This is a genomic window from Azospirillum melinis (assembly GCF_013340935.1).
GTDB classification, from domain to species: domain Bacteria; phylum Pseudomonadota; class Alphaproteobacteria; order Azospirillales; family Azospirillaceae; genus Azospirillum; species Azospirillum melinis.
In genome coordinates this window covers 281160-337201 of record NZ_WHOS01000002.1, presented here as the reverse complement: position 1 = coordinate 337201, position 56042 = coordinate 281160, and the positions used below count along the sequence as shown (strand labels likewise).

51 protein-coding genes and 1 pseudogene (2 of these 52 cut by a window edge) are annotated in these 56042 nt (G+C 68.2%); 23 read left to right on the top strand and 29 right to left on the bottom strand.

From position 1 onward, the window contains the following. The 8 genes from GBZ48_RS03200 to GBZ48_RS03165 form a co-directional block, all read left to right on the top strand. Positions 1-224: the 3' end of an alpha-ketoacid dehydrogenase subunit beta gene (locus GBZ48_RS03200; protein WP_098736834.1), read on the top strand. It extends 772 nt beyond the left edge of the window; 224 of the gene's 996 nt are visible here — the last part of the coding sequence; its start codon lies off the left edge, out of view; it ends in the stop codon at positions 222-224. Then, positions 221-1555 carry an acetoin dehydrogenase dihydrolipoyllysine-residue acetyltransferase subunit gene (locus tag GBZ48_RS03195; protein WP_209798243.1) on the top strand — a complete coding sequence of 445 codons (1335 nt, stop codon included), beginning with the start codon at positions 221-223 and terminating at the stop codon, positions 1553-1555. Before GBZ48_RS03200 ends, GBZ48_RS03195 begins: the two co-directional genes overlap by 4 nt. Next, positions 1548-1883, top strand: coding sequence for a carboxymuconolactone decarboxylase family protein (locus tag GBZ48_RS03190; protein ID WP_174469674.1), 336 nt, complete (start codon positions 1548-1550; stop codon positions 1881-1883). The genes GBZ48_RS03195 and GBZ48_RS03190 overlap by 8 nt, the downstream gene beginning before the upstream one ends. A 70-nt stretch (positions 1884-1953) precedes the next feature. Beyond that, positions 1954-3492 (top strand): FGGY-family carbohydrate kinase, encoded by a 1539-nt coding sequence (locus tag GBZ48_RS03185; protein WP_174469673.1) that lies wholly within the window; start codon positions 1954-1956, stop codon positions 3490-3492. After that, positions 3489-4235, top strand: a complete 747-nt coding sequence (locus GBZ48_RS03180) for an SDR family NAD(P)-dependent oxidoreductase (protein ID WP_174469672.1) — start codon at positions 3489-3491, stop codon at positions 4233-4235. The genes GBZ48_RS03185 and GBZ48_RS03180 overlap by 4 nt, the downstream gene beginning before the upstream one ends. A gap of 15 nt (positions 4236-4250) precedes the next feature. Beyond that, positions 4251-5033 carry an SDR family NAD(P)-dependent oxidoreductase gene (locus GBZ48_RS03175; RefSeq protein ID WP_174469671.1) on the top strand — a complete coding sequence of 261 codons (783 nt, stop codon included), beginning with the start codon at positions 4251-4253 and terminating at the stop codon, positions 5031-5033. Between the two features lie 124 nt (positions 5034-5157). Continuing rightward, on the top strand, positions 5158-6312 hold the full coding sequence (locus GBZ48_RS03170) for an HlyD family secretion protein (protein WP_174469670.1): 1155 nt from the start codon (positions 5158-5160) through the stop codon (positions 6310-6312). Next, positions 6309-7889, top strand: a complete 1581-nt coding sequence (locus GBZ48_RS03165) for an MFS transporter (protein WP_174469669.1) — start codon at positions 6309-6311, stop codon at positions 7887-7889. Before GBZ48_RS03170 ends, GBZ48_RS03165 begins: the two co-directional genes overlap by 4 nt. A gap of 34 nt (positions 7890-7923) precedes the next feature. On the opposite strand, the gene GBZ48_RS03160 is transcribed toward GBZ48_RS03165, so the two are convergent. From GBZ48_RS03160 to GBZ48_RS03100, 13 genes are all read right to left on the bottom strand, one after another. Then, entirely contained in the window at positions 7924-8607 is a 684-nt protein-coding gene (locus tag GBZ48_RS03160; RefSeq protein WP_174469668.1) for a TetR/AcrR family transcriptional regulator, read from the bottom strand. Positions 8608-8680: 73 nt separating this feature from the next. Beyond that, positions 8681-9547, bottom strand: a complete 867-nt coding sequence (locus GBZ48_RS03155) for a sugar phosphate isomerase/epimerase family protein (RefSeq protein WP_174469667.1) — start codon at positions 9545-9547, stop codon at positions 8681-8683. Further along, positions 9547-10764 carry a dihydrodipicolinate synthase family protein gene (locus GBZ48_RS03150; RefSeq protein ID WP_246306947.1) on the bottom strand — a complete coding sequence of 406 codons (1218 nt, stop codon included), beginning with the start codon at positions 10762-10764 and terminating at the stop codon, positions 9547-9549. Before GBZ48_RS03150 ends, GBZ48_RS03155 begins: the two co-directional genes overlap by 1 nt. Next, positions 10704-11855, bottom strand: a complete 1152-nt coding sequence (locus GBZ48_RS03145; RefSeq protein WP_174469666.1) for a Gfo/Idh/MocA family protein — start codon at positions 11853-11855, stop codon at positions 10704-10706. Before GBZ48_RS03145 ends, GBZ48_RS03150 begins: the two co-directional genes overlap by 61 nt. Next, positions 11852-13228, bottom strand: a complete 1377-nt coding sequence (locus GBZ48_RS03140; protein WP_174469665.1) for an enolase-like domain-containing protein — start codon at positions 13226-13228, stop codon at positions 11852-11854. Before GBZ48_RS03140 ends, GBZ48_RS03145 begins: the two co-directional genes overlap by 4 nt. Before the next feature lie 142 nt (positions 13229-13370). Beyond that, positions 13371-14195 carry an ABC transporter ATP-binding protein gene (locus GBZ48_RS03135; RefSeq protein ID WP_174469664.1) on the bottom strand — a complete coding sequence of 275 codons (825 nt, stop codon included), beginning with the start codon at positions 14193-14195 and terminating at the stop codon, positions 13371-13373. A 72-nt stretch (positions 14196-14267) separates the two neighbouring features. Next, positions 14268-15284 (bottom strand): ABC transporter substrate-binding protein, encoded by a 1017-nt coding sequence (locus tag GBZ48_RS03130; protein WP_174469704.1) that lies wholly within the window; start codon positions 15282-15284, stop codon positions 14268-14270. 97 nt (positions 15285-15381) lie between these two features. Beyond that, on the bottom strand, positions 15382-16191 hold the full coding sequence (locus tag GBZ48_RS03125) for an ABC transporter permease (protein ID WP_098736847.1): 810 nt from the start codon (positions 16189-16191) through the stop codon (positions 15382-15384). 232 nt (positions 16192-16423) lie between these two features. Then, entirely contained in the window at positions 16424-17224 is an 801-nt protein-coding gene (locus tag GBZ48_RS03120; RefSeq protein ID WP_109049671.1) for an ABC transporter permease, read from the bottom strand. After that, positions 17221-18144, bottom strand: a complete 924-nt coding sequence (locus GBZ48_RS03115) for an ABC transporter permease (RefSeq protein WP_246306946.1) — start codon at positions 18142-18144, stop codon at positions 17221-17223. Before GBZ48_RS03115 ends, GBZ48_RS03120 begins: the two co-directional genes overlap by 4 nt. Before the next feature lie 2 nt (positions 18145-18146). Then, a complete protein-coding gene (locus GBZ48_RS03110) occupies positions 18147-19220 on the bottom strand; it encodes an ABC transporter ATP-binding protein (RefSeq protein ID WP_174469662.1) in 1074 nt (357 codons plus the stop codon). Positions 19221-19295: 75 nt separating this feature from the next. Beyond that, complete coding sequence (locus GBZ48_RS03105; RefSeq protein ID WP_174469661.1) at positions 19296-20345, bottom strand: ABC transporter substrate-binding protein; 1050 nt, start codon at positions 20343-20345, stop codon at positions 19296-19298. A gap of 248 nt (positions 20346-20593) precedes the next feature. After that, on the bottom strand, positions 20594-21547 hold the full coding sequence (locus tag GBZ48_RS03100; protein WP_174469660.1) for a LysR family transcriptional regulator: 954 nt from the start codon (positions 21545-21547) through the stop codon (positions 20594-20596). Between the two features lie 624 nt (positions 21548-22171). On the opposite strand from GBZ48_RS03100, the gene GBZ48_RS03095 reads away from it, so the two are divergent. From GBZ48_RS03095 to GBZ48_RS03065, 7 genes are read left to right on the top strand one after another with little or no spacing between them, the layout of a single operon-like run. Then, on the top strand, positions 22172-23305 hold the full coding sequence (locus tag GBZ48_RS03095; RefSeq protein ID WP_174469659.1) for an NAD(P)/FAD-dependent oxidoreductase: 1134 nt from the start codon (positions 22172-22174) through the stop codon (positions 23303-23305). Beyond that, positions 23286-23600 carry a (2Fe-2S)-binding protein gene (locus GBZ48_RS03090; RefSeq protein WP_174469658.1) on the top strand — a complete coding sequence of 105 codons (315 nt, stop codon included), beginning with the start codon at positions 23286-23288 and terminating at the stop codon, positions 23598-23600. Before GBZ48_RS03095 ends, GBZ48_RS03090 begins: the two co-directional genes overlap by 20 nt. After that, complete coding sequence (locus GBZ48_RS03085) at positions 23597-25048, top strand: FAD/NAD(P)-dependent oxidoreductase (RefSeq protein WP_174469657.1); 1452 nt, start codon at positions 23597-23599, stop codon at positions 25046-25048. Before GBZ48_RS03090 ends, GBZ48_RS03085 begins: the two co-directional genes overlap by 4 nt. 13 nt (positions 25049-25061) lie before the next feature. After that, positions 25062-26204 carry an NAD(P)/FAD-dependent oxidoreductase gene (locus tag GBZ48_RS03080; RefSeq protein WP_174469656.1) on the top strand — a complete coding sequence of 381 codons (1143 nt, stop codon included), beginning with the start codon at positions 25062-25064 and terminating at the stop codon, positions 26202-26204. A 20-nt stretch (positions 26205-26224) separates the two neighbouring features. Continuing rightward, the gene (locus tag GBZ48_RS03075) at positions 26225-26572 is read left to right on the top strand and encodes a RidA family protein (RefSeq protein ID WP_108547164.1); all 348 of its coding nucleotides are present in this window, start codon (positions 26225-26227) and stop codon (positions 26570-26572) included. 33 nt (positions 26573-26605) lie between these two features. Continuing rightward, the gene (locus GBZ48_RS03070) at positions 26606-27370 is read left to right on the top strand and encodes a transporter substrate-binding domain-containing protein (RefSeq protein ID WP_174469655.1); all 765 of its coding nucleotides are present in this window, start codon (positions 26606-26608) and stop codon (positions 27368-27370) included. 32 nt (positions 27371-27402) lie between these two features. Then, complete coding sequence (locus GBZ48_RS03065; protein ID WP_174469654.1) at positions 27403-27750, top strand: Rid family hydrolase; 348 nt, start codon at positions 27403-27405, stop codon at positions 27748-27750. Positions 27751-27793: 43 nt separating this feature from the next. Here the strand turns inward: GBZ48_RS03065 and GBZ48_RS03060 are convergent, their stop codons facing one another. The 5 genes from GBZ48_RS03060 to GBZ48_RS03040 are packed head-to-tail and all read right to left on the bottom strand — an operon-like array spanning position 27794 to position 33977. Beyond that, positions 27794-29095: a four-carbon acid sugar kinase family protein gene (locus GBZ48_RS03060; protein ID WP_174469653.1), complete on the bottom strand. Its 1302-nt coding sequence runs from the start codon at positions 29093-29095 to the stop codon at positions 27794-27796. A gap of 5 nt (positions 29096-29100) precedes the next feature. Then, on the bottom strand, positions 29101-30381 hold the full coding sequence (locus GBZ48_RS03055; protein ID WP_174469652.1) for a ribulose-bisphosphate carboxylase large subunit family protein: 1281 nt from the start codon (positions 30379-30381) through the stop codon (positions 29101-29103). A 12-nt stretch (positions 30382-30393) separates the two neighbouring features. After that, the gene (locus GBZ48_RS03050) at positions 30394-30933 is read right to left on the bottom strand and encodes a VOC family protein (RefSeq protein ID WP_174469651.1); all 540 of its coding nucleotides are present in this window, start codon (positions 30931-30933) and stop codon (positions 30394-30396) included. A gap of 44 nt (positions 30934-30977) precedes the next feature. Further along, positions 30978-32876 carry a TRAP transporter large permease gene (locus GBZ48_RS03045; RefSeq protein ID WP_209798245.1) on the bottom strand — a complete coding sequence of 633 codons (1899 nt, stop codon included), beginning with the start codon at positions 32874-32876 and terminating at the stop codon, positions 30978-30980. A gap of 60 nt (positions 32877-32936) precedes the next feature. Next, positions 32937-33977 (bottom strand): TRAP transporter substrate-binding protein, encoded by a 1041-nt coding sequence (locus tag GBZ48_RS03040; RefSeq protein WP_109450900.1) that lies wholly within the window; start codon positions 33975-33977, stop codon positions 32937-32939. Positions 33978-34119: 142 nt separating this feature from the next. On the opposite strand from GBZ48_RS03040, the gene GBZ48_RS03035 reads away from it, so the two are divergent. Next, positions 34120-35208 (top strand): LacI family DNA-binding transcriptional regulator, encoded by a 1089-nt coding sequence (locus GBZ48_RS03035; protein ID WP_174469649.1) that lies wholly within the window; start codon positions 34120-34122, stop codon positions 35206-35208. A 193-nt stretch (positions 35209-35401) separates the two neighbouring features. On the opposite strand, the gene GBZ48_RS03030 is transcribed toward GBZ48_RS03035, so the two are convergent. Both GBZ48_RS03030 and GBZ48_RS03025 read right to left on the bottom strand, forming a co-directional pair. Further along, complete coding sequence (locus GBZ48_RS03030) at positions 35402-36184, bottom strand: SDR family NAD(P)-dependent oxidoreductase (RefSeq protein WP_174469648.1); 783 nt, start codon at positions 36182-36184, stop codon at positions 35402-35404. Between the two features lie 82 nt (positions 36185-36266). Continuing rightward, positions 36267-37133, bottom strand: a complete 867-nt coding sequence (locus GBZ48_RS03025; protein ID WP_211105603.1) for an NAD(P)H-binding protein — start codon at positions 37131-37133, stop codon at positions 36267-36269. A 118-nt stretch (positions 37134-37251) separates the two neighbouring features. On the opposite strand from GBZ48_RS03025, the gene GBZ48_RS03020 reads away from it, so the two are divergent. Beyond that, the gene (locus GBZ48_RS03020) at positions 37252-38163 is read left to right on the top strand and encodes a LysR family transcriptional regulator (protein WP_174469647.1); all 912 of its coding nucleotides are present in this window, start codon (positions 37252-37254) and stop codon (positions 38161-38163) included. A 265-nt stretch (positions 38164-38428) separates the two neighbouring features. Here the strand turns inward: GBZ48_RS03020 and GBZ48_RS03015 are convergent, their stop codons facing one another. The 3 genes from GBZ48_RS03015 to GBZ48_RS03005 form a co-directional block, all read right to left on the bottom strand. Next, the gene (locus GBZ48_RS03015) at positions 38429-41617 is read right to left on the bottom strand and encodes an efflux RND transporter permease subunit (protein WP_174469646.1); all 3189 of its coding nucleotides are present in this window, start codon (positions 41615-41617) and stop codon (positions 38429-38431) included. Between the two features lie 102 nt (positions 41618-41719). Next, on the bottom strand, positions 41720-42883 hold the full coding sequence (locus GBZ48_RS03010) for an efflux RND transporter periplasmic adaptor subunit (protein WP_174469645.1): 1164 nt from the start codon (positions 42881-42883) through the stop codon (positions 41720-41722). Positions 42884-42888: 5 nt separating this feature from the next. Then, positions 42889-43650: an alpha/beta hydrolase gene (locus GBZ48_RS03005; RefSeq protein WP_174469644.1), complete on the bottom strand. Its 762-nt coding sequence runs from the start codon at positions 43648-43650 to the stop codon at positions 42889-42891. A gap of 248 nt (positions 43651-43898) precedes the next feature. On the opposite strand from GBZ48_RS03005, the gene GBZ48_RS03000 reads away from it, so the two are divergent. The 6 genes and pseudogenes from GBZ48_RS03000 (at position 43899) to GBZ48_RS02970 (ending at position 50261) form a co-directional block, all read left to right on the top strand. Beyond that, positions 43899-44090: a hypothetical protein gene (locus GBZ48_RS03000; protein WP_174469643.1), complete on the top strand. Its 192-nt coding sequence runs from the start codon at positions 43899-43901 to the stop codon at positions 44088-44090. A gap of 54 nt (positions 44091-44144) precedes the next feature. Beyond that, a pseudogene (locus GBZ48_RS02995) lies at positions 44145-44285 on the top strand (IS1 family transposase); the annotation flags it as partial. A gap of 1148 nt (positions 44286-45433) precedes the next feature. Beyond that, positions 45434-45721 (top strand): hypothetical protein, encoded by a 288-nt coding sequence (locus GBZ48_RS02985; protein WP_174469642.1) that lies wholly within the window; start codon positions 45434-45436, stop codon positions 45719-45721. A gap of 1191 nt (positions 45722-46912) precedes the next feature. Further along, the gene (locus GBZ48_RS02980) at positions 46913-48238 is read left to right on the top strand and encodes a solute carrier family 23 protein (protein WP_174469641.1); all 1326 of its coding nucleotides are present in this window, start codon (positions 46913-46915) and stop codon (positions 48236-48238) included. A gap of 163 nt (positions 48239-48401) precedes the next feature. Then, complete coding sequence (locus GBZ48_RS02975; protein WP_174469640.1) at positions 48402-49109, top strand: hypothetical protein; 708 nt, start codon at positions 48402-48404, stop codon at positions 49107-49109. Positions 49110-49262: 153 nt separating this feature from the next. Further along, the gene (locus tag GBZ48_RS02970; RefSeq protein WP_174469639.1) at positions 49263-50261 is read left to right on the top strand and encodes a LysR family transcriptional regulator; all 999 of its coding nucleotides are present in this window, start codon (positions 49263-49265) and stop codon (positions 50259-50261) included. 7 nt (positions 50262-50268) lie between these two features. On the opposite strand, the gene GBZ48_RS02965 is transcribed toward GBZ48_RS02970, so the two are convergent. The 6 genes in view from GBZ48_RS02965 to GBZ48_RS02940 are tightly spaced (at most 30 nt apart) and all read right to left on the bottom strand, a layout consistent with a single transcriptional unit that may run on beyond the window. Then, the gene (locus tag GBZ48_RS02965) at positions 50269-51921 is read right to left on the bottom strand and encodes an FGGY-family carbohydrate kinase (RefSeq protein WP_174469638.1); all 1653 of its coding nucleotides are present in this window, start codon (positions 51919-51921) and stop codon (positions 50269-50271) included. A gap of 21 nt (positions 51922-51942) precedes the next feature. Then, positions 51943-52866 (bottom strand): ribokinase, encoded by a 924-nt coding sequence (rbsK, locus tag GBZ48_RS02960; protein WP_174469637.1) that lies wholly within the window; start codon positions 52864-52866, stop codon positions 51943-51945. Between the two features lie 30 nt (positions 52867-52896). Continuing rightward, complete coding sequence (locus GBZ48_RS02955; RefSeq protein WP_174469636.1) at positions 52897-53982, bottom strand: aldose 1-epimerase family protein; 1086 nt, start codon at positions 53980-53982, stop codon at positions 52897-52899. A gap of 26 nt (positions 53983-54008) precedes the next feature. Continuing rightward, a complete protein-coding gene (locus GBZ48_RS02950; RefSeq protein ID WP_174469635.1) occupies positions 54009-55001 on the bottom strand; it encodes an ABC transporter permease in 993 nt (330 codons plus the stop codon). 12 nt (positions 55002-55013) lie between these two features. Continuing rightward, positions 55014-55991 (bottom strand): ABC transporter permease, encoded by a 978-nt coding sequence (locus GBZ48_RS02945; protein ID WP_174469634.1) that lies wholly within the window; start codon positions 55989-55991, stop codon positions 55014-55016. An 11-nt stretch (positions 55992-56002) separates the two neighbouring features. Further along, a protein-coding gene (locus tag GBZ48_RS02940) for a sugar ABC transporter ATP-binding protein (RefSeq protein WP_174469633.1) crosses the window boundary here: on the bottom strand, positions 56003-56042 show its 3' end. Its footprint extends 1463 nt past the window's final position; the window shows 40 of its 1503 coding nt (coding positions 1464-1503); its start codon lies off the right edge, out of view; the stop codon is at positions 56003-56005.

Sequence of the window (56042 nt, the reverse complement as noted above, 5' to 3'; positions counted from 1 at the left end):
CCATGGTGGTCAGCGAGGGCGTGATGACCGCGGGCGTCGCGGCCGAGCTGTCGGCGCGCATCACCGAGGAATGCTTCGACTTCCTTGAGGATCCGGTGGTCCGCGTTGCCGGAGAGGACATCCCGATCTCGGTGTCGACCGCGCTGGAGGCCGGATCGGTGCCCGGCCCGCAGCTGATCGCCGACACCGCTCTCCGGATGCTGGCCGGACGGGTGCCGGCATGACGACCCTCAGTACCACGACCCTTACCCTGACCATGCCGCGTCTCGGCGAGACGATGGAGGAGGGCGTCATCGTCGGCTGGCTGGTCGAGCCGGGACAGCAGTTCCGCCGCGGCGACGCCATCCTGGAGCTGGAAACCGACAAGACCGTCGTCGAATATCCCGCCCTTGGCGACGGCCGTCTCGACGGGACTCTGGTGTCGGCCGGCGACCGCGTGCCGGTCGGCGCCCCGATTGCCCGTGTCGCCGTCCTGTCGGCCGAGGACTGGGCTGCCGCCCTGCCCGACACGGCCTCGCCCGACGCCGCCGAAGCCGCGGCTGAAGCAGCCCCTGCGGCCGGCGCACCGGCAGCGCCATCCGCGCCCGCCAGTGCCACCGCCGCCACGCCGGCTCCGGAACGCCGCTTCGACGACCGGCTGCGCGCCACGCCGACCGCAAGGCGGCTGGCCCGCCAGCAGGGCGTCGCGCTGGAGACTCTCCATGGCAGCGGCCGGCGCGGCCGGATCGAACGGGCCGATGTCGAGCTTGCCGCCAACACCGACGCTCCCGCCTCGGCTGCCGACCTGCGCTGGCTCGACACGCCGGCCGGCCGGCTCGCCTATGCGCAGGCCGGAAGCACGGGGCCGGTGCATCTGCTGGTCCATGGCTTCGCCGGCGACCGCACCGCCTGGGCCAATCTGGCCTCGGGTCTCGCCCGCTCCGGCAAGCGCGTCGTGATGCCCGACCTGCCCGGCCATGGCGCGACCGCCATCGAGGCGGCGGATGTGGACGGGCTGGCCGCCGCGGTGGCGGCGCTGGCGGAAAGCCTGCCCGGACCGCTGGTTCTGGTCGGCCATTCGCTGGGCGCCGCCGCCGCCGTTCACGCCGCCCGCCGGCTCGGCGACCGGGTTTCACGCCTCGTGCTGCTCACCCCCGCCGGCTGCGGGCCGAGGATCGGTGCCGAGTTCGTCCATGGCATGGCCGCGGCGGAAACCACGGGAGAGGTCTCGCATCTGCTGCGCCTGCTGGGACCGCGCGGCGGCCAGCTGTCCGACGCCGCGCTTGTCGCCATGGCACGCGAGATGGGCCGGGGACGCCTGCGCACGCTCGCGACGGCCCTCGCCACTGCCGACGGCCGGCAGCGGATCGACCTGCTGCGCCCGCTGGCGGAGCTGGCGGAGCGCATCCCCGTCCGCGCCGTCTTCGGCCTGGACGACCGCATCGTGTCCGCGACCGACGCGCTCAACCTGCCGCCGCGCGTGGCGGCCCATTTCCTGCCGTCCGGCCATATGCCGCAGTGGGATGCCCCGCGCGAGGTCGCGGCCCTGATCGACGAGGAGACCCAGCATGGATGACGCAAAGACCGATCTGGCGGCGGCGAAGGCGCGGCTCGGCGCCTTCGCCAAGGCTTCCCCCGCCCTGATGAAGGGCTTCGCCGAGGTCAGCCGCACGGCCAGCGCCGCCGGCTCCTTCACCTCCGCCCAGAAGGAGCTGATGGCGGTGGCGATCTCCGTCGCCACCCGCTGCGAGGACTGCATCCTCTACCATGTCGACGGTGCCCGCCGGCACGGCGCCGCCGAGGCCGACCTAGTCGAGGCGCTTGAGGTCGCGGTCGAGATGGGCGGCGGTCCCGCCGTGATGTATGCCGGCAAGGCGCTGGCGGCGTTCCGCTCGCTCGGCTGAGGGGAGAGGGGATATCGGCGTCCATAAGGTGGCCCGCAAAGGGCTGCGTGTCTTCAGGGAGGATAAGGGAATGGCCTATTACCTGACCGCCGACGGCGGCACCGAGAGCCTGCGGGCGCGCATCTACGACCTGACCGGACGCTGCCTCGGCCAGAAGGCCGTCGCCTACGACACGCAGTTCGGTCCCGGTGCCAGGGCGGAGCAGGACCCGGAGGACTGGTGGCGGGCGCTGGCCGAGGCCACCCGCGGCGCCGTCGCCGATGCCGGCATCGATGCGGCGGAGATCGAGGCGATGTGCTTCGCCACCACCTGCTGCACCGTCGTGGCGCTCGACGCCGACGGCCGGGCGCTGCGCCCGGCGCTGCTGTGGATGGACGTGCGCGCCCATGCCGAGGCGGAGGCGGTGCTCGCCACCGGCGACCCGGCGCTGAAGATCAACGGCGCCGGCCGCGGCCCGGTCTCCGCGGAATGGATGATCCCCAAGGCGCTGTGGCTGAAGCGGAACGAGCCGGCGACCTTCGCCGCCGCCCACACCATCTGCGAATACCAGGATTTCCTCACCCTGCGCCTGACCGGCGAACGGGTGGCCAGCCTCGACAATGCCGGCCTGCGCTGGCACTACTCCAGCCGCGACGGCGGCTGGGCGCGCGGCATCCTCAAGGCGCTTGACCTCGAAGAGCTTGAGGGCAAATGGCCGGCCCGCGTGCTGGCTCCCGGCGCGGTGGTCGGCACGCTGACGACCGAAGCCGCCGCCATCCTCGGGCTGCGGCCGTCGGTCAGGCTGGTGCAGGGCGGGGCGGATGCGCTGATCGGCATGATCGGGCTCGGCGTCGCCCAGCCGGGCCAGCTCGCACTCATCACCGGATCCTCGCATCTGCAATTCGGCGTCACCGAGGCGCCGCTGCACGCGCCCGGCGTCTGGGGCAGCTATCCCGACATCGTCTATCCCGGCCGCTGGATCGTCGAGGGCGGCCAGACCTCCACCGGCTCCATCGTCAACTGGCTGCGCCGCTTCAGCGGCGGCACGCTCGACCTCGCCGCCCTGAACGCCAGGGCGGCGGCGCTGGAGCCGGGATCGGACGGGCTGCTGGTGCTCGACCATTTCCAGGGCAACCGCACCCCCTACACCGACCCGCTCAGCCGCGGCGCCATCGTCGGGCTGACGCTGGCCCATGAACCGCACCATGTCTTCCGCGCCATCGTCGAGGGCATCGGCTTCGGCACCCGCGCCATCCTCGACGCCTTCCGGGCCGGCGGCTACAGCTCGACCGAGATCACGGTCGGCGGCGGCGCCACCGCCTCGCAGCTGTGGATGCAGATCCATGCCGACACCGCCGGCCTGCCGGTGCGCATCCCGGCCTCCGCCGACGCGCCCTCCACCGGTTCGGCGGTGCTGGCCGCCCATGGCGCCGGCCGCTTCGCCAGCATCGACGAGGGCATCGCCGCGATGGTCCGCCCCGGCACCAGCATCGAACCGCGCCCGCGCGAATCCGCCCTCTACGAAGAGATCTACCAGCGCTATCTCGCCCTCTACCCGGCGCTGAAGGGCGTGCTGAACGGGCCGGTGCCAACGCCTGCCGCAACTCCGGTCAGGGAGCCCGCGGCATGAAGGAGTTCGATCTTAGCGGCCGGCTCGCCGTCGTCACCGGCGGGGCCGCCGGCATCGGCCAGTCCATCGTCCGCGTCCTGACGGAGGCCGGCGCCCGCGTCGCCATCCTCGACCGCGACGGCGAGGCCGCCCGACGGCTGGCGGACGAGATCGGCGGGCTCGCCTACACCCTCGACGTCACCGACGCCCAGGCGGCCGAGGAGACCGCCGCCCGTCTGGTCGCCGAGGCCGGCGTGCCGCACATCCTCGTCAACAACGCCGGCATCGTCCACAACGGGCCGGCGCTGGAGGTCGATCTGGCCGATTGGCGCCGGGTGATCGACGTCAACCTGCACGGCGTCTTCCACACCGCCCGCGCCTTCGGCCGCCCGATGGTCGAAGCGGGCAGGGGATCGGTCGTCAACATCGGCTCGATGTGCGGCGAGATCGTCGTCCATCCGCAGCCCCAGGCCGCCTACAACGCCGCCAAGGCCGGCGTCAACCTGCTGACCAAGTCGCTGGCGGTGGAATGGGCCGGCCGGGTGCGGGTGAATGCCGTCGCTCCCGGCTACACCGCCACCGAACTGACCCTGGCCGGCCGCTCCCGCCCCGAATGGTTCGAGCGCTGGCTCGCCGCCACGCCGATGGGCCGGCTGGGCGAGCCGCGCGAGGTGGCGCTGGCCGTCGCCTTCCTCGCCTCCGACGCGGCGAGCTACATCACCGGAACCGTCCTGGCTGTCGATGGCGGCTACACCGCTTTCTGAAGGGAGAACAAGGATATGGCACAGGGCAACAGGGCACAGGGCCACAGGACACAGGGAAAGATCGCGCTGGTCACCGGCGCCAGCCGCGGCATCGGCCGCGCCATCGCTCTCGGACTGGCGGCGCGCGGCTTCGATCTCGCGCTGAACGACATCGCCCGGCAGGCCGGCGCGCTGGCCGAGACGGCGGGAGAGGCGCGGGCACAAGGCGTCCGCGTGGTCGAGCTGCACGCCGACGTGTCGGCGAAGGACGAGGTGCAGGCGATGGTGGACCGCGCCGTGGCCGAACTCGGCACCATCCACGCGCTGGTCAACAATGCCGGCATCCTGATCGCCGCGACGGTGGAGGACTGCCCGGAAACCGCCTGGGATCAGGTGATGGACGTGAACGCCAAGGGCACCTTCCTCGTCACCCAGGCGGTGCTGCCGCTGATGAAGGCGCAGGGCTACGGCCGCATCTGCAACATCGCCTCCATCGGCGGCAAGCACGGCGCGCCGGAACAGGCGCATTACTCGGCGTCGAAGGCGGCGGTGATGGGCTTCACCCGCGTGCTGGCGCAGGAGGTCGGGCCGCTCGGCATCACCGCCAACTGCGTCTGCCCCGGCATCATCCTGACCGACATGGGCCGGGTGAACCTCGACGATCCGGCCATCCGCGACGGCTGGAAGGCCAAGACCGCCATGGCGCGGATCGGTGCGCCGGAGGATGTCGCCGGACCGGTGGCCTTCTTCTGCTCCGACGACAGCGCCTTCGTCACCGGCCAGACGCTGAACGTCGACGGCGGCATCGTCCTGTCCTGACCGGTCCCAAGCGGGGCTACACCTTGGTGCAAGGCGCTTTTCCGCGGGCCATCGCGTAGGGTCGGCCTGTCGAGGCGGTCCGGCCGGACCGTTCCGGCAGGCCGATTCCGATGGAGAGCCCCGCATGACCGATGCCGCAGCGCCACCCCAGCCAGTGGGCCAGCAAGCGGTCCAGCAACCACCTCCGGCTCCTCCTCCCCCGGCCGCCCCGCCGCCGGTGGCCTGGAGCCCTTGGGTGGTGCGGCTGGCGGTGCTGGGGCTGGCGGTTGTGCTGCTGGTGGCCTTCGCCACGCGCTGGGACCGCTGGCTCGGCTCCGCCGCGCGCCAGACCACCAACGACGCCTATCTCCAGGCCGACATCACCCCGCTGTCGGCCCAGGTGGCGGGCGTCGTCCGCGACATGCCGGTCGGCGACTTCCAGCGGGTGAAGGCCGGCGATCCGGTGGCGACCATCGTCGACGACGACTACCGCGCCCGCGTGCAGCAGGCCGACGCGGCGCTGGAGGCCGCCGATGCCGCCATCGCCCAGCTCGACATCCAGAAGCGCACCCAGCGCGCCCTGGTCGATCAGGCCGAGGCGAACGTCCACGGGCTGGAGGCCGAGGCGTGGCGGGCGCGGCTGGAGGAGGCGCGCCAGCGCTCCCTGACCGAACAGGGCGTGGCCGGCACGCTCCAGGCGCTGCAACAGGCGCAGGCGACCTCCCGCCGGGCCCAGGCGGCGCTGGAGGCGGGACAGGCCCAGGTCGACCAGCAGAAGGCGGCGCTCGACGGCATCGACGTGCAGGTGCGCCAGGCCAAGGCCACCCGGCTGCAACGGCAGGCCGACCTCGACCTCGCCCGCATCACGCTCGACCGCACGACGATCCGCGCCCCGGCCGACGGCATGGTCGGGCAGCGGCAGGTCCGCCCCGGCCAGTATGTCGGGCAGGGCAGCCAGATCGTCACGCTGGTGCCGCTGCCGGCGGTGTGGGTGATCGCCAACTACAAGGAAACCCAGATGACGCGGATCCGATCCGGCCTGCCGGCGACCGTTCGCGTCGACAGCTTCCCCGACGTGACGCTGACCGGCCGGGTCGCCGCCCAGTCGCCGGCCAGCGGCAGCCAGTTCGCCCTGCTTCCCCCCGACAACGCCACCGGCAACTTCACCAAGATCGTCCAGCGCATCCCGGTGAAGATCGTCCTCGACGGCCCCCACCCGTTGCAGGACCGGCTGCGGCCCGGCATGTCCGTCGTCGTCACCATCGACACCGATGGTGACGTGAAGGAGAGCGGGTCTTGAGCGTCGGTCTGGCCGGCGGGCGGCTGTCCCGCATCCTGCTGCGCCCGGCCCAGCCGATCCTGACCCACCATCCCATCGTCGGCCTGCTCGGCGTCATGCTGGGGGCGCTGATCTCCACCCTGACCTCGCGCATCACCACCTTCGGGCTGGCCGACATCCGCGGCGCCATCGGCGCCGGCTTCGACGAGGGGGCCTGGATCACCACCGCCTACACGGTGGCGCAGATGCTGGTCGCCCCGGCCGCCGCCTTCCTCGGCGTGGTGTTCGGGCCGCGCCGCGTCCTGCTGGTGTCCTCCCTGACCTACGGGCTGGCGATGCTGGCCCTGCCGCTGACCGGCACGCTGACCGGGGTGCTGACCTTCCAGCTGCTGGCCGGCCTGTCGTCGGGCACCTTCATCCCGCTGACCATCGGCTTCATCGTCCGCAATTTGCCGCCGCGCTATGTCGTCTACGGCATCGCCGTCTATGCGATGAATGTCGAGCTGTCGCTGAACTTCGCCGCCTCGGTCGAGGGCTGGGTGATCGAGCATCTCGACTGGCGCTGGCTGTTCTGGGACACGGCCCTGCTGGCGCCGCTGATGGCGCTGTGCGTCCATTTCGGCATGCCGGCCGAGCCGGTCCGCCGCGACCTGCTGAAGGACGGCGACTGGTGGGGCATCGCCTATGCCAGCCTCGGCTTCGCCCTGCTCTATGCCGGGCTCGACCAGGGCAACCGGCTGGACTGGTTCAACTCCGGCCTGATCACCGGCCTGTTCCTCGCCGGCGGCCTGCTGGTAACCGCCTTCGTCGTGCAGGAGCTGACCTGCCCCAAGCCCTGGATCACCTTCAGCGCGCTCTTCCGCGGCAACATCCCGCTGCTGTGCCTGCTGCTGGTTCTGCTGCGGCTGATCATGCTGTCCACCGCCTATCTGGTCCCGCAATTCCTGATCACGGTGAACAATTACCGGGCGCTGGAGGTGGGGGATACGCTGCTGCTGATAGCATTGCCGCAGTTCCTGCTGGCGCCGCTGGTCGGCACGCTGCTGCGCCATGCCGATCCGCGGGTGGTGATGGCGGCGGGCTTCGCCGCGGTGGGGACCGCCTGCTGGCTCGCCTCGCACCTGACGGCCGACTGGGTCGGCGCCGATTTCCTGCCATCGCAGATGCTCCAGGCCTTCGGCCAGTCCTTCGCCATGACCTCGCTGATCTACTTCAACATCAAGAACCTGTCCCAGGCCCACATCCTGGCGCTGGGCGCCCTGCTGCAGACCTCGCGCCTGCTGGGCGGCGAGCTGGGTGCCGCCTTCATGCAGACCTTCGTCCGCGTGCGCGAGCAGTTCCACAGCTTCCGGCTGGTGTCCGACGTGGTGGCCGGCGGCACCGACACCGTCCACCGGCTGGCCGGCGGCATGGCGCGGCTCGCCGCCCGCTCCACCGGGTCTGAGGAGGCGACCGACCGTGCCCTGTCGCTGCTGGCGGCGGCGGTGCGCAAGCAGGCTTACGTGCTGGCCTACATCGACGGCTTCGTCGTCATCGCCTGGTTCATCGTCGGCGGCCTGCTGCTGATCGCCCTGCTGCGGCCCGCCCCGAAACAGTAGGGGTGGTCAGACTCCGACCACCCCTCTCACCCCCTCACGGCCGCAGCGACTTCAGCACCAGCTCCACCATATGGTCCAGCCGTTCCTCCCGCGCCGGGTCGGCCAGCAGGTCGCGGCCGAAGATGACCGACAGGGTGTGGACGTTGGACAGGTAGAAGTAGGACAGCCCGGCGATGGAGATGTAGAGCTGCACCGCATCGACCCCGGCGCGGAACACCCCCTGCTTCACCCCGCGCGCCAGCACGTCGGCGATCATCTGCACGAAGGGGGAGTGCATCGACTGCACCTGCCCCGACGTTTTCAGCAGTTCGGCCCGGTGCAGATTCTCGATGTTCAGCAGGGCCATGAATTCGGGATGGTCGATGAAATACTGCCAGGTGAAGCCGATCAGCCGCGCGATGGCCTCGGGCGGGGCCAGCTTGTCCAGGTTCAGCGTGCGCTCGGTTTCGCGGATGTGGGCATAGGCATCCTCAAGGACCGCCAGATACAGCTCCTCCTTGTTGCCGACATGGTAATAGAGCATGCGCTTGTTGGTGCCGGCCTGCTCGGCGATGCGGTCGACGCGGGCGCCGCCCAGCCCGTAGCGGGCGAATTCCTCCGTCGCCGCGGCCATGATGCGGGCCCGCGTCCCCTCCGGGTCGCGGGTCACCTTGACCGGCGCCGCAGGGATTGCGGGGGCGGGCGGCACCGGTTCGGGTGTGTCGGTCAGGCTGTCCATGCGGGAAGCCGGCTCCTGCGGTCCGGGGGAGGGAAGGGGTCTTCCCCCATGGTAGAAGCGTCTGCCAGCGATTTCAAACCGCGCTGCGGTGCCGCTCGATGCAGGTGTCCAGCACCTCGCCCATCGGCTTCTCCCACCAGTTGGCCTGCGAGAAGATCTCCACCTCCGAATAGCCGGCGAAGCCGTTGGCCTCGACCCAACCGCGGATGCGCGGGATGTCGATGACGCCGTCGCCCATCATGCCGCGGTCGAGCAGCAGGTCGGTGGTCGGCACCAGCCAGTCGCAGACATGGAAGGCCAGCAGCCTCTCCTTGCCGGCACGGGCGATCTGCGCCTCCAGGTCCGGGCCCCACCAGACATGGTAGACGTCGACCGCCACCCCCAGCGCCCCCGACTTCTCCGGATCCAGCCGGTCGCAGAGGTCGAGCGCATGGGCCATCGTGTTCACGCAGGCGCGGTCGGCGGCATACATCGGGTGCAGCGGCTCGATGGCCAGCGGCATCCCCACTTTGCGGGCATGGTCCAGCAGCTCGGCGATGCCGTCCTCGACCTGCGAGCGGGCCAGCGCGATGTCCTTGCTGGCGGCCGATCCGGGCCGGGAATATTGCGGCAGCCCGCCGACCACCAGCACGAGGCAGGCGGCACCCAGCGCCGCCGCCTCGTCCACCGCGCGGCGGTTGTCGTCGCGCACCTCCGCCGCCTTCGACGGGTCGGCCGGGAACATGCCGCCGCGGCAATAGCCGGACAGCGCCAGTTCGCCGCTGCGTACCGCCTGCACCGCGGCGTCGAGCCCGACCGCCGCCACCTGATCGCGCCAGGGCGCCACGCCGCGGATGCCGCGGCGGGCGCAGGCGTCGAGGATCTCGACCAGGTTGCCCTGCTTGCGCACCGTGGCGGTGTTGATCGACAGCCAGCGATGATCTGCGGAAAAGTCGCGCATCAGGCGATCCCCCGCACCGCCAGCACCGCCGCCATCCGCTGGGCCGCGCGGTCCGGATCGGACAGCAGCCCGGCCTTGTCGGCCAGCCGGAACAGCTCGGCCAGATGCAGGGTGGAGCGGGTGCTCTCCTGCCCGCCGACCATGGTGAAATGGTCCTGATGGCCGTTCAGATAGGCCATGAAGACGACGCCGGTCTTGTAGAAGCGGGTCGGCGCCTTGAAGATGTGGCGCGACAGCGGCACGGTCGGCGCCAGGATGTCGTGGAACCCGGCCTCGTCGCCGTCTGCCAGATGGGCCAGCGCCGCTGCGGCGGCGGGTGCGATGGCGTCGAAGATGCCGAGCAGCGCGTCGGAATGCTGCTGCCCGTCGCCGGCGATCAGCTCGGCGTAATTGAAGTCGTCGCCGGTGTACATGCGAACACCCGCCGGAAGGCGGCGGCGCATGACGATCTCCTTGTCCTTGTCGAGCAGCGAGATCTTGATGCCGTCCACCTTCGGTGCGAAGTCGCCTATGATCGACAGCGCGGTGTCCATCGCCGCGTCGACGTCGGCCGTGCCCCAATAGCCGGCCAGCGCCGGATCGAACATGTCGCCAAGCCAGTGCAGGATCACCGGCTGTTTCACCTGCGACAGGATGCGGCCATAGACGCGGACGTAATCCTCCGGCCCCGTGGCGACGCGGGCCAGCGCGCGCGACGCCATCAGGATGATGCGGCCGTCCAGCGCCTCGATGGCCTCGATCTGCTCCTCATAGGCGCGGATCACGTCGTCGACGCTGCGGGCGTTCTCCGGCGGCAGATGGTCGGTGCCGGCGCCGCAGGCGATCACCCCGCCGCGCGCCTTGGCCGCCGACTGCGACCGCCGGATCAGCTCCAGCGAGGTCGGCCAGTCCAGCCCCATGCCGCGCTGTGCCGTGTCCATCGCCTCGGCGACGCCGAGGCCGAGGTCCCACAGATGCTCGCGGAAGGCGATGCTGCGGTCCCAGTCGATGGCCGGGGCCAGCCACGGATCGCCCTCGGCCAGCGGGTCGGCGACCATGTGGGCGGCGGCGAAGGCGATGCGGGTCAGCGGCCGGTCGGTGCGGGCGGGAAAGCCGCGCGGCGGAGCCAGCGTGTAGCTTTCGATGCTGCGGTCGGCACCCCTCCCCGGCGAACGCCTCAGCCCTCGATGGCCGGCACGTCGACCCAGCGGCGTTCGCGCCAGCTCTGCATCGCGCATTCCACCAGCTGGACGCCCTTGGCGCCTTCGATCAGGCCGTGATTGTAGGGGGTGTCCTCGACCACATGGCGGATGAAGGACTCCCACTGCACCTTGAAGCCGTTGTCGAAGACGGCGTTGTCGGGCACCGGCTGCCAGGTGTCGTAGAAGTCGATGGTCTGCTTCTGGTCGGGGTTCCACACCGGGCGCGGCGTGCCCTGGCGCGGCTGGATCACGCAGTCGGTCAATCCCGCGACCGCCGAGCCGTTGGTGCCGTCGACATGGAAGGTCACCAGATCGTCGCGGTAGACGCGGGTGCACCAGGACGAGTTGATGGTGGCGATCACCCCGCCCTCAAGCTCGAACATCGCATAGGCGGCGTCGTCGGCGGTCGCCTTGTAGGGCTTGCCCTTCTCGTCCCAGCGCTCCGGAATGTGGGTGGCGCCCAGGCAGGAGATGCTCTTCACCTGTCCGAACAGGTTGTCGAGCACATAGCGCCAGTGGCAGATCATGTCGAGGATGATGCCGCCGCCGTCCTCCTCGCGGTAGTTCCACGAGGGACGCTGCGCCGGCTGCCAGTCGCCCTCGAACACCCAGTAGCCGAACTCGCCGCGCACCGACAGCATGCGGCCGAAGAAGCCGCTGTCGCGCAGCATGCGCAGCTTCTCCAGGCCCGGCAGGAACAGCTTGTCCTGCACCGTGCCGTTCTTCACCCCGGCCTCGGCGGCCAGCCGGACGACGCGCAGTGCCTCGTCCAGGTTGGTGGCGATGGGCTTCTCGCAATAGACGTGCTTGCCGGCGCGGATCGCCTTCTCCAGCAGCGTCGGGCGCATCTGGGTGGTGCCGGCGTCGAAGAAGATCACGTCGTCCGGGTTTTCCAGCGCGGCGTCGATGTTGTCGCTCCAGCGCTCGATGCCGTGGCGGCGGGCCAGCTCCTGCATCTTTTCGGCGTTGCGGCCGACGATGATCGGGTCGGGCATGACGCGCGAGCCGTCCGACAGGGTGACGCCGCCCTGGGCGCGGATCGCCAGGATCGAGCGGATCAAATGCTGGTTCATGCCCATCCGCCCGGTGACACCGTGCATGATGAGGCCAAGGCGCTTGGTGCTCATGGGTGGACTCCTTCGGAAAACGCTGATGTCGGGTTTGAAAGGGGGGAAAGCGTGGCCCGGTCGGGACCCGCTGAAGACGCGAAACCGGGACCGCGCAGCGGCGAGGTCGGCAGCCGGCCGGAGCCGGTGGCGAGCCTGACCGCCCCGTCGGCGCGGCGCTCGTAGAAACCGGGATGGGCGGCGAGGAAGGCGTCGGCTTCGGCGGCGCTGCCGAAGCCTCCGCCATACTGATGCCCGTTGCGCTCGGCATGCGGGATGCCGAGGAAGGCGACCAGGGCGGTGTCCTGCTGCACCGACAGCCCGGCCTGGCAGGTGAGATCCTCGGCGGAGATGAAGTGCGGCGGCCCCCAGGCCGCGCAGCGCGCGCGGTTGAGCATCGCCTTGTAGAGACCCTTGCAGGATTTCGACGACACGCCGCGATAGCCCAGGACGCGGGCGCGCGGGAAGGCGTCGTAGCCGTCGTCGGATTCGTCTATGATCACCGGCACCCGCTCCGCCACCGACCCCAGCGGCCGGGCGAGCGCCGCCTCCCGCGCGATCGGCTGTTCCAGATAGGCGAGCGCCCGGCGGAAGCCGGCCAGCGCCGGGGAGGCGTCGATGCGGTCGAGCAGCTCCGCGACATGGGCGGCATCGCGATACTGCTCGTTGCCGTCCAGCGTGGCGCGGTAGTCGGGGGCGGTGGTTTCCAGCACGCCGGCCAGCTCCGCCAGCCGGTCTGCGTCGGCGGCGGCATCGCCGCCCAGCTTGATCTTGAACCAGCGCAGCGGCGCCTGCTCCAGCAGGGCGCGCAGGTCTTCGGCCTTGTCGAGCAGCCCGACGGTGTGGCGCAGCTCGACCTCGCCGAGCGGGGTCAGCCCGCGCAAAAACCCGTCAAGCTCGAAGCCGGCGAGATCGGGCGCCAGCCGAGCGTCCAGCCCGGCGACATTGCCGCCCAGCCCGTCGAACGCGTTCAGGCCCAGCACCCGCAGCAGCCCGTCCAGCACCGCCTTGTCGATCTGCGCCGGCCCGAAGGCGGCGGCCAGTTTCGGCTCCAGCGCCGGGCTGTAGGCGGCGTGATGGCCGAAGGCGGTGTCGAGCCGGCCGTCGGACAGGTAGGCGTCGCGCGCTTCGATCAGCGAACGGCGCAGCCCGTCCACCGTCTGGGCCGGGCTGCGGTCCGGGCGCTTGTCGAACCATTTCGGCATCATCATCTCGGCCGTCGCCCCCCAGGCCTCCCCCTGTCCCTCGACCGCGACCAGGGCGCGGACGAAGGATTGCGGGGCGGCCTCCACCGTCACCGCGCCGAAGCGGAACGGCTTCACGAAACGGACGGGCCGCTCGTACAGCTCGATGGCGCGGATCTGGAGACGGGGGGCGGCCGGGTGGGCGGACATGGCGAGTGTCTTTCAGTACGTCTTCGGCCGTCAGTCCCGCGGATGCGGGACTCCAGCCTGCGCAGCGGTTCCACTGCGAAGTTGTCTCGATCCCCGCCTTCGCGGGGATGACGCACAGTTTCTGCGGTGGGACTTCCGGCGCTTAGTCCAGATGCCCCTGCGCCGCGAAATGCTTGCGGATGGTCTGGGTCAGCTGGATGAACACCGGGTCGCCCATGACGTCCAGCGTCCGCGGACGCGGCAGCGGAACCTCGTAGGTGGCGGCGATGGTGCCGGGACGCTCCGACATCACCATCACCCGGTCGGCCAGGAAGACCGCCTCGGGGATGGAGTGGGTGATCAGGATCACCGTCTTGCCGGTCTCATGCTGGATGCGCTGCAGCTCGACGTTCATCCGTTCCCGCGTCATGGCGTCGAGCGCGCCGAACGGCTCGTCCATCAGCAGGATCTTCGGGTCATGCACCAGCGCCCGGCACAGGGCGGCGCGCTGCTGCATGCCGCCCGACAGCTGCCAGGGATATTTCTGCTCGAACCCCTTCAGCCCGGTCATCTCGACCAGCTTGTGGGCGCGTTCCAGATAGCGTTCCCGCGGCAGCCGGCGGATTTCCACCGGCAGCATGATGTTGCGCAGGACCGACCGCCAGGCCAGCAGGGTCGGGCTCTGGAAGACGATGCCGGTGTCGTCGTGCGGCTCGGTGACGGTGTCGCCTTCGATTTTGATGGTGCCGCTGCTGACCGGCAGCAGGCCGGCCAGCATCTTCAGCAGGGTGGACTTGCCGCAGCCCGACGGACCGACGATCACCAGGAACTCGCCCGGCCGCACATCGAAGGTGATGGGGCGGAGCGACGGCACCTCCCCATCGCGGGTGCGGTAAGTCTTGGTCACGCCGTCGATGCGGATCAGCGGCTCGCCGGACAGGCGCTGCGTCGCCGCGTCGCCGACCAGTTTCAACTGAGGCTGTGCCATGCTCTCCTCGTCGCTCCCTGCTGTGGGCTGGGCGGTGGGTCGGGCGGGGTCCCGGTCGGTCACTTCGGTTCGTTACTTCGCGGCGGCGTTCACGGCGGCGGCGGCCGGGTCGGGCGGCAGGAACTCGCGGGTGTAGAAGCGCTTGGGGTTCTCCTTGGCCGCCGCGTCCAGCCCGCCATACTCGACCAGCAGATCCACCGTCTCCTTCATGTTGGCGTCGGTGACCTGGAAGGGCCGCAGCTTCTCCGTCTCCTTGGTGCGGTAGAGCGGGATGGTCAGCTCGAAGCCTTCCTGCAGCGTGTCCGGCTTGCCGCCCTTCGGGTTGGCCTTCAGGATGGCGGCGGCGGCGTCCTTCGGCGCCTTCTCCGCCTCTTCCACCGCCTTGGTGGTGGCGGCCATGAAGCGGCGGACGAGGTCCGGGTTGCTCTTCATCATGTCGGTGTTGGCGATGATGCCGGACGAGACCATGTTGACGCCGTAATCGGCGAAGCGGATCGGCGTCACCGACTTGCCGGTGGCGTCCTTGATCTTCATGCTCTGGTCCATGACATAGCCCAGCAGCAGGTCGGCCTGTCCGTTGATGACGGCGTTCAGCTTGGTCTGCGCGTCGCCCGACACCACCTCGAAATCACGCTCCTTCAGGCCGGTCTTCTTCAGGAACAGCGGCCAGATCTGGGACATGCTGTCGCCCGGCGTCATGGCGACGATGCGGTTCTTGATGTCTTCCGGCTTGCGGATGTTCTTCTCGGTGAAGCCCATCGCCGACATCGGGCTGGTCTGCAGCAGCACGCCCGGCGAGGTCACCGGCGCGCCCTTCATCGCGGCCTTGATCATGGTCGGCACGTCGACATAGCCGAAGGTGACGCCCTTGCTGGCGACCAGCTGCGTCGTCACCGCCGAGCCGCGGCCTTCCTGGATTTCCAGGTCGATGCCCTCGGCCTCATAGAGCCCCTTGTCCTTGCCGTAATAGAAGGGCGCGTGCTCGCCGTAGACGTACCAGTTCAGCATCAGCGTCACCTTGTCGGCGGCCTGCGCCGGCAAGGTGGAGGCGGCGAAGGCGCAGAGCGCTGCGACGATGGTTTTCTTCATCACGACCGGTGACCTCCCATGGGTGGTGGATCGCCCCGTCGGCCTGCGTTGTGCGGCGTCGGGGTTCTTGTCGATGAATGGATGTTTTGAAGTGCCGTCAGGCGCCGAGATTGGCCTTGTGGCGCTGGCTGGAGTGCCAGGGAATGGAGAAGCGCTCGACCACGTCGATGACCCAGAACAGCACGACGCCCATCAGCGCCAGCACGGTCAGCGCCGCGAACATCAGCGGCAGCTCGAAGTTGCCGATGGAGCGTTGCAGGACGAAGCCGATGCCGGAGTTGGAGCCGACGAATTCGCCGACCACCGCCCCGACCACGGCCAGCGTGATCGAGACCTTCAGCCCGGCGAAGATCGCCGGCAGGGCGTGCGGCAGGCTGACCATCTGGAAGGTCTGGAGGCGCGACGCCTTCATCGAGCGGGCGAGATCCATCATCTCGTTGTCGACCGACTTGAAGCCCTGCACCGCCGACACCACGACCGGGAAGAAACCCAGCAGGAAGGCGGCGATCACCTTCGGCATCAGGCCGAAGCCGAACCACACCACGAACAGCGGCGCGATGGCGACCTTGGGGATCGACTGCGAGAAGACCAGCAGCGGATAGACGTAGGCTTCGACCACGCGCGATCCGGCGATCAGCATCGCGATGGGAATGCCGAACAGCACCGACAGCGCGAAGCCGCCGAGCGTGGCCGTGAAGGTCGGGACGGATTCGGCCAGCAGGCGCGGCCATTCGTCGATCATCGCCAGCACGACGTCGCCGGGCTTCGGCACGAGATAGGCCGGGACGCCGAACACCCGGACCGACAGATCCCACAGAACCAGCAGGATGACCATCAGCAGGATGGGGCGGACCCAGTCGGAATTGAGCAGGCGCAACGCTGCGCCCGAGCGAGAGCGGGGTTCCATGCGTCTCCTCCGGCCGGCGGGCTCGGGGCGACCAGTGTGGCGGTCGCTATGTTTTAACCGGCTGGTTAAAAGTACGTCCGCATGCCCCTGCGGTCAACACAGAAAATGGTGTGAGCGAATCATTTGCATCCTGAACCATCGGCGTAACGGCTCCGATGCCGCGCAAAAAAATACCCCGCACCGGGGAGGTGCGGGGCAGTCCAGGGAGGAAACCGGAAGACGCTTTGCCGTGTCAGTCGCGGCCCTTGCCGACCAGCAGCCGTTCAAGCCCATAGACGCGGTCGAGCACCAGCATGGCGGCCACGGTCAGGAAGATCAGCACCGCCGACACCGCCGCCACCAGCGGGTCGATGTTGTCCTGGATGTAGAGGAACAGGCGGACGGGCAGGGTGGTGGTCTCCGGCGAGGCGATGAAGACGGTCATCGTCACCTCGTCGAAGCTGTTGATGAAGGCCAGCACCCAGCCGCTCGCCACGCCCGGCAGGATCAGCGGCAGCGTCACCCGGCGGAAGCAGGTCCAGGACGACGCGCCCAGCGACGCCGCCGCATTCTCCACCGCCCGGTCCATGCCGGTCGACGCCGCCAGGATCAGCCGCAGCGCGAAGGGCAGGATGATGATGACATGGCTCAGCACCAGCCCGGCGAAGGTGCCGCCCAGCCCGATCATGGTGAAGAAGCGCAGGAAGGCGATGCCGAGAACGATGTGCGGCACCATCAGCGGCGACAGGAACAGCGCCTGGATCGCCTCGCGCCCGAAGAACTGGTGGCGCGCGATGGCCAGCGCGGCCGGCACCGCCACCAGGATCGCCAGGGTCGACGACACCGCCCCCAGCAGCAAACTGTCCTTGAAGGCGCGGATGAATTCCGGATTGTCGCCGATGGCGCGGAACCAGCGCAGCGACAGCCCCTCGGTCGGCAGCGACAGGTAGCCCTGCGAGGTGAAGGCCACCGCGCAGACGATCAGGATCGGCGCCAGCAGGAAGCCCAGGAACAGGACGTGGAAGATCAGCGCGATCGGGCCGTTGCGGTTCATTCGAACACCTGTTTGTAGCGACGTTCGACCAGCCGGTTGCAGCCGACGATGATGACGACGTTGGCGATCAGCAGCAGCACCGCCACCGTGGCGCCCAACGGCCAGTTCAGCGTGTTCAGGAACTCGTCATAGGCGAGCGTCGCCGCCACCTTCAGCCGCCGCCCGCCGATGATCGCCGGGGTGGCGAAGGCGCTGGCCGCCAGGGCGAAGACGATGATCGACCCCGACAGGATGCCCGGCACGATCTGCGGCAGCACCACCCGGCGCATCACCGTCAGCGGCCCGGCGCCCAGCGACAGCGCCGCATTCTCCACCTGCGGGTCGAGCCGCTGGAGCGAGGCCCACACCGACAGCACCATGAAGGGCACCAGCACATGGGTCAGCGCGATGATGACGCCGGTCTCGGTGTACATGAACTCGATGGGCGTCGCGATCAGCCCCAGCCCCATCAGCCCCTGGTTGACCAGCCCGGTCGAGCCGAACAGCAGCGCCCAGCCCAGCGTCCGCGACACCACCGAGATCAGCAGCGGCCCCAGCACGATCAGCAGGCACAAGCCCCGCCACGGCGACTTCATCCGGCGCAGGATGTAGGCCTCCGGCGCGCCGAACAGCGCGCAGAGGATCGTCACCACCGCGGCGATGCGGAAGGTGCGCAGGAAGACCTCGTGGAAATAGCTGTCGGCGACGATGTCGGCATAGTTGCCGATCTGCCAGACATTCTCGATGCCGCCATAGAAGCTGAAGCTGTTCAGCGACAAGAGGAAGGTCATGACCAGCGGCACCAGCAGCAGCACCGCGAACAGGGCCAGCCCTGGCGCGCTCAGCAGATAGGGCGTCCAGGGCCAGCGGCGCGGACGGCGCGGCGGGGGTGCCGTGGCCGGGGCATTCGCCTGCACTTGGCTTTCGGTGGATGCCGCCATGCTCATGCCGCCTCCCGTGCGCCGGAGGCGGTATCCGGATCCGCAGGCATCACCGCCATGTCGTCGGGCCGCCAGCCGACCATCACCCGCTCGCGTTCCGCCGGCAGGGGCGAGCCGTCATGCTGGCGGATCACCATCAGCCGTCCGGCCGCGGTCTCGATCTCGAACAGCCATTGCGTGCCCTGGAAGACGCGGGCCAGCACGGTGCCGCTCAGGCCCCCGGCATCGACGAAGCCGATCTTCTCCGGCCGCACGGCCAGCGCCCCCGGACCGGCCGCCATCGGCTGCGACACCGGCCAGACGCTGTCGGCCACCGTGATGACGGTGCCCGCCGAACCACCGCCGACCATCCCCGGCAGCAGGTTGGTGCGGCCCAGGAAGTTGGCGACGAAGGCGTTGGCCGGATGGTCGTAGGCCTCCTGCGGGGTGGCGACCTGCTGGATGCGGCCCTTGTTCATCACCACCACGCGGTCGGACAGCGCCATCGCCTCCGACTGGTCGTGGGTGACGAGGATCATGGTGGTGCCGACGGTGCGCTGGATGCGGCGCAGCTCGATCTGCATCTCCTCGCGCATCTTGGCGTCCAGGTTCGACAGCGGCTCGTCGAGCAGCAGCAGGCTCGGCTTGATCACCAGCGCGCGCGCCAGGGCGACGCGCTGCTGCTGGCCGCCCGACATCCGGCGGGGGTGGCGGTCGCCATACTGCTCCAGCCCGACCAGCTTCAGCGCGTCGGCGACCATGCGGTCGCGGTCGGCGCGGGCGATCCTGCGCATCTCCAGCCCGAAGGCGACGTTCTCCGCGGCGGTCATGTGCGGGAACAGGGCATAGCTCTGGAAGACGATACCGAGCCCGCGCTCGTTCGGCTTCTTCGCCAGCAGATCCTGGCCGTCCAGCATCACCCGGCCGCCGTCGGCGTCGAGGAAGCCGGCGATCATCTGCAAGGTGGTGGTCTTGCCGCAGCCCGACGGCCCCAGCAGCGAAATCAGCTCGCCCTTCTCCACGGTCAGCGAGACGTTGTCGACCGCCGTCCAGTTTCCGAAGCGCTTGGTCAGTTGGTCGAGAACCAGATAAGCCATGCCGTCGTCTCCCTTCCCTTTGCAGGGGACCCGCCCGCCTCCGGCGCAGCCGGCGGCGGACGGGTGTTCACACCCTCAGCGCTCGATCTCGCGGGTCCAGCGCTTGTTCCAGACTTCGCGGTTCTTGTTGATGGTGTCCCAGTCCACCACCAGCAGCTTGCCGACCTGTTCCGGACCGTAGGGGATGCCGGCCTGCTTCTCGGCGGGCAGTTCCACCGTCTTGTTCACCGGGCCGAAGCCGGCGCTGACGGCGAGAGCGGTCTGCGCCTCGACGCCCAGCATGTGCTGGATGAACTTCTGCGCCTCCGGCGCATTCTTGCTGCCGGCGACCTGACAGGCGGCGGAGCCCAGCACGATGCCGCCTTCCTTGGGATAGACGAAGGTGGCGGGGAAGCCGGTGTCGGCCAGCGCCTTGGCGCGGCCCGAACCCCAGACGGCGATGACGGCCTGGTTGCTCTGGAACAGCTCGGTCATCTTGCCCGGCGACGGCTCGTAGGCCAGCACGTTCGGGTTGATCTTGTCCTTGAACTCCTTGAAGCCCGGCTCGATGTTGGTCTCGCCGCCGCCGTTCAGGCGCGCCATCATCACCAGCGCATGCAGGCCGTAGCTGTTGTTGATCGGCGGGATCGCCAGCTTCTTCTTGAAGCGCGGATCCTCGATGTCCTTCCACGAGGTCGGGGCCGGGATCTTGTTCTCGTCGAAATAGGCCTTGTTGTAGAGGATGCCGGTGCCGACGGCGCCGAAGTTGACCGCCTTGCCCGACGGCATCTTCGCCAGATCGTAGAGCTGGTCGTAGACCGGCGCCTTCTCCAGGTCGGCGCAGAAGTTCAGCGCCACCGCCTGATACATCGGGCCGTCGTCGAGGATGACGACGTCGATCTGCTGGTTGCCCCGCTGGGCCTGCAGCTTGGCGAGGTTGTCGGTCGAGTTGCCGGCGACATACTCGATCTTCACCCCGTTCGCCTTTTCGAAGGCCGGGATGATGTCCTTGCGCATGGTCTGCTCGAACGACCCGCCATAGGCGGCGACATAGAGCGTCTTTTCCTGAGCCTGGGCCGTCTGGACCGCGGCCATGCCGCACCACAGGGCCGCCGTCGCCATCAACCCGCACATCACGGAGCGCATCGTCATTCTCCTCTAGAGCCTGTGTCCCTGTTTACGATCCCGGATTCATCGGAGCCTGATCTGCGGACCGCATTCCATTGCGCTCCGGAGCACCGCTTTTACCGCACCTGACCTTGCCCGCCGTCTTTTGCGGGGCGTCTGCTGCGGGCTGTTTTTCTTGAGGCTTCGCGCCCAGGACATGGATCAAGGGTGATGGTGCAGTCACATAACCGTCAAATCGAATTCCCGCCATCATTCATCCGGAAATGTTATAATTCCGTGCCGCGAACGAGTTGGATGGCGTTTCCGCTGCCGCCGCTTCCGAAAAAGTTGTCGCGGAAGCGCACCGTTTCCTCCATGAAGCCGGCCAGGAAGTCCTCGGCGATCATCGACAGCGGCACCTGGGCGGAGCGCAGGATGGCGATGTCGAAGCCGATGCGCGGCTCGAACGGGCGGACGACCAGCCCGTGCGGGACATAGTCCTGGGCGGTGAAGGGATCGACGATCGACATGCCATGCCCGGCCGCCACCATGGCGCAGGCGTTCATGGTCAGCTGGGTTTCCACCCGCATCACCCGCGACACGTCATGGTCGGCGAAGATGGTGTCGATGCGGTAGCGCAGCAGGGTCGGCGGCGTGGTGGAGATGAAGCTCTCCCCCTCGAAATCCTTCGGCCCCAGCACATCCTTGGCCGCCAGCGGATGGCCGGGCGGCAGGATGGCGACGGCGGGAAGCCCATGGATCTTCTCGGTCAGCACCGCCGCATGCTCGATGGGGGTGTGGGCGAATCCCAGCTCGCACTGGCCGGTCGCCACCCAGTCCAGGATGATCGGCGACGTGCTGCCGCGCAGCGCGATGTCCACCCGCGGCCGTTCGGCGAGGAAGCGCGCGACGTAACGCGGCAGGAACCCCACGCCCAGCGCCGGCATCGCCGCCACCCGGAGCGTGCCGCTGCGCCTTGCGGTCAGGTCGCGCGCCGTCTGCTCGATCAGCTCCAGCCCGACGAAGGCGCGGTCGACCACCTGATACAGCGAGATCGCCTCGCTGGTCGGGGCGATGCGGGGGCCGCGCCGTTCGAACAGGGTCAGCTTCAGCGCATATTGCAGGTCGCCGATCAGCCGGCTGACCGCCGGTTGCGAGATGTTCAGCAACTCCGCCGCCGCGGTGATGCCGCCGGTCAGCATGACGGCGCGGAAGGCCTCGATCTGGCGCGGATTGATCATGGCGCCGCCCCCGCTTCACACCGCGGGCTTAATCCCCTCTCCCCCCTGAGAGCAAGGCGATCGCATATGGTTCCCTCTCCCGTCCCGGGAGAGGGAAGGGGCCCGCCGCGCAGCGGTGGGAAGGGTGAGGGGTAATCCAAGAAACCATGGGGTTCTTGAGTCTTGAGCCACCCCTCACCCTCCCCGCCTTCGGCGGGTCCCCTCCCTCTCCCGGGGCGAGAGAGGGCGTTCACGGACATGACCGGCAAAGGCAGCCCCAAAAACCGACCCCCCACCACCGAATCATAACATTCAGTCATGAAACACCCCTTCGATCTGATTTGACAGTTATAGGTTGGCTGCCGATGCTGTCGCAAGGATCACGGGAACTCGGGGGAACGGTCGGGTATCGCCGGGCAGAATCCCGCGGTGCTCCGGCAAAGAAAACCCTGCAGTTTGCAATACATCCATGTGTAACGCCGGCAGATCCGGCGCGATCTCAAAGATATACGGTGCATCGATAAATATTCGACACTGTATACGGGTGTCGAATTCGGCGATGCGCGCCATACGATAACGGCAGCGGCCGGTGCGCACGGAGTGTGCGATTCCGTCAGCGGGACTGAAAAGGCGGGAGTGGAGACGATGACGCAGCCCAGTCGGGGCGGAGAATACGACGTCGCCGTGATCGGCGGCGGGCTGGTCGGATCGGCGCTGGCCTGGGGTCTCGCCCGTGCCGGCCAGAAAGTCGCCATGCTGGACGAGGGCGACATCGCCGTGCGCCCGTCGCGCGGCAACTTCGCCCTGGTCTGGGTGCAGGGCAAGGGTCTCGGCATGCCGGAATATGCCGGCTGGACCAAGAAATCCTCCGACGACTGGAGCGGCTTCGCCGATCTTCTGCGCGAGCAGACCGGCCTGGACGTTGCCTACCGCCGTCCCGGCGGCTTCATGCCGATGCTGTCGGAAGAGGATCTGCAGGCCCGCGCCAACACCATGATGCGGCTGCACAACCAGCCGGACATGATCCGTTACCCCTACGAGGTGATGGACCGCGAGACGCTGCGCAAGGAACTGCCCTTCATCGGGCCGGACGTGGTCGGCGGCACCTATTGCCCGCTGGACGGCCATTGCAACTCGCTGCGGCTCTTACGCACCCTGCACAAGGGCATCGGCCTGCTGGGCGTCGATTACCGGCCCAACCACCGGGTCGAGCGGATCGAGCATCGCGACGGCGGCTTCCGCATGACCACAGCGGGCGGCGAAATCCGCGCCGGCAAGATCGTGCTGGCCGCCGGCCATGACAGCGCGCGGCTGGCGCCGATGGTCGGGCTGTCGGCCCCCGTCCGCCCGCAGCGCGGCCATGTCATCGTCACCGAGAAGACGGCCCCCTTCCTGCACCACCCCACCGTCTATGTCCGCCAGACCGACGAGGGCGGGGTGATGATCGGCGACAGCTTCGAGGAGGCCGGCTTCGACACCACGCTCCAGCCCGGCGTGTCGTCGGCCATTGCCCAGCGCGCCATCCGCTTCTTCCCGCTGCTGGGCAAGCTGAACGTGGTGCGGAGCTGGGCGGCGCTGCGCGTGCTGACGCCGGACGGCTTCCCGATCTACGAGGAATCGAAGACGGCGCCCGGCGCCTTCGTCGCCACCTGCCACAGCGGCGTCACCCTTGCCGCCAACCATGCGCTGACGCTGGCGCCGCTGATCGCGGCCGGCGGCCTCGGCGACAGCTTCACGCCCTTCAGCGCCGGGAGGTTCCATGTTCCGCAGGCTGCCTGAGATCGAGACCGCCCTCAACGCAGCAGGGCAGACGGTTTCCTTCACCATCGACGGCCGTCCGGCCAGCGCGCGGGCGGGCGACAGCGTCACCGCCGCCCTGCTGGCGAACGGCGTCACCGCCTGCCGCACCACAGCCGTGAGCGGTGCTGCGCGCGGTCCCTACTGCATGATGGGCGTCTGCTACGACTGCCTCGTCACCATCGACGGCACCGGCAACCGCCAGGGCTGTCAGGTGCGCGTGGCCCCCGGCATGGCGGTGGAAACCCAGAACGGCAAGCGCGAGGTGGAGCGATGAGCAGGTTCGATTTCGACATCGCCGTCGTCGGCTCCGGTCCGGCCGGCCTCGCCGCTGCCGCGCTGGCCGCGTCCAAGGGCGCGTCGGTGGTCCTGCTCGACGAGCAGGCGGAGCCGGGCGGCCAGATCTACCGCGCCGTCACCGAAACCCCGGTTCGCGACCGCAAGGTGCTCGGCCCCGATTACTGGCATGGCGCCGAGCTGCTGGGGCCGCTGCGCGACAGCGGTGCCGCCCACTGGCCCGGCACCATTGTGTGGAGCGTCGCCCGCCCGCGCGAGGACGCCCCCGACGGACACCGCCCGATCCAGATCGGCCTGTCGCGCAACGGTTCGGCGGCGATGCTGACCGTGCGCCACGTCATCCTGGCGACCGGCGCCCTGGAACGGCCCTTCCCGATCCCCGGCTGGACCCTGCCGGGCGTGCTGGGCGCCGGTGCGGCGCAGGTGTTGCTGAAGACCTCCGGCCTCGTGCCGTCGGGCGCCACGGTGATGGCGGGCAGCGGCCCGCTGCTGTGGCTGCTGGCCTGGCAGTATCTCCAGGCCGGTGCCCGCATCGACGCCATCCTCGACACCACCCCGAAGGAGAACTGGCGCGCCGCCCTGCCGCTGCTGCCGGGATTCCTGCGCTCGCCCTATCTCGGCAAGGGCATGAAGCTGATGCTGGAGGTCCGGCGCAAGCTGACCGTCATCGGCAACGTCACGGCCTTGCGCGCCGAAGGTGCCATCGGCGGGGACAGCGCGTTGAAGAGCGTCGTCTACACCCGCAACGGCACCGAGCACCGGCTGCCCGCCGACACGCTGCTGCTGCACCATGGCGTGATCCCGAACCTCAACCTCGCCAACGCCACCGGCTGCGCCCAGCGCTGGGACGAGCAGCAGCGCTGCTGGCGTCCGACCACCGACGAGTGGGGCGCCACCTCGGTCGAGGGCGTGTCGCTGGCCGGCGACGGCGCCGGCATCGGCGGCGCCCGCGCGGCGGAGGAGGCCGGCCGGCTGGCCGCGCTCGACGCCCTGCACCGTCTCGGCCGCATCGGGCGCGAGCAGCGCGACAAGGCGGCGGCCCCCCATCGCGCAGCACTCGACCGCGCGCTGACCGGCCGCGCCTTCCTCGACACGCTCTACACCCCGGCGGAAGCCTTCCGCGCACCGGCCGACGACACCATCGTCTGCCGCTGCGAGGAGATCACCGCCGGTGCCGTGCGCGAAGCGGTGCGGCTCGGCTGTTCCGGTCCCAACCAGGCCAAGAGCTTCCTGCGCTGCGGCATGGGTCCGTGCCAGGGCCGGCTCTGCGGCCCGACCGTAACCGAGGTCATCGCGGCGGAGCGCGGCGTCTCCCCGGCGGAGGTCGGCTATTACCGGCTGCGCCCGCCGGTGAAGCCGATCACGCTGGCCGAGCTGGCGGCCCTGCCGAAGACCGACGCCGACATCGACGCCGTGTTCAAGCACTGACCGGAGGCGCCCGATGACCGCGACCGTCTCCACCAAGCCGGCCTCCCTTTGCCCTGACGTCATCGTCATCGGCGGCGGCCTGCACGGCTGCTCCGCGGCGCTGCACCTGTCGATGCGCGGCGTCCGCGTGCTGGTTCTGGAGAAGGACCATGTCGCCCGCCACGCCTCCGGCGTCAATGCGGGTGGCGTGCGCCAGCTCGGCCGCCATGTCGCCGAGGTGCCGCTGTCCGTCGCCTCTATGGCGCTGTGGCACCGCATCCGGGATCTGGTGGACGACGATTGCGGTTTCGAGAGCCACGGCCAGATCAAGGTGGCGGAGAGCGAGGCGGAGCTGGCGACTTCGCACGCCCGCGTCGCCGAGCTGAACGCGCTGGGCTTCACCCACGAGGAAGTGGTCGGGCAGGACGAACTGCGCGCGCTGGTGCCGGCCATCGCCGATCACTGCGTCGGCGCGCTGGTGTCGCGCGGCGACGGGGCGGCGATCCCCTTCCGCACCACCTTCGCCTTCCGCCGCAAGGCCATCGCGCTGGGCGCCCGCTTCCAGGAAGGCGGAACGGTCACCCGGCTGGCCCGCCGGGGCGGCCTGTGGACCGTCGAGACCGCCGACGGCGAGAAATTCGAGGCCCCGGTGGTGGTGAACGCCGCCGGGGCCTGGGCCGACCGCATCGCAGCGCAGGCGGGGGAGCCGGTGCCGCTGGAGGTCATAGCCCCCATGCTGATGATCACCGCCCGCGTCGCCCCCTTCATCAAGCCGGTGGTGGGGGCGACCGGCCGCACCCTGTCCTTCAAGCAGTTTCCCAACGGCACCGTGCTGATCGGCGGTGGTCTGCTCGGCCGGGCGGTGCGCGACGAGAACCGGACGGAGCTGGATTTCTCGCAGGTGTCGGTCAATGCCCGCACGGTGTGGGACCTGTTCCCGTGCATGCGCGGCGCCACCATCGTCCGTTCCTGGGCGGGGATCGAGGCGCGGATGCCGGACCAGATCCCGGTGATCGGCCCCAGCGGCACCGAGCCGGATCTCTACCATTCCTTCGGTTTCTCCGCGCACGGCTTCCAGCTTGGCCCTATTGTCGGGCGCATCACCGCCGACCTGATCACGGGCGGGGCCACCGACCTGCCCATCGCCCCTTTCAGCATCGGCCGCTTCGCCGCCTGACCCTTTGGAGCATCGAAACAGTGACGATCCAGCGCTTCCACCTGACCCCGCGCCTCTGCGACATGGTCATCCACAAGGACACCGTCTATCTCGCCGGCCAGATCGTCGACGACGGGTCCACCACGGTCGAGGCGCAGACCCGCGACGTGCTGCGTCAGATAGACGCCCTGCTGGCCGAGGCCGGCACGTCGAAGAGCAACCTCCTGACCGCCACGGTCTATCTCGCCGACATCGCCACTTTCCCCGAGATGAACGCCGCCTGGGACGCCTGGGTCGACAAGGCCAACCCGCCCGCCCGCGCGACGGTCGAGGCCCGCCTGGCCGACCCGTCGATCCTGGTCGAGATCGTGGTCGTCGCGGGGCTCTAACCCCACCCACCTTCGCCACTTCCGGAGCCTGCCATGAAGCGCCTCGTCACGGGCGTTGCCGCCCTCCTCTTGCTTGCGTCCGGCGGCGTCGCCGCCGCGCAGGAGATCCGCATCGCCACCGAGGGCGCCTATCCGCCCTTCAACGTCACCCAGCCCGACGGCAAGGTGGCGGGGCTGGAGGTCGACCTTGCCAACGCGCTCTGCGAGCGGATGAAGCGTCCCTGCACCGTCGTGGCGCAGGAATGGGACGGCATCATTCCGGGTCTGCTGGCGAAGAAGTACGACGCCATCATGGCGACGATGAACATCACGCCGGAACGGGCGAAGGCCATCGGCTTCTCCACCCCCTACATGGTGGTGCCGGCCTATTTCGTGGCGCCGGCCAGCTCCGCCATCGACGGCTCGCCGGCCAGCCTGCGCGGCAAGACCATCGGCGCCCAGGTCTCCACCACCCATTCCCGCTATGTCGAGAAGCATCTCGGCAGCGACGCGACGCTGAAGACCTACGACACCGCGTCGAACCTGCTGGCCGATCTGAAGGCCGGGCGGCTCGACGCCGCCATCACCACCGGCGCCACCGCGTCCGACTGGGTGAAGGGCGACGGCGGCAAGTCGGTCAAGCTGGTCGGCCAGCCGGTGATCGACGCCGAGGTGTTCGGCCCCGGCATCGGCGTCGGGCTGCGCAAGGAGGACAGCGCGCTGAAGCAGTCCTTCGACGAGGCGATCCGCGCGGTCGTGCAGGACGGCACGCTGGCGCGCATCGCCGCCCGCTACGTCGATTTCTCCATCACCCCCTGAGTTCTTTTACAAAAACCAAGGAGCAGTTTCCCGTGATCAAGCGCATCGAGAAGACCAGGATCATGCACCGCGTCGTCGTCAACAACGGCACGGCCTATCTCGGCGGCATCATCGCCGACGACGTCAGCGTCGGCATGGGCGGCCAGGTCACGCAGATCTGCGGCAAGCTCGACCAGGTGCTGGCGTTGGCCGGCAGCGACAAGACCAAGCTGCTGTCCGCCCAGCTCTTCATCACCAACATGGGCCTGAAGGACGAGATGAACGACGCGTGGCTGTCCTGGCTGGACGGCAACGACCTGCCGGCCCGCGCCACCATCGGCGTCGCCGATCTCGGCAAGCCGGAAATCCTGATCGAAGTGGTCGTCACCGCGGCCGTGTGATCGGCGACCGCGGAAGGCTCCCTCTCCCCTCGGGGAGAGGGCCTTACCCCAGCAACCGCTCGAACAGATCCTCGCCGCCCATCTGCCCGCCCTTCAGCATCAGCTCCAGCCCATCGACCGCAGGGTCGTCGGCATGGGTGCGGCTGACGGTAACTCCCGGCGCCAGCGTGCAGCGGTAGGACAGGCCCCAGCACCCCAGCGCCCGCACCGCGAGGCTTGAGGTGTCGCCGCCGGCGATGCCGACCCGGCGCACGGCCACTCGCCGCAGCACCGCCGCGACGAAATCCGCCGTCGCCGCCGCAACCCGCCCGGCCTGGGCGGTGTCCGCCGTCCCGGATTCCGCCGGTGCCGTCCACACCAGCGTGTGGCGCCCGTCCGCCAGCGAGCCCGCCACCTCCCCCAACAGCGTTTCCGCATAGCCGGGATCGCCGCACAGCGCCGCCGCATCGGCCTGGATGCGCCTGTAGGACCCCGCCGCCTCGATCTGCCGCCGCGTCACCGGCGACAGGCTGCCGGCCATCAGGAAGACCGGCCTGTCCGCTGCAGCCAGTGGCACCTCCGCCGCCACCCGTGCATCGGAGCCGGCGTTCCAATGCGCGACCAGCGCCTGCGCCACGCTGCTCGGCCCGACCGCCAGCAACGCCTCGCGCTCGGCCCGTTCCCAGATCAGCCGTCCGATAACAGCCAGATCCTCGCTACGCGCCACGTCCAGCAGCAGCGCCGCCGCCCCCGCCGCCACCAGACTGTCCAGCCGCCCGTCGAGCGCATCGCCGTCCATCCCGTAATCCGGGAAATGCAGCGCCGCCATCCCCTCCAGCCCCTGTGCGGCGAGATGCCGGCGCAGGTCGGCCTCCGCCATCGGGGTGACGGGATGGACGCTCATCGTCGGGTGGCGGTCGATGCGATGCACCACCCCGCCGGTGCCCGCCGCCGCGAACAGAGTGCTGAACAGGCAATAGCGCCCGATGTTCGGCTGCCCGCCCACCACCGGGCGGAAGCGGTTGGGGAAATGCGGGGCGAGCGTCCGCACCGCCTCGCCGATGCTGCCGACATGGGCTGCGCTGTCGAAGGTGGAGCAGCATTTGTAATGCATCACCGGCACGCCGAGTGCGGCGAAGAAATGGCCGACTGGCTCCAGCTCCGCCCGCATGGCGTCCGGCGCCATGCTGCGCGCCGCCCCGGCGATGCCCACCGCGTCGAGCGGCCCGGCCTCCCCCAACCGGGCGACGTCCGGCACGTCGAGGAACAGCAGCGCCCGCTGCCCGGCCTTCGCCAATGCTGCCAGCGTGTCGGTCGCCCCGGTGAAGTCGTCGCCGTACCAGCCCAGTCGGGGAGTCGCCGCCATCGCCCTCAGCCCTTCTTTCCGAAGAAGTCGAGCGACCGCCGCAGCTCCGACTGCCCCGCCGCCGCTTCGTCCAGCGTGCGTCCGGCCCGCACGGCGTCCCAGGCCTGCCGGATGCTCCGCACGCCGGCCGCCGGCCCGTCGGGATGGGCCATGATGCCGCCGCCGGACATGAACATCAGATCGGCGGTCCCCACCGCCTCCCAGGTGACCGGCACCGTGCCGGCCCATTGCCCGGAGGAGAAGGCCGGCATCACGGCGTCGGAACCGTCCGCCGCATCCGCCGCCAGCGGCGCCAGACAGGCCCGCGCGCCCTCGATCACCTCCGCGTCGGGCTGGGCGAACTTGCCGTTCAGCCCGTGGACATGCATGTGGTCCACGCCCGTCAGCCGCCACAGCGCCTGATAGGCGTCGAAGCCGATGCCCAGCAGCGGATGGCGCGACAGGGCGCCGAAGCCGTTGCGGTGGCCGTGCAGCGCCAGCCCGCTGTGCCGGCGCAGGGTCTGCACCGCCGAATAGCCGCACCAGTTCAGGCTGACCATGATGCAGGACCCGCCCTCGCGCTCCACCAGATCGGCGTGGCGGCGCATGGCGTCGGTCTCGTCGGTGATGTTGAAGGCGACCATCACATGCTTGCCGGTGCGGTCCTGGTGGCGGCGCACCCGGTCCATCACCGCCGGGATGCGTTGGGCCAGCGGCGCATGGGCCGGATCGGCGCAGATCTCGTCGTCCTTGATGAAGTCCAGCCCGGCGGCGCACAGCGTGCCGACCAGCTCGCCGGTCTCTTCGGCCGACAGCCCGACATTCGGCTTGATGATCGAGCCGACCAGCGGCCCGTCCGCCACCCCGGTCAGCCGCCTTGTGCCGGCGACGCCGTGGCGCGGCAGGTCGAACTGCGCACGGTAGTCCTGCGGGATGCGCAAGCTCTCCAGCCGCAGCCCCGTCACCTCGCCCAAATCATAGAGGTTGCCGGCGACCGTCGCCGCCAGCGTCGGCAGATTGGCGCCGATGTTGGCGGTGGGGAAGGAGATGGTGACGCGCGCCCGCTGCCAGGGACCGGGGTTGCGCTGCCGCTCCAGCCAAGTATTCGGCAGGGCGGGGGTCTCGGCGACCTCCAGCTTTTCCACCGATTCGACGATGGCGCGGGCGCGGGCCCGCAGGTCGTCGGTTTCGCCATGGACGCGGGTGAAGGTGCCGCAGGACTGCTCCCCCGCCATCACCTCGGCCACCTTGGCCGGGGCGAGGGGGGTTTCGATCAGATATGTGGCTTCGATGCGGTCGGCGTGCATGTCGGCCGCCCCTTACAGCTTGCTCAGGTCCGGGAAGGGCCGCACCGGGTCGCTGCCGTCCCAGCCCATCGACGCCTCGCGGATCAGGTCGAACATCTTGCCCTTCGGCCCGGCGACCTCCGACAGCTCGATCACCGTGCCGGGGTGGTATTCGGTGTCGAAATAGATGAAGCGGCCCTTCTCGCCGACCTCGCCGCTCATCACCGGCTTGAAGCCCTGCGCCAGCAGACGCTCCAGATCGGCGTCGTAATCCTCGGTCCAGTAGGCGACATGCTGCAGCCCGGTGTTCCCGGCCTGGAGGAAGTCGCGGTACATCGACGGCGCGTCGTTGCGGGTCTGGATCAGCTCCATCTGCAGCGGGCCGGAGTTGGCCAGCGCCACCGAATTGTGAACCTCGTAGGATTCGCCGCGGTAGCTGTAGTTCCGGATCGGAACCCGCTCGTTGTAGAACCAGGGGCCGATGCCGAGCGTGCGGCTCCAATAGTCCATGGCGGCTTCGATGTCGCGCACGACGTAGCCAGCCTGACGGATCTGGCCGAAGAATCGGCTCATTGAGGGAACTCCGATAAGAGGGGATCGAGTAAAAACGGGCGGCGTCAGCGCGCCAGGAACCCGGTCGAAATCCAGGGAATGGCGGCGACGATCACCAGCCCGACCAGCAGAGCGCCGACATAGCCCCAGATGTGCTTCAGGCCGTCGTCGGGATTGACCTTGCTGATGGCGCAGGCGCCGTAGTAACCGACGCCGAAGGGCGGGGCGAACAGGCCGATGCCCATGGCGAAGATGACGACCATCGCATAGTGGACCTCGTGCACCCCGGCCGCACGGGCGATGGGGAACAGCAGCGGTCCGAACAGCACGATGGCGGGGATGCCCTCCAGCACGCTGCCCAGGATGATGAAGGCGACGATGGAGATGGCGAGGAAACCATAGGCGCCGCCGGGGATGCCGGCCATGAAGCGCGCGAGGTCGGACGAAAAGCCGGACTGGGTCAGGCCCCAGGCCATCGAGGTGGCGCAGCCGACGATGAAGATGATGGCCCCGGTCAGCGACGCCGTCTCGATCAGCATCGGCTTCAGCCGGCGCCAGTCGAACTGGCGGTAGATCAGCAGCCCGACCACGGTGGAATAGGCGATGCCGATGGTCGACACCTCGGTCGCCGTCGCGATGCCCTCGACCACCGCGGCGCGGATGACGAAGGGCAGCAGGATGGCGGGCAGCGCCACCATGGCGAGCCGGGCGATCTCGCGGCCGGCGGTGCGCTCGACGTGGCTCAGATCCTCGGTGCGGTAGCGCCGCCACACCACGAAGCACAGGCAGGCGCCCAGCACCACGCCCGGCAGCATGCCGCCGGTGAACAGCGCCGCGATGGACACGCCGGTGACCGAGCCGATGGTGATCAGCACGATGCTGGGCGGAATGGTCTCGGTCTGCGCGCCGGTCGCCGACAACAGCGCCACCAGATCGCCCGGAGGGGCGCCGCGCTTCTTCATCTCCGGGAACAGCACCGGGGCGATGGCCGCCATGTCGGCGATCTTCGATCCGGAGATGCCCGACACCAGATACATCGCGCCGATCAGCACATAGGACAGGCCGCCGCGCACATGGCCGAGCAGGCTGGCGAGGAACTGGATCATGGCGCGGGCCATGCCGGTCATCTCGATCAGGAGGCCGAGGAAGACGAACAGCGGCACCGCCAGCAGGATCAGGTGGCTCATGCCCTCGTCCAGCCGGCCGACCATCACCAGCAGCGGCGTCGAGGTGGTCAGCGCCAGATAGGAGAAGGTGGCGAGCGCGAAGGAGAAGGCGATGGGCACCCCGGCGAAGACGTTGGCGGCGACCAGCCCGACGAAGAAGATGATGAGGTTCAGCTGTCCCAGCGGCTTCAGCATCGGCCCGGCGATCCAGAAGCCGGCGACGATGGCGCCGGTCACCAGCGCCGCCGCCAGCACCGTCAGGGGCTTGGCGACGCGCAGCAGGCGGAACAGCGCCGCCACCAGCATCAGCCCCAGCCCGACCGGCAGGGCGGACGCCCGCCACGCGTTGGAGATCTCCATCGCCGGGGTGGTGATGAACTGCTCCTCCATCGCGTAATCGACGGCGTGGTACAGCACCAGCGTCAGGAAGGCGATGGGGGCGGTGATGGCGATGCATTCCAGCAGGCTGCGCGCCTGCGGGCCGACGCGGCTGACCAGCCCGGTCATCCGCATATGCTCGCCCCGGCGCAGCGCCACCACGGCACCCAGCATCGACAGCCACAGGAACAGGATGGAGGCCAGCTCGTCCGACCACACCAGCGGGGTGTGGAACAGATAGCGGGCGGTGACGCCGGCCAGCAGGACGACGATCTCGACCAGAACCAGAAGGCCCGCCACGACCTCGACCCCGACGGACAGGCCGTGGTCGATCCTGCGCAGCAGCGGGGCGCCGCCGCCGGCACCCAGAGTGCCGGGAGGCTCGGCAAAGCCGTGGACCGGCTCGGACATGTGGGACATGGCGGGATGTTCCTTCATGGGACTGGCATGGGAGGGGACCGGAAAGGGCGGCAGCCGCGGTCAGGCAAGCTTGCCGACCGCCTCTTCCAGCAGGCCCCAGGCCTCGTCGCCGAAGCGGCCCTTCCACTCGCCGTAGAAGCCGGCGTCGCGCAGCTTGGCGCGGAAGCTGTCGGGCGAGGGCTGGTTGAAGGTCAGCCCCTTCGATTCCAGGTCGGCCTTCACCGACTGGTTCAGCGCCTTGATGTCGCCGCGCTGGGCCACGCCGGCATCGTTGATGGCGTTGGCGACGATGGTCTGCATGTCCGCCGGCAGGCCCTTCCAGGCGCGGCCGTTGGCGATGAACCAGAAGCCGTCCCAGATGTGGTTCGACAGCGAGCAGAACTTCTGCACCTCGTACAGCTTGGCGACCTGGATGATCGGCAGCGGGTTCTCCTGCGCGTCGACGATCCGGGTCTGCAGCGACGAATAGACCTCGCTGAACTGCAGGCTGGCCGGGGCGGCGCCCAGCCCCTTGAACATGGCGATGCTGAGCGGGCTGACCGGAACGCGGATCTTCAGCCCGTTCATGTCGGCGGCGGAAGTGATCGCCTTGTCGCCGCTGGTCATCTGGCGGAAGCCGTTGTCCCACATCTTGTCGAACGCATAGAGCCCGACCTTGGAAATGGCGTTGCGGACATGGGCGCCCAGCTTGCCGTCCATCGCCTTCCAGACCTGATCGTAGTCGGAGAAGGCGAAGCCGACCGCGTTGATCGCGGCGACCGGGACCAGCGTGGCGATCACCAGCGCCGACGGCGTGAAGAAGGTCAGGCCGCCGCTGCGCACCTGGGACAGCATGTCGGTGTCGCCGCCGAGCTGGTTGTTCGGGAAGATCTTGATCTCGACCTTGCCGTTCGATTCCTTGGCGATGCGCTCCGCCGCCTGCTGGGCGCGGACGTTCAGCGGATGGCTCAGCGGCAGGTTGTTGCCATACTTCAGCTCGAACTCGGCGGCGCGCGCGATGTGCGGCATGCCGATCACGGCACCGGCGGCACCAATCGCCGGAATGGCGGCGGGGGTGGCGGCGATGGCCTTCAGCATCGTGCGGCGGCTCAGACTGGTCATTTCAAACCTCCCATGGATTACCGGCCGACGTTGCTGTTTCCGGCCTTGCGTTTCTGATGTGATCTGATGTCAATTGATGATTGTTGGATGGACGGTATGTCCAGCGCCGACAAGTGTCAAACACCGAAATTGATGGTTTTTGATGGTTTCATTGAAGGACGATCCGGAAATTGCCGCCGGACCCCGCGGCCTGCCGCGGGTGGTCGACATCGCCCAGGCGGCGGGGGTCTCCACCGCCACGGTGGACCGCGTGCTGAACAACCGGCCGGGGGTGCGCGCCGCCACCGTGCAGCGGGTGCTGAAGGCGGCGGCGGCGCTGGACTATCTGCCCGACGGCGACCTCTATGCCGCGGCGGGTCAGAAGCCGATGCGGCTGTCCTTCCTGCTGCCCGCCGGCAACAACCGCTTCCTGACCGGGCTGGGCGAGATGATCCGCCGCGCGGATTCCATGCTCGCCCCGCACGGGGTCAAGGCACAGGTGGAGTTCATCAAGAGCTTCAATCCGGACCTGCTGGCGCGCAGCCTGTTCCAGCATGGCCGCCGCGCCGACGGCGTCGCCTTCATGGCGCTGGAGCATCCGGCGGTGCGCGAGGCGGTGGACGCGCTGGCCGACCGCAATGTGCCGAGCGTGACGCTGATCTCCGACATCCTGAACTGCCGGCGTGCCGGCTATGTCGGGCTGGACAACCGCGCGGCCGGCCGCACCGCCGGCTATCTGATCGCGCGCTTTTTGAAACACCGCCCGGCCAAGGTGGCGATGATCGCCGGCAGCCTCAGCTACCGCGCGCACGAGGACCGCGAGATGGGCTTCCTCCATGTCCTGAAGGAGATCGCCCCCGACATCGAGGTGGTGGGCCTGCGCGAAGGCCATGACGACGAGGGAAAGAGCTACCGCCAGACCCGCATGCTGCTGGGCCTGCATCCCGACCTTGCCGGGGTCTACAACATCGGCGGCGGGGCGGAGGGCGTGGCCCGCGCGCTGAAGGAGACGCGGCGGGAGCGCGAGATGGTCTTCATCGGCCATGGCCTGACCACCGAGACCAGAGGCCTGCTGATCGACGGTGCGCTTGATGCGGTGATCACCCAGGATCCGCGCAACACCCTGTCGGCCTGCGTCGGCATCTTCACCAACCTGCGCGCCGGCCGCCCGGCGATGCAGGCGGTGGAAAGCCCGCGGGCCGAAGTGATCTTCCGAGAAAACCTGCCGAAAAACATGCTGCCGGACGAATGATACCGTCGAGCGTAAGTCCTGACTTATGCTCTGCCGTAAGGGCCGCGACTGCGGCCCCGCAGGCCCATGCCTGCGCAGGCAAACGGCCGGATGGCCCGCGCCCGCCGATTGAGAGCAAGCGTAAAGCCTGATCTGTCAGGCTTTACGCGCGATGGCATGAAAGGCGAAATCCCCTCTCGTCCAGGGGGGAGGGTCACCGGCCGGTCGCGGATGGAAAGGGGATGCCGGTGATGTCCGCGCAGCGGCTCAGAAGCAAGTCCTGAAGCGCGGGATCGCGGGTGTCCGGATTGGGGCTCCGGCGCTCCATATGATAGAAATATTCGCCCGACACCCGACCGGCGGCCTCGCCTGCGGCAAGCCAGGCCTGGGTAAGGTGGGCCTGCCTCATGTCGTCGGTGGCGGTTGGGCCGCCCATCCGCGTCTGCACCCAACCGGGCTCAAGCGCGTTCGAGAGAACGCCGGGCCAATGGCGGGCGACGGCGAAGGCGAACATTGCGTTATAGAGCTTGCTCTCGGAATAGGCCTCCGTGCCGTCCCAGCGGCGGGTTTCCCAGAGCAGATCGTCGAAACGGGCCCGGGCGTGGTGATGCAGCGCGGAGCTCAGATAGACCAGCCGCGCAGGACGCTCGATCAGCGCCGTGAGGATGTAGGGCGCGATGACATTGACGGCGAAGACATGAGGCAGGCCATCTTCGGTTTCGATGCGATGCGGCTCGCGGTAGCCGACGGCAACGTTATGGATGACCGCGTCGAAACGGCCGAGCCTGTTGGCTTGCCCGGCCACGGATCTGGCGCCCGCAATCGTGGCGACATCCCCGGTGACGACGGCCTCGGCAGCCGGCAGCGCAGCCTTCGCGTCGCGTGCGCGCGCCGCATTGCGGGCATGGAGAACGACGGAGTGCCCCTGCTCCACAAGGAGTTGCCCGGCCATCAGGCCAAGCCCCTCGGAGGATCCGGTGATGAAGATGCGGTGCATATCGGCTCCTGTTCCAAGCTGACGATGTGCGGCGGCGCGACGCACGAACGGGTTGGGGCTGTCGGGACAGCGCGGACCATGCTCAGCCCTTGGCGATCAGCTCGCCAAGCACCGTCTCGAAGGTGACGGTTCCGCTGCGTTGCTCCGCGCCTTGCCGCTCGAAGTCGATCCAGCCCTCGTTGAAGCCATCGAGCATGCGGATGCGGCCCTGTGGATTCTGCATGCCTTGCGCGCGGAATATTGCGTCCCAGTTCTCGCGCGGCACGGCCACGGCTTCGACAGAATGGCCCAGCGCAGCGGCGAAGCCTGCCGCTTCGTCCCTGGCACTGTACATGCGCGGACCGGAAAGCTCGACGGTCCGGACACCGGTCCAATCTTCCCTGAGCAGATCGGCGGCCGTACGGCCGATGTCGCGGACGCTGACCATCTGGATCGCATGATCGAGCGGCTGAAGGTAGCTGTCGAACCGGCCCTTGCGTGCAGTGGCGACATCCCATGCGGCATTCTCCATGAACCAGGCTGCGCGGAGCAGGGCGGCCGGAACGCCCGTGGCGGCCAGCGCGGGCTCGTAATACCGCGCCCAGTTGAGCAGATTGAACTCCGTCGCCTGCGCGCCGACCGTCGAGAGCAGCACCACGCGGCCGGGCTTTGCATCGGCGATTGCCTTTGCCGATGCCTCGGCTCTGCGGCGGGTGTCGGGGAAGGTCGGTGCGGAATCGTAATTGGGCGGGTTCATCAGGAAGACCCCGTCCGTACCGGCGAAGGCGCGCGCGAGAGCCGCGGAATCGTCCGCTTCCGCAACGACCGCGACCTCACAGCCCCGGGCCCGCCAGGGAGCCCCCTTTTCCTCGCTCCGCACGACAGCGCGGACCTGCCGGCCGGCGTCGAGCAGCGTGCTGGCCGCGATTGCGCCAACTTTTCCGGTAATTCCCGTGATCGCGAACATCATGGCCTCCGTGCGCCATTCCGGCGTTTCGATTCCGATGGCCGCAAGCTATCCACTCCGGCACCTTTGCATTAGAGTGCGGAGGGGCAAACCAGACTTGAATAAAGATAGGGAATGCGAAATGGCTTTCGACAGCCGGTTGCTCGCCGGCGTCAGCGTGCTGGCCAGTGTCGTGGAGAGCGGGAGCTTCACCCGCGCCGGCGCGATCCTGGGTCTCACGGCATCGGGGGTCAGCCGGTCGGTCTCGCGGCTCGAAGAGCGCATCGGCGTGCGGCTTCTCGATCGGAGCACGCGGTCGTTGAGGCTCACCAACGAGGGAGCGCGGCTTTACGAGCTTGCCGCCCCCCATCTGTCCGGGATCGAAGAGGCGGCAAGTCTCGCGGCGGGGGCGGTGGGGCAGGCCCAGGGCTTGCTCCGGGCAAGCGTGAACCCGATCTTTGCGCGCAACGTGCTGGCGCCCCGCCTGCCGGAATTCGCGGCGCGCCATCCGGCGCTTCGGCTTATCCTCGTCCAGCAGCCGGACGCGGGCGATCTGGTCGCCGAGGGCGTGGATGTGGCGATCCGGTTCGGCCCCCAGCCCGATTCCACCCTGTCGTCACGGCTGCTGCTGGAAACGCGGGTGCTGACAGTCGCCTCTCCGGCCTATCTGGCGGCGATGGGCCGTCCCGAAACACCGATGGACCTCACGGGCCACGAATGCATCCAGTTCATGGATCCGCAGCGCGGCAGGCCTTTCGAATGGGAGTTCCGGCGTTCGCACGAGACGGTCATGGTGAAGGCGGGCGGCCGGTTCACCTTCACGGACGCGGATATGATGGTGGAGGCGTGTCTGGCGGGTTTGGGGATAGCCCAGGTCCTCGCCTTTGCGGTCGGAGGTCATCTGGCCGCCGGGGCACTGGTCGAACTTTTCCCGAATTGGCCGGACGAGACTTTCCCTCTCTATGCCGTCCGGCCGTCCCGGAGGTTGTCGCCCGCCAAGGTCGAGGCCTTCCTCGCATTCTGCGAGGAGATCGCAACGCCGCAAACCCCTTAGAGTGTGATCGTTTCAAGCGGTATCGCTTGAAACGTGAATCACACGGAAAACCAAAAGCTTAGAGTCTGTCTGGTGCTTCAATAAGCACCAGACAGACTCTAGGGCCGGGGGCTCATTCACCTCCGTCCGTAAAAAAAAGGCGGCGGGGGCGAGGGTTTCCAGGACCCCGCCCCGCGCACGCCCTTCACCGCGGCTCTTCACCCCAGGCCCTCTGCCTCCCGCTCACGCGCGAACCGCTTGCGCGTGAGCGGGGGAGAGGGAGGTATCAGCCCATCTTCCACTCCGCCGGCTGCACCCCGCCTTCCGCCGGCGCTTCCACCCGGCGCTCCACTCCGGCCAGCTTGCGCAGCAGCACGTAGAACACCGGGGTCAGCACCAGACCGAACAGCGTCACGCCGATCATGCCGGCGAACACCGCCACGCCCATGGCGTGCCGCATCTCCGAACCGGCCCCGCTGGAGGTGACCAGCGGCACCACGCCCATGATGAAGGCAATGGAGGTCATCAGGATCGGCCGCAACCGCAGCCGGCTCGCCTCGATGGCCGCCTGCACCACGCCGCGCCCCTCATGCTCCAGCTCGCGGGCGAACTCGACGATCAGGATGGCATTCTTCGCCGACAGGCCGACCAGCACCATGAAGCCGATCTGCGTGAAGATGTTGTTGTCGCCCCCGGTCAGCCACACGCCGAACAGGGCGGACAGCACGCTCATCGGCACGATCAGCAGGATGGCGAGCGGCAGGGTCAGGCTCTCGTACTGCGCCGCCAGCACCAGGAACACCAGCAGCACGCTGATCGGGAAGACCCACAGCCCGGCATTGCCGACCAGGATCTTCTGATAGGTCAGGTCGGTCCATTCCAGCTTGACGCCGCGCGGCAGCACTTCGGCCGCGATGCGCTCCGCCGCTGCTTCAGCCTGTCCCGACGAGAAGCCGGGCGCCGGCCCGCCATTGACGTCGGCGGCGGTGAAGCCGTTGTAGCGCACCACCATCTCCGGCCCGTAGCCCGGCTGCACCGTGACCAGCGACGACAGCGGCACCATGGTCCCCGCGGCGTTGCGGGTCTTCAGCACGCCGATGTCGTCGGCGGTGTCGCGGAAGGGCGCGTCGGCCTGCACCCGCACCTGGTAGACGCGGCCGAAGGCGTTGAAGTCGTTGACGTAGAGCGATCCCAGATAGATCTGCATGGTGTCGAACACGTCGGCGACGTTGACGCCCAGCTGCTTGGCCTTTACCCGGTCGAGATCGACGTCCAGCTGCGGCACGTTGATCTGGTAGGCGGAGAAGGTCGGCCCCAGCTCCGGCGTCTGGGCGGCGCGCTTGACGAAGGCGTTCACCGCGTCGCTCAGCGCCTCGTAGCCCAGGTTGCCGCGGTCCTCCAGCTGCATCTTGAAGCCGCCCAGCTGCCCCAGCCCCATCACCGGCGGCGGCGGGAAGATGGCGACGAAGGCTTCCTTCAGCCCGGCATAGCGCTGCTGCAAATCCATCGCGATGGCGCCGGCCGACAGCGACGGGTCGTGGCGTTCGGCAAAGGGCTTCAGCGTGACGAAGACGATGCCGGCGCTGGACGAGTTGGTGAAGCCGTTCACCGACAGGCCGGGGAAGGCGACGGCGCTCTGCACACCGGGACGCTTCAGCGCGATGTCGGTCATCTCGCGGATCACCGCCTCCGTCCGGTCGAGCGAGGCGCCGTTGGGCAGCTGGGCGAAGCTGATCAGATACTCCTTGTCCTGCATCGGCACGAAGCCCGACGGCACGGAGCGGCCGAGCAGCACCGTGGCGCCGATCAGCAGCGCATAGACCGCCAGCATCACGCCCTTGCGCCGCACCACCCCGCCGACGCCGCGGCCGTAGCCCTCCGACGCCCGGTGGAACACCCGGTTGAACAGCCGGAAGAAGCCGCCGAACACCTTGTTCATCGCCCGGGTCAGCCAGTCCTGCGGCTGGTCGTGGCCGCGCAGCAGCACCGCCGCCAGGGCCGGCGACAGGGTCAGCGAGTTGAAGGCGGAGATCACGGTGGAGATCGCGATGGTCATCGCGAACTGCTTGTAGAACTCGCCGGTCAGGCCGGTCATCGCCGCCAGCGGCACGAAGACGGCGACCAGCGTCAGCGCAATCGCGATGATCGGCCCGCTGACCTCCTGCATGGCGCGGATGGTGGCGTCGCGGGCCGACAGGCCGGACGCGATGTTGCGCTCGACATTCTCGACCACGACGATGGCGTCGTCCACCACGATGCCGATGGCCAGCACCATGCCGAACAGCGACAGCGCGTTGATCGAGAAGCCGAAGGCCAGCAGCAGCGAGAAGGTGCCGACGATGGAGATCGGCACCGCCAGCAGCGGGATGATCGACGCCCGCCAGGTCTGCAGGAAGACGATCACCACCAGCACGACCAGCGCCACCGCCTCCAGCAGCGTGTGGATGACGGCCTCGATGGAGGAGCGGACGAACTGCGTCGGGTCGTAGACGATGGAGTAGTCGACGCCTTCGGGCATGTCGCCCTTCAGCTCCGCCATCACCTTGCGCACCTCGTCGGAGATGGCGAGCGCGTTGGCGTCCGGCGTCTGGGTGATGGCCATCGCCACCGCCGGCTTGTTGTCGAGCAGCGAGCGCAGGCCATACTGGGCGGCGGCCAGCTCCACCCGCGCCACGTCGCGCAGGCGGGTGACGCCGCCGTCCTCGCCGGTCTTCAGCACGATGTCGCCGAACTCGTCGGCGGTCTTCAGCCGGCCGCGCGCGTTGATCGACAGCTGCATCGGCACGTCGGGCAGCGAGGGGGAGGCGCCGATCACGCCGGCCGCCACCTGGACATTCTGTTCACGGATGGCGTTGACCACGTCGGTCGCGGTCATCCCGCGCTGCGCCACCTTGCCGGGGTCGAGCCACACCCGCATGGCATAGTCGCCGGCCCCCCACACCTGCACCTCGCCGACGCCAGCGATGCGGGTCAGCCGGTCCTTGACGTTCAGCACCGCGTAGTTGCGCAGATACGTCATGTCATAGCGGTCGTTGGGCGACAGCAGATGCACGACCATGGTCAGCGTCGGCGAGCTTTTCACCGTGGCGACGCCCAGCCGCTGCACGTCGGACGGCAGCCGCGGCATCGCCTGCGCCACGCGGTTCTGCACCAGCTGCTGCGCCTTGTCCGGGTCGGTGCCCAGCTTGAAGGTCACCGTCAGCGCCAGGTTGCCGTCGCTGTTGGCCTGCGACTGCATGTAGAGCATGCCTTCGACGCCGTTGATCTGCTCCTCCAGCGGGGAGGCGACGGTCTCGGCGATGACCTTGGGGTTGGCGCCGGGGAACTGCGCGCGCACCACGACGGACGGCGGCACCACCTCCGGATATTCGGAAATCGGCAGGCGGAAGACCGCGATGGCCCCCGCCAGGAACAGGGCCACCGACAGCACGCCGGCAAAGATCGGCCTGTCGATGAAGAATTTCGAGATGTTCATCTGGGGTCTCCCAGGGTGCACGCTCCCCATCCCTCCCCGCGTCCAGCAAGGAATGCCGGGCGAGGAGGGTTAGGAAAGGCGCATGCCCTTCTTGTTCGTGTCTTAGCGGGCCGCCGTCTGGGTCTTCTCCATGCCCATGGCGACCGTCTTCGGCGTCACCGCCATGCCCGGCCGGGCGTGCTGCATGCCGTTGACCACCACCTGCTCGCCGGCCGACAGCCCCGCCGTCACCACGCGCAGCCCGTTCTGCAAGGTGCCGAGCTTCACCGGCCGGTATTCCACCTTGTTCTCCGCCGTCACCACCAGGACGAACTTCTTGTCCTGGTCGGTGCCGATGGCGCGGTCGTCGACCAGCAGCGCGTCATAGGGCTTGGTGCCCCCCACCTTCACCCGCGCATAGAGCCCCGGCACCAGCGTGCCGTCGGTGTTGTCGAAGCGGGCGCGCACGCGGATGGTGCCGGACACGCTGTCCAGCCGGTTGTCGACATGCTCCACCGTGCCCGACCGCGAGTACTCTTCCTCGTTGGCAAGGCCGAGCCGGACCGGGATCGTGCCGGAATCGCGCATCGGCGCGATGTGGCGCAGATAGGTCTGCTCATCGACGTCGAAGGAGGCGTACATCGGCGATTCCGACACCAGCGTCGTCAGCGGCTCCGCCGCCGCGCCGGCGGCCACCACGTTGCCGACCGTCCGTTCGGCGCGCGACACCCGGCCCGACACCGGCGCCGTCACCCGCGTGTAGCCGAGATTGAGCCGTGCGATGTCCAGCGCCGCCTGCGCCGCCTTCAGGTTGGCGGTCGCCTCGCGGGCGGCATTGTCGCGCTGGTCCATGGTGCTGCGCGAGATGGTGTCGTCGCGCACCAGCTTCTGCGCGCGGTCGAGGTCGGCGACGGTGAAGCGCACCCGCGCCTGCGCCGCGGCGACCTGCGCCTCGGCCCGCGCCACCTCCGCCTCATAGGGGCGGGGATCGATGGTGAACAGCACGTCGCCCTGCTTCACCAGCGCGCCGTTGCGGAAATGCACGGCGACGATGGTTCCGGGCACCTGCGGCCGGATGTCGACGCGGTCGACCGCCTCCAGCCGGCCGGAATAGGACTGCCAGTCCGTTACCGGCCGGGCCAGCACGGTGGCGACATCGACCTCGGCCGGCGGCGGGGCGGGCGATGCGGTCTGCGCTTCCGCCGGGCTTCGCAGGGTGACGGCGCCGGTCAGCGCCGCCACGGAAACACCGGCCGCGATCAGAAGGGAGAGTGTCTTGCGGGACATGACTTTTACCTGCTGCTTGAAGTGTCGGGACGGGCGCCGGTCAGGCGGCGCCGGAAGAAATCGGCCGCGGCGGCCAGCGCCGGCGGGTGGTTGGCGAGGCCGGCATGGCTGACCCCGGCAAAGCGGGTGACCTCGGTCGGCACCCCGGCGTCGATCAGCCGGGCGGCATAGCTTTCCGCCTCCGGCCGCAGCACGTCGTTCTGCGCGGTGGCGATCAGGATCGGCGGCAGCCGGCCGAGCCGGCGCGATTCCAAGGGGGCGGCATAGGGATGCAGCCGCAGCGCCGCCTCCGGCAGGTAGGCGCGGTAACAGCGCGCGCAGTCGGTCACGCTGTTCTCGCCATCCCCGACGCGGGTCAGGCTGGGATCGAGCATCGGCCCGAACAGCGCCTGCGCCGCGATCTCCGGCCCGCCGCGGTCGCGGGCGAGCAGGGTCAGCGACACCGCGACATGCCCGCCGGCATCGTGGCCGGCGACGCCCAGCGGCCCGGCCCGTTCGGCCAGCCACACGGCGGCGGCATGGGCATCCTCGATGGCGGCGGGGAAGGGATTTTCGGGGGCCAGCGCATAGCCGACGGCGACCACAAGCGCCGGAATGCTCTCCGCCAGCGCCATCGCCGTGATCTCCACCTCCTCGACGGAGCCGGAGGTGAAGCCGCCGCCATGGAAATACAGCAGTCCGGGCAGCGGCCCGGAAACCGCCGGCCTGAACAGGCACAGCGGAACCTTGCGACCCTCCACCGTCAGCGACGTGCGTGAACGTTCCATCCCGATCCGGCGACCAGCGCCCCTCCTGCAATGCGGCAAGAGGGATAATGTGCAGGTGCACGGGTGGGATAAAGCCGCTGCGGCTGGGAACAGAATTCAGCCGGGACGAACAATCGCGGCAGGGTGGCGGTGGCTGTTTGTGGGGGAAGGGCTATTCGGGCCGGTGTCCTCCCGGCGTGAAGGGCATTCGCATCCGGCTGCACGATCCTATATGCTCAACGGAAAGCATAACGGTGGAGGAAGCGAAAATGCGCTATCACATCACGGGGAGTTCTCAGGTTGGCGTTATGGGCCTGAAGCGGGACACTCTCGAAGGTGCGCTCAAGAAGGCCAACGAACTCCGCCAACAAGGCATTTATAACGACGTGCAGATCATTGATATCGAGACGGGACACATCGTCAAAGAGCAGTTGGCTGACGGCGATCAGGCAGGGAATTGAGCCCTGCCCAAAGGCCCGCTGGGCAGTCTGCCATCGTGCTGATGGGCGACTCCCAGCGGGCTGAACAACCGGGTGCAGATCACCACTGACGGGCACAAAGCGTATCTGGAAGCGGTGGAGGGGGCCTTCGGCGGGGATGTGGACTATGTCCGGTTCATCAAGCTCCAGGGCGATCTTCCGGAGTGCCACAAGGGCAGCTATCCGGCAGGGGAGGTCGTGATGTCCGTGCCCATGGAGCGCTCCACGTGGAATCCGCAAAAGCGCCCGACTGACACCGGAGCGCACGAGCCGACCGAGGAACTCACGCGGGTGGCGCTGTCCAAGCCGGTGGAGACCGAGGACGGCGTGCTGCCTGCCGGGTCGATGGGGACCGTCGTCGGCATATACCGGGGTGGTGCCGCCTACGAGGTCGAGTTCGCGAAACCCTTCCACACCGTCGCCACCGTCATGCCGGACGCCATTCGACATGCACGTGCCTGACGCCGACAGGGCAACGCTGGACCTCAAGAAGATCACCCATTGCCTGCTGGTGCCCGATCACCCCGAAGGCTAAGTTTTTCATGGCTTGCGGCTTCAGCCATGACACCGTCGCCGCCTTCAAGGCGGTGCTGCCGCCGCATCAGGATCAGACCTGATCCCACATTGCCGCTATAAACCGGCAAGCGCTCTCAATGTCATTCACCCTACGGACGTTGCTGTTAGGGGCTTGGAATACCTCCCCATGCTGAACGTCTATCGACATGCAAAGTCGATTGGACGCAACACGTTCTGATTGGATGTGTTGCTCAACGTGAAGCCGCGCCAATGCGGCGACGCAGTAGCCCATTTCCTGACGCCGAGCTCTCGCAGAGTCCGTGTCCGCGTCGTCCTGAGTCATTCTCAGAATTGCTGCCCCTATCTGCTGCTGACTCCGACTCGATCCATGGACCAGCATGTCTGCACGCACAGAGATTTCGACGCCTTGTATTGTTAGCTTTGGCTGGCTGTTTGGGGCAGGAATGAAATGAAACGCGGAAAGCCTATTGGACATTCTCTGAATAGCGTGCAGGACTTCAATAGAATGACGTGCATCCTCTTTCCGCATGCTGCTTTCAGAGGGATCATCCATCCGTTGAGAAAGCATATTCTCAGCAGTAACAAGGCAATTCACAGGGCGACGAATATCTGTTAAATATTGGCAGATTGCTGCCCTCGCGTCGCGATATCGGATGATAGGTGGAGTTTGAGGGTTCTTGGCCCTTCGAATGATACTTACCCTTGCCGTGTCAGACGACACCATGAAGAGGGCAAGTTCGTTGGTGGAAATCCTGGGCGCTTGCCGCACCGGGGGGAAAGCGATGGCCATGGACGATATCCTCATGAGCGCGAAGATCGGTGAGGGGCGGAGTGTTCATATTGCCACCCTTTCGCGTCAGACGATAGTTGACTCAGGTGCAGAGCACCTTGGGTTCAGTGGGTACTTTGTTTTCGAAGCTAGCGATCTCCCTGGCAACGGTGGTATCGACGTTCTCGGGAAGGCTCAGTCATTTGAAGCCGCCCTGCGATTGGCCGATATAATCGCTGCCGGATTGCGAACGACGTTCGTGCACGAAAGCGATGATGCTTTCATTGCGTGCTGCCACGCCGACTGACTCGCTCATATTGACCACCCGCTCTGTATTCGCTGAGCGTATGCACTGCCGCTCAGATGGCCTCGTTCTGCATTCTCCGAGTCGCACCAAAAGCATGCCGAAATGAACATCATGTTCTTGTTTGGGTACCTGACCGATCTTCATGTCACTGTCAGTGACGAGGGCAGAATGCGGCGCTTTTGAGGCGCAACTATGCTTGTACGCATCGCGGAAAACCGCGAATTCGACATAAATTCCTTATTTATCAATATGTTGCAACTTGAGAAGCATTATCATTTGCGCTTCTTAAAGTCCCCGTAGTCAACCTGTGGGGCGCAGCGGAGACCAGCAGCAATATTACTGGTACCGGCGGCGCTTGACAGCAACCCGCGGACTCGCTCTTTTGTCTGCATGTACTACTCAACGCGACACACGTCGCTACGTCGTGCCTATAGAGCGCTGGTGCGAATTCCCCTAGGCAACGAAGGAGGCTGCAAGGCCACAACGCCCTAACTTTGTCCGGCGTCAGAAGCCCAGCTAGTGATATGCGGCTGAGCGGACGCTCCCCAGAACCGGAGTTCCAGTCCAGTTCGTGGGGAGAGCCACTTTAGAACTTAACCGCAAAAATGCACTTGACTTGCGGTTCATGCTTTTGAGAAAGCGGAATTACGCTAACGCATGAGCTCGCATTTTTCAAGGGTCAAGTGCTCGTAAACCATGTGTTTAGGAGCAAACTAATGCACTCTCACCACGATAGCCGCACCGAATTCAAGGCAGAACTTCACTCCCCGCGTCGCGCCAACTTCATGAAGGCTTGTTACGTTAAGTGGCTGATTGAAGTAGAACGCACAACGCAGACTGAAGCGGCAATTCAAACTGGTCTCAATGGTGGGACGGTGAACCATATTGTCCATGGTCGCCGTTACCGGAGTGCGCGTCCTGTTTGTCCCCCTGAGTACAGGCGGTAACCGGGGGCACTCCTGCGGGTCGGCCTAGCCCTCTGGCGGGTCGATCCGCAGCCTTGTGCATCATGTGGCCGTCAGGACTTGAAGCATGGACGTGGCGCTGAATGTCCCCGTCCGGTCTTGTTGCTGACGTTCCTACCGCTTCCGCACAAAAATGTGGCGCAATGCCCCCGCAGACGCCAAAAAGCGGGCGACAATTCACCCACCGGCACCATTGCCGTTCCACCCCTCTTCGGACAAACCCTCTATGGCAGATTTCTTCCCGCGCTGGCCGCTCGCGACCGGCCCCGTCGTCCAGCCGGACGAGCGGCTTCCCTGGGGCTCGACCCTGACGCTCGGCGTCCAGCATCTCGTCGCCATGTCCGGCTCGACCATCCTTGGGCCGCTGCTGATGGGGTTCGATCCGAACCTCGCGGTGCTGTTCTCCGGCATCGGCACCCTGCTGTTCCTCGTGCTCACCGCCGGGCGGGTGCCGAGCTATCTGGGGTCCTCCTTCTCCTTCATCGCCGTGGTGATCGCGGTCACCAGCTACAGCGGCCAGGGGCCGAACCCGAACATCGGGCCGGCGCTCGGCGGCATCATCGCGGCCGGCGCCGTCTATGTCCTGATCGGCCTGCTGGTCAGCTACACCAGCACCAACTGGATCGAGCGGCTGATGCCGCCGGCGGTCACCGGCGCGGTGGGTGCCGCCATCGGCCTCAACCTGTCGCCGGTCGCGGTCAAGGGCATCGAGGGGACGGGGCCGCACATCCTCGTCGCCCTGTTTACGCTGCTCGCCACCGCCCTCATCGCGGTCTACGCCCCGCTCGCCATCCGCCGGGTGTCGATCCTCGTCGGCATCGCCGCCGGCTATGTCTTCTATCTCGTGCTGGCAAACGGCATGGGCCTGCTGCCGCCGGTCAGCTTCGCCGAGCTGGACGCCGCCCCCTGGTTCGGCATGCCGGCCTTCCGCACGCCGACCTTCGATGCCGGCGCCATGGCGCTGGTCGCCCCCATCGCCTTCATCCTCGTCGCCGAGAATCTCGGCCACATCAAGGCCATCGGCGCGATGACCGGGCGCAACCTCGACCGCTTCATCGGCCGCGGCTTCATCGGCGACGGCATCGCCACCATCGTGTCCGGCAGCGGCGGCGGCACCGGCGTCACCACCTATGTCGAGAACATGGGCGTGATGGCGGTCACCCGCGTCTTCTCCACCCTGATCTTCGTCGTCGCCGCCGTTGCTGCCATCCTGCTGGGCTTCTCGCCGAAGTTCGGCGCCCTGCTGCGGACCATTCCGGCCCCGGTGCTGGGTGGGCTGGCGACCGTCGTCTTCGGCCTGATCGCCGCGGCGATGGTGCGGCTGTGGGTCGACAACCGCGTCGATTTCTCCGATCCGCGCAACCTCATTACCGTCGGCGTGACGCTGGTGCTCGGCGCCGGCAATTTCACCGTCACCGCCGGCGGCTTCTCCATCGGCGGCATCGGCACTGCGACCATCGCCGCCCTCGGCCTCTACCAGCTGCTCGGCATTGGGCGGGCGCGCGAGGTTGTCCGCACCGCCTCCGGGCCTGACGGCGCGACGCTCCACTGAGGGCGACACTCCCCGCGCCGCCGCCCTCCCGGTACTGCCGGGGACGGCGGCGGCGCATCGGTCCCCCCGTGTCCAGCTCCGGCTTTTGACAAAAACTCTCCATTAAAGGACTAAAGTCCCATACCCTCTCCGCATTTGGTCCACCCATTTGCGGAGCCCTGCCATGCCTCTCGATCCCCGCAGCTTCACCGACGACAATTTCCCCCGCTGGGCGGAGGAGCCGCCGACGCCGTCCGAAGGCTCGCTGGTCCCCGGATCGCAGTTCCATGAGGAACAGTGGATCATGGCCGCCGGCATGCTGGCCCGCGGCAACAGCTTCCTTCAGGTCTCCCGTGCGATGGGATGCAGCCGCACCACGCTGTGGCGCGCCTATTACGGCTCAAAGGATTTCCGTCACAGGGTGTGGTGGGAGAGACAGGCGCTGAACCGCGAGGCCGAACTGCGCCTGCCCTCGCTGCGCATCCTCGTGGCCGAGCAGATCGAGCGGCTGGTGACCTCCGGCGATCCCGCCACCGTGCGCTGGCTGGCCGAGCGGCTCGGCCTGTTCGCCGGCCTCGACTTGCCCACGGCCAAGCGACAGGACTCCAAACCCGATCAGCCGCCCGCCCCGAAGCCGTCCCCGAGACCGGCCCCGAGACCGGAAGACCCGCCCGCCGTCACCGTCCCCGAACTCGACGACGACATCCCCGGCGCCATCCGCGAGCGCTGCCCGCCCAGCCCTGCCATGATTGCCGCCGTCATCGCCCAGCCGGAGGCGGTGGGGCCGAAGGGCGTCTTCCCCTGGACCGTCAACCAGTATGAGGACTACCCCAACCTCAACCCCGGCCCGGTGCCCCGCCGCGCCGCCGGCCCGTTCCCCGGCCGGCGGTAGCATGGAACAGTCGCCGGAATGCGTTCCACGCCGTTCCATCCCATCGCGGTACACCCACCACCCTTGATCCGCGACCGCCCGATTGCTATTCGCCGTTCTTCAGCGGACACTCTCCCGACTTGCGGGAGCCGCGATTGAAAGGACGGGGTCCGTATGGACAAGCTGCATGCGATGCGCGTCTTCATCCGGGTGGTCGAGGCGAACAGCTTCTCGAAGGCGGCGGAAACGCTGGGCCTGCCGCGCGCCTCGGTGACGACGACCATCCAGAATCTGGAGGCGGCGCTGGGCGTGCGCCTGCTTCAGCGCACCACGCGCAAGCTCAACCTGACGCTGGACGGCGCCGCCTATCTGGAGGGCGCCAGCCGCATCCTGTCGGAAATCGACGAGATCGAATCCACCTTCACCAGCGCCCGCAAGACGCCGCGCGGCCGGTTGCGGGTGGACATGCCGGGCTCCATCGGCCGGCTGGTCATCATCCCCTCGATCCATGAATTCCACGCCAAATACCCCGACATCGAGCTGATGCTGGGGCTGGGCGACCGCGCCGTGGACCTGATCCAGGAGGGGGTCGACTGCGTCGTCCGCGTCGGCGAGCTGGCGGACTCCAGCCTGCTTGCCCGGCGCATCGGCGCCATGCAGCCGATCACCTGCGCCAGTCCGGCCTATCTCGCCGAGCATGGTGTGCCCAAAACCATCGAGGATCTGGAGCGCCACATCGCGGTGAATTACTTCAGCAACCGCACAGGCCGGAACATGGAGCTTTGCTTCCAGCGCGACGGCGAGGTGAAGGAAATCACCATGAAGGGCGTCATCTCGGTCAACGACGCCGACGCCTATGTCACCTGCGGGCTGGAGGGGCAGGGCATCCTGCAGCCCGCCCGCTTCATGGTGTTGCCGCACCTGCGCAGCGGCGCCCTGCGCGAGATTCTGGCCGACTGGCGCCCGCCCCGAATCCCGATCTCCGCCGTCTACCCGCAGAACCGGCACCTGTCGCCGAAGGTGCGGGTCTTCGTAGACTGGCTGGCCGAGCTGTTCGAGCGCTGCCCGCTGCTCCAGGGCGAGGATCTGCCGGACGACAGCTGCGAGAAACACAAGGCTGAGAAAACCAAGGCGCCGGTGGAGCGGGAGGAGCTGCGCGAGTGCGTGATGTGAGGCGGTTCTAGCCGGCCGTCTCCATCCCCATCTCCATCAGGGCCCGGTAGGCCATCTGGTCCTCGTGCATCCGCAGGAACACGGCGTATTTGGCGTCGTGATAGGCCCGCAGCGGCCCCTCGGCCGGCATGATGCTGCGGCCGGCGCGGCTCATCCCGGCCATGCCGGCGGCGATGTCGGGGAAGGCGCCACCCGCCACCGCCCCCAGCACGGCCGCGCCCAGCAGCACCGCCTCCGGCTCCTCCGGCAGGACCAGGGTGCAGCCGGTGGCATCGGCATGGGCTTCCAGGAACACCGGATTCCTGGTGCCGCCGCCGCAGGCGAGGATGGTGTCGATGGCATAGCCGCGGTCGTTCATCGCTGCGACGATGTGCCGGGTGCCGTAGGCCACCGCCTGCACCGTCGCCAGATAGAGCAGCGCCAGATCCTCCAGCCCGTCCGACAGGCGGAGCCCGCTGATCGCACCGCGCAAACCGGCATCGGCCCGCGGCGAGCGGTTGCCGTGGAAATCCGGCAGCACATGCAGGTCGCGGGTCAGCATCGCCATCGGCACGCCGCTGCGCCCGGCCAGCGCCGCCAGCTCCTCGTTCAGCAGCTGGTAGACTGTGGTGCCGCGCCGCTGGGCCTCAAGGGCGAGGTCGGCATGGCGGGGATGGCCCTGCACCACATGGTCGATCAAGGCGCCGGTCGCCGACTGCCCGCCCTCGTTCAGCCACAGCCCCGGCAGCATGGCCGAATGGTAAGGCCCCCAGACGCCGGGGATGAAGCGCGCGGCACCGGGGCTCATCACCATATGGCAGCTCGACGTGCCGCCGATCAGCGCCAGCCGCCGGTCGAAATCGACGGTGCCCGCCGCCTCCAGCGGCACCCCGATCACCCCGATCCCGCCGGCATGGGCGTCGATCATCGAGGTGCCGACCGCGATGCCCGGCGTCAGCCCAAGCTCGCGCGCCGCCTCAAGGCTCAGCCCGCCGGCGACGGCGCTGCCGACCGCGCCGACCTCGGTGCCGATGCGGGCATGCCCCTCATCGACCAGATCGCCCAGCCCGATGGCGCGGAGGTAGTCGTCGTCCCAGCGTCCCTCATGCCCCAGATAGGTCCATTTGCACACCAGGGAGCACAAGGAGCGCCGTGCCGACCCGGTCGCCCGCCAGGTCAGGAAATCCGGCAGGTCGAAGAAATGGGCGGCGCGGCTCCAGCTTTGCGGAAGCTGCTCCTTCAGCCACAGCAGCTTCGGCGTCTGCATCTCCGGCGAGAGCCGGCCGCCGACATAGCGCAGAACCTCGTGACCGCCGGCATTGATGCGGTCGGTCTGGTCGATGGCGCGGTGGTCCATCCAGACGATGACGTTGCGGGCATCGTCGCCCTCCGGGTCGACCGTCACCGGCCGCCCGGCGGCGTCCAGCACCACCAGCGAACAGGTGGCGTCGAAGCCGATGCCGACCACCTCCGGCTTTTCGGCGCAGGCCGCCATCGCCTCCCGCACCGCGGCGCAGACGGCTGCCCAGATGTCGTCGGAGGACTGCTCCGCCCACTCCGGATCGGGCTTCCACATCCGGATCGGGCGGGAGGCGGCGGCCAGCCGGCGGCCGGCAAGGTCGAAGATGCCGGCCCGGGCGCTGCCGGTCCCCATATCCACCCCGATCACGGCGCGTGTCATGGCGTGTCCTCCTCCCGATGCTTACAGGCTGGCGCAGAAGGCCTCGAACGCCTCGCGGCCGGCATAGGATTTCTGGGTGCCCGGCCGGGTGATGCTGTCGGCGGCATAGCGCACCGCCATGTGCAGCGCCGCGTCCAGGTCGCGGTTCTCGACATAATAGCGGGCGAAGCTGCCGATGAAGGCGTCGCCGGCCCCGGTGGTGTCGACCGGCGTCACCCGCACCGGCTCGATCCGACGCGTCTCCTCGCCCTTGGTCACCAGGAGCGCGCCGCGGGCGCCCAGCGTGACGATCACCGTGCGGATGCCGCGCACGATCAGCGCGCGCGCAGCCGTCTCGGCCTCCGCCTCGGAGGTCACCGGCAGGCCGGAGATGGTCGCCAGCTCCGTCTGGTTCGGCACCAGGAAGGTGACCTGCTCGATCCGCTTCGGGTCCAGATCGGTGGGCGCCGGGGCCGGGTTCAGCAGCGTTTCGATGCCGTGCCGCGCGCCGAACGCGATGGTGTGGTAAATCGTCTCCAGCGGGACTTCCAACTGCATGACGATCAGGTCGCAGCCCTTCAGATCCTCGGCGGCACGATCGATGTCGGCCGGCGACAGCAGGGCGTTGGCGCCCTTGATGATCAGGATGCTGTTCTCGCCCGACGGCTCGACGAAAATGGGTGCCACGCCGCTGGAGGTGCCGGGCACCCGTTCGACGTAACGGGTGTCGATGCCGGACTCCTCGAAGTTGCGGATGGTGTTGTCGGCGAAGATGTCGTCGCCGACCTTGGTGACCATCATCACCTCGGCCCCCAGCCGGGCGGCGGCGATGGCCTGGTTGGCGCCCTTGCCGCCGCAGCCCATCTCGAAGCGCGGCGCCTCGATGGTCTCGCCGGGGCCGGGCATGCGGGCGGTGTAGGTGATCAGGTCGACCATGTTGCTGCCGACCACGGCGATCTTGCCCATCTTCGTCACTCCTTGTTACAGCGCCCAGACTCACAACGCCCTGATGGCGCGTTCCCCGGCTTCGGCCTCGTCGGCGGTCAGATAGCCCAGCCGCACGGAAAAGCGCCGGGTCTCGCCGCCCGCCAGCGTCTGGACATTGCCCTTCGCGCTCTCCGCAATGTAGCCCTCCGGCTCGCAGGTGGAGGGCAGGGCAAAGGCGCAGACCTTCTGGTCGCTGTTGACCAGCACCCAGCGCACCGTCTTGGGGAACTCCTGCGTGCTGTAGGCGATGTGGAAGGCGTCGCCCTCGCGCCGCCGCATCATCACCGCGGTGCCGCCTTCCTCGTCGGTGCGCAGGCCTCGGATGTAGAAGACCTGTTCCGGGTCGTAGCGCCCAGGCTCGTCCAGCACTTCCATCACCGCCGGATCGCGGGCGAGGTCGGACAGCAGTGCGTCATAGGCCGGGCTGCGCGGCACATGGGCCGGCACCACCGTGCGCACCGCCGTTGCCTCCGGTGTGAAGGGGGCGGGCTGGACGATGCGGGCACCCTCGGCGAAGGCGAAGTTGACGTGGCACATGTACATCAGGTCCATGGCGGCACCCGACAGGTTCTCCACCTCCATTCCGATGTCGAACAGGGCGGAGCCGGGACGCAGCACGACGCGCGGGCGGGCGACGTAATGGGCGCCGAAGCCCATCACATACTCGCGCCAGCCGGTCACCGCCATATAGGGGCCTTCGTCATCCTCCCCCACCTCCAGCCCGGCTGCATCCATCGGCGCGCACGGCATTTCGCCATGCAGGAGATGGCTGTCCTGCGGGCCGGGGCAGCCGTTGCGCAGCAGCCCGGAATGGAAGGCGAAGCAGCCATAGGTGCCGACGATCTCGGTTGCCGGACGTGGCATGTCGAACATATTCGACATGGTCAGGTCGACGCCGTCGAACACGGCGTCCCACACCATCTGGCCGTAATAGGGCAGCACCACCAGATGCCCGCGCCGATTGGACAGCCGCACCGCCTCGATCCCGCTGTCGTAGCGAAACAGGCTAGCGGTCATGCCATGCGCCTCGGCGACCGGACGCTCGGCCTCGCCGAAGAAGCTTTTGCGGAAATGGATTGCGGTTCGGACGCTCATGGGATTTCCTCCCTATCGGAAGCCGTCTAGCGGGTGCGGTTCTTGTAGGCGTTGATGGCGATGACCAGCAGAAGGAAGGCGCCCCAGATGAAGTCGATCAGGTGGTTGGAGAAGCGCAGGATCTGGAACCCGCTCGACAGCAGCATCAGCGCCGCCACCGCGATGGTGATGCCCAGAACCGTGCCGCGCCCTCCCGCGGGGTTGGTGCCGCCCAGCACGGCGATCAGCACCGCCTGCAGCAGGTAGGACGTGCCGTAATCCGACTTCGCCGCATTGGTCCGCCCCGACAGGATGATGCCGGCGACCGAGGCCAGCACGCCGGTCAGCATGTAGCTGTACAGCACCATCCGTTCCCGCTTCAGCCCGGCGAACAGCGCCGCCTTCGGGTTGGTGCCGATCAGCATCAGGTTGATGCCCAGCGCGGTACGGCTCAGCACGAAGGCGATCAGGACGGCGATCACCGCGAACAGCACGAAGGGCGTCGCCAGCCCGAGGATCTTGCCGTTGCCGAGGAAGGCCCAGGCGGTGGGAAAGCCGACGATGGCCGGTCCGCCGGTCAGCACGATGGCAAGCCCGGTGAAGACCTGTCCCGTTCCCAGTGTCGCCAGGATCGGCGTGATGCCGAGGCGGGTGATCAGCAGCCCGTTGACCGTCCCCGCCACCAGCCCGGTGCCGAGCGCGATCACCCCGCCCAACAGGACGGTCAGGATACCGGTATCGGCGATGCCGGCCGCTCCCGCCATCTTGTGGAACAGGACGCCGGCCAGGATGCCCGACAAATTGGCGACCCCCACCACCGACAGGTCGATACCGCCGGTCAGCATGGCGATCATCATCGCGATGGAGAGCAGCCCCAGTTCCGGGAAGATGTAGGTGATCGATTCGAAGTTGTAGTAGCGCAGGAACTTGTCCGGGCTGAGCGCCGTCATCACGGCGAAGATCAGCACCGTCATCACCAGAAGCTGGAGGATGTTGTTGTCGCGGTTGACCAGGCTGCGGATGTTCATTTGTGCCTTCATGCTCCCGCCTCCTCACGCCGCCCGGCGGCGGTCGCGCCACGCCGACAGTGCGGTCGCGGCGATGACGATCAGACCCACGACGACGAGCTGCCAGGTGGTGTCCACGCGCATGATGATCAGGCTGTTCTTGACCATCACCAGCATGAAGACGCCGAGCATGGTGCCGAGCACGCTGCCCCGCCCGCCGAAGATCGACGCCCCGCCCAACACCACCGCGGCGATGACGTCCAGTTCAAGACCCACGAAGTCGCGCGGGTTGGCCAGCCAGATCATGCCGCTGTGCAGAAGCCCGGCGAAACCGGCCAGCGCGCCGGCGACGCAGTAGATGAAGAAGATGGTCTTGCGCAAATCGAAGCCGGCGCGCCGCGCCGCCTCGGGATCGCCGCCCAGCGCATAGGCGCTGCGGCCGATCATGGTGTGGCGCAGCACCAGATGCATGGCGAGCGCCAGCCCGAGATAGATCAGCACCATCGCCGTCAGGCCATAGGTGGTGCCGTCGGCCTTGGTGACGCTGACCACGTCGGTGCGGCCGAAGTTGATCAGCGCGGTCGGCATCTTGTTGATGTTGATCATGCTGGTGCCGACGACGCCCAGCAGGAAGCCGCGCACCATGGCGCTGGTGCCCAGCGTCACGATCAGCGGGATCATGCGGAACTTGTAGACGAAGAAGCCGTTCACCGCGCCGAACGCCAGCCCCATGATCGTGGCGGCCAGCAGCGGCAGGACGACGCCGTTGTATTCCAGCGCCAGCATGCCCTTGATCGTCAGGTACATGGCGGCGACGGCGAAGGCCGGGAACGACACGTCGATGCCGCCGGAGATCAGCACCAGCAGCACGCCCATCGCCATGATGCCGATGATGACGTTGCTGCGCATCAGGCTGAACAGGTTGTCGAGCTGCCAGAAGGCGGGGTTGATCGTGCCGATGAGGACCATGGCGAGCAGCAGGATGCCCGCGATGACCGTTTCCGACCGGCGGAGCAGGGCCATCGGTTCCTCCCTCAGGTAAAGGTCTTGAGCCGGTCGCTGACCGTCTCTTCG

What these genes read in the sequence shown, in the direction of transcription:
- GBZ48_RS03160 (WP_174469668.1), bottom strand. Translation starts at nt 8,607, where the DNA reads ATGGACAGCCTGACCGACACACCCGAACCGGTGCCGCCCGCCCCCGCA.
- GBZ48_RS03190 (WP_174469674.1), top strand. Translation starts at nt 1,548, where the DNA reads ATGGATGACGCAAAGACCGATCTGGCGGCGGCGAAGGCGCGGCTCGGC.
- GBZ48_RS03015 (WP_174469646.1), bottom strand. Translation starts at nt 41,617, where the DNA reads ATGAACATCTCGAAATTCTTCATCGACAGGCCGATCTTTGCCGGCGTG.
- GBZ48_RS02970 (WP_174469639.1), top strand. Translation starts at nt 49,263, where the DNA reads ATGGACAAGCTGCATGCGATGCGCGTCTTCATCCGGGTGGTCGAGGCG.
- GBZ48_RS03130 (WP_174469704.1), bottom strand. Translation starts at nt 15,284, where the DNA reads ATGAAGAAAACCATCGTCGCAGCGCTCTGCGCCTTCGCCGCCTCCACC.
- GBZ48_RS02950 (WP_174469635.1), bottom strand. Translation starts at nt 55,001, where the DNA reads ATGAAGGCACAAATGAACATCCGCAGCCTGGTCAACCGCGACAACAAC.
- GBZ48_RS03125 (WP_098736847.1), bottom strand. Translation starts at nt 16,191, where the DNA reads ATGGAACCCCGCTCTCGCTCGGGCGCAGCGTTGCGCCTGCTCAATTCC.
- GBZ48_RS03095 (WP_174469659.1), top strand. Translation starts at nt 22,172, where the DNA reads ATGACGCAGCCCAGTCGGGGCGGAGAATACGACGTCGCCGTGATCGGC.
- GBZ48_RS03040 (WP_109450900.1), bottom strand. Translation starts at nt 33,977, where the DNA reads ATGACCAGTCTGAGCCGCCGCACGATGCTGAAGGCCATCGCCGCCACC.
- GBZ48_RS03000 (WP_174469643.1), top strand. Translation starts at nt 43,899, where the DNA reads ATGCGCTATCACATCACGGGGAGTTCTCAGGTTGGCGTTATGGGCCTG.
- GBZ48_RS03155 (WP_174469667.1), bottom strand. Translation starts at nt 9,547, where the DNA reads ATGCGCGACTTTTCCGCAGATCATCGCTGGCTGTCGATCAACACCGCC.
- GBZ48_RS03050 (WP_174469651.1), bottom strand. Translation starts at nt 30,933, where the DNA reads ATGAGCCGATTCTTCGGCCAGATCCGTCAGGCTGGCTACGTCGTGCGC.
- GBZ48_RS03105 (WP_174469661.1), bottom strand. Translation starts at nt 20,345, where the DNA reads ATGCGCTCCGTGATGTGCGGGTTGATGGCGACGGCGGCCCTGTGGTGC.
- GBZ48_RS03035 (WP_174469649.1), top strand. Translation starts at nt 34,120, where the DNA reads ATGGTTTCATTGAAGGACGATCCGGAAATTGCCGCCGGACCCCGCGGC.
- GBZ48_RS03170 (WP_174469670.1), top strand. Translation starts at nt 5,158, where the DNA reads ATGACCGATGCCGCAGCGCCACCCCAGCCAGTGGGCCAGCAAGCGGTC.
- GBZ48_RS03080 (WP_174469656.1), top strand. Translation starts at nt 25,062, where the DNA reads ATGACCGCGACCGTCTCCACCAAGCCGGCCTCCCTTTGCCCTGACGTC.
- GBZ48_RS03150 (WP_246306947.1), bottom strand. Translation starts at nt 10,764, where the DNA reads ATGCGCGATGCAGAGCTGGCGCGAACGCCGCTGGGTCGACGTGCCGGC.
- GBZ48_RS03060 (WP_174469653.1), bottom strand. Translation starts at nt 29,095, where the DNA reads ATGGCGGCGACTCCCCGACTGGGCTGGTACGGCGACGACTTCACCGGG.
- GBZ48_RS02945 (WP_174469634.1), bottom strand. Translation starts at nt 55,991, where the DNA reads ATGGCCCTGCTCCGCCGGTCGGAAACGGTCATCGCGGGCATCCTGCTG.
- GBZ48_RS03175 (WP_174469671.1), top strand. Translation starts at nt 4,251, where the DNA reads ATGGCACAGGGCAACAGGGCACAGGGCCACAGGACACAGGGAAAGATC.
- GBZ48_RS03030 (WP_174469648.1), bottom strand. Translation starts at nt 36,184, where the DNA reads ATGCACCGCATCTTCATCACCGGATCCTCCGAGGGGCTTGGCCTGATG.
- GBZ48_RS02955 (WP_174469636.1), bottom strand. Translation starts at nt 53,982, where the DNA reads ATGAGCGTCCGAACCGCAATCCATTTCCGCAAAAGCTTCTTCGGCGAG.
- GBZ48_RS03115 (WP_246306946.1), bottom strand. Translation starts at nt 18,144, where the DNA reads ATGGCGGCATCCACCGAAAGCCAAGTGCAGGCGAATGCCCCGGCCACG.
- GBZ48_RS03085 (WP_174469657.1), top strand. Translation starts at nt 23,597, where the DNA reads ATGAGCAGGTTCGATTTCGACATCGCCGTCGTCGGCTCCGGTCCGGCC.
- GBZ48_RS03100 (WP_174469660.1), bottom strand. Translation starts at nt 21,547, where the DNA reads ATGATCAATCCGCGCCAGATCGAGGCCTTCCGCGCCGTCATGCTGACC.
- GBZ48_RS03195 (WP_209798243.1), top strand. Translation starts at nt 221, where the DNA reads ATGACGACCCTCAGTACCACGACCCTTACCCTGACCATGCCGCGTCTC.
- GBZ48_RS03145 (WP_174469666.1), bottom strand. Translation starts at nt 11,855, where the DNA reads ATGAGCACCAAGCGCCTTGGCCTCATCATGCACGGTGTCACCGGGCGG.
- GBZ48_RS03090 (WP_174469658.1), top strand. Translation starts at nt 23,286, where the DNA reads ATGTTCCGCAGGCTGCCTGAGATCGAGACCGCCCTCAACGCAGCAGGG.
- GBZ48_RS02985 (WP_174469642.1), top strand. Translation starts at nt 45,434, where the DNA reads ATGGACGATATCCTCATGAGCGCGAAGATCGGTGAGGGGCGGAGTGTT.
- GBZ48_RS03055 (WP_174469652.1), bottom strand. Translation starts at nt 30,381, where the DNA reads ATGCACGCCGACCGCATCGAAGCCACATATCTGATCGAAACCCCCCTC.
- GBZ48_RS03135 (WP_174469664.1), bottom strand. Translation starts at nt 14,195, where the DNA reads ATGGCACAGCCTCAGTTGAAACTGGTCGGCGACGCGGCGACGCAGCGC.
- GBZ48_RS03025 (WP_211105603.1), bottom strand. Translation starts at nt 37,133, where the DNA reads ATGATGTTCGCGATCACGGGAATTACCGGAAAAGTTGGCGCAATCGCG.
- GBZ48_RS02975 (WP_174469640.1), top strand. Translation starts at nt 48,402, where the DNA reads ATGCCTCTCGATCCCCGCAGCTTCACCGACGACAATTTCCCCCGCTGG.
- GBZ48_RS03110 (WP_174469662.1), bottom strand. Translation starts at nt 19,220, where the DNA reads ATGGCTTATCTGGTTCTCGACCAACTGACCAAGCGCTTCGGAAACTGG.
- GBZ48_RS03120 (WP_109049671.1), bottom strand. Translation starts at nt 17,224, where the DNA reads ATGAACCGCAACGGCCCGATCGCGCTGATCTTCCACGTCCTGTTCCTG.
- GBZ48_RS03140 (WP_174469665.1), bottom strand. Translation starts at nt 13,228, where the DNA reads ATGTCCGCCCACCCGGCCGCCCCCCGTCTCCAGATCCGCGCCATCGAG.
- GBZ48_RS02980 (WP_174469641.1), top strand. Translation starts at nt 46,913, where the DNA reads ATGGCAGATTTCTTCCCGCGCTGGCCGCTCGCGACCGGCCCCGTCGTC.
- rbsK (WP_174469637.1), bottom strand. Translation starts at nt 52,866, where the DNA reads ATGGGCAAGATCGCCGTGGTCGGCAGCAACATGGTCGACCTGATCACC.
- GBZ48_RS03020 (WP_174469647.1), top strand. Translation starts at nt 37,252, where the DNA reads ATGGCTTTCGACAGCCGGTTGCTCGCCGGCGTCAGCGTGCTGGCCAGT.
- GBZ48_RS03010 (WP_174469645.1), bottom strand. Translation starts at nt 42,883, where the DNA reads ATGTCCCGCAAGACACTCTCCCTTCTGATCGCGGCCGGTGTTTCCGTG.
- GBZ48_RS03180 (WP_174469672.1), top strand. Translation starts at nt 3,489, where the DNA reads ATGAAGGAGTTCGATCTTAGCGGCCGGCTCGCCGTCGTCACCGGCGGG.
- GBZ48_RS03045 (WP_209798245.1), bottom strand. Translation starts at nt 32,876, where the DNA reads ATGTCCCACATGTCCGAGCCGGTCCACGGCTTTGCCGAGCCTCCCGGC.
- GBZ48_RS02965 (WP_174469638.1), bottom strand. Translation starts at nt 51,921, where the DNA reads ATGACACGCGCCGTGATCGGGGTGGATATGGGGACCGGCAGCGCCCGG.
- GBZ48_RS03070 (WP_174469655.1), top strand. Translation starts at nt 26,606, where the DNA reads ATGAAGCGCCTCGTCACGGGCGTTGCCGCCCTCCTCTTGCTTGCGTCC.
- GBZ48_RS03005 (WP_174469644.1), bottom strand. Translation starts at nt 43,650, where the DNA reads ATGGAACGTTCACGCACGTCGCTGACGGTGGAGGGTCGCAAGGTTCCG.
- GBZ48_RS03185 (WP_174469673.1), top strand. Translation starts at nt 1,954, where the DNA reads ATGGCCTATTACCTGACCGCCGACGGCGGCACCGAGAGCCTGCGGGCG.